This is a genomic window from Paractinoplanes rishiriensis, assembly GCF_016862375.1.
Classification (GTDB): domain Bacteria; phylum Actinomycetota; class Actinomycetes; order Mycobacteriales; family Micromonosporaceae; genus Actinoplanes; species Actinoplanes rishiriensis.
The window spans coordinates 1-57,671 of the sequence record NZ_BOMV01000105.1 but is presented as its reverse complement, the minus strand read 5'-3'; the positions used below and the strand labels follow the sequence as shown (position 1 = coordinate 57,671).

General features: G+C 69.1%; 46 protein-coding genes, 1 pseudogene and 1 riboswitch (1 of these 48 running past the window's edge). Of the genes and pseudogenes, 20 read left to right on the top strand and 27 right to left on the bottom strand.

All coding sequences use genetic code 11. The features are described from left to right. Positions 1-1,944, bottom strand: partial view of a glycosyl hydrolase family 28-related protein gene (locus Ari01nite_RS44765; protein ID WP_203790304.1) — the 5' portion only. Its footprint begins 21 nt before the window's first position; 1,944 of the gene's 1,965 nt are visible here — the first part of the coding sequence; it begins with the start codon at positions 1,942-1,944; its stop codon lies off the left edge, out of view. A gap of 103 nt (positions 1,945-2,047) precedes the next feature. Here Ari01nite_RS44765 and Ari01nite_RS44760 point away from each other — a divergent pair, with 103 nt between their 5' ends. Together Ari01nite_RS44760 and Ari01nite_RS44755 are read left to right on the top strand one after the other, a co-directional pair. Then, the gene (locus Ari01nite_RS44760; RefSeq protein WP_239163553.1) at positions 2,048-3,268 is read left to right on the top strand and encodes an EAL and HDOD domain-containing protein; all 1,221 of its coding nucleotides are present in this window, start codon (positions 2,048-2,050) and stop codon (positions 3,266-3,268) included. A gap of 97 nt (positions 3,269-3,365) precedes the next feature. Next, the gene (locus tag Ari01nite_RS44755; RefSeq protein WP_203790302.1) at positions 3,366-6,731 is read left to right on the top strand and encodes a fibronectin type III domain-containing protein; all 3,366 of its coding nucleotides are present in this window, start codon (positions 3,366-3,368) and stop codon (positions 6,729-6,731) included. On the opposite strand, the gene Ari01nite_RS51160 is transcribed toward Ari01nite_RS44755, so the two are convergent. From Ari01nite_RS51160 to Ari01nite_RS44740, 3 genes are all read right to left on the bottom strand, one after another. Continuing rightward, complete coding sequence (locus tag Ari01nite_RS51160; RefSeq protein ID WP_203790300.1) at positions 6,697-7,917, bottom strand: RNA polymerase sigma factor; 1,221 nt, start codon at positions 7,915-7,917, stop codon at positions 6,697-6,699. The genes Ari01nite_RS44755 and Ari01nite_RS51160 overlap by 35 nt on opposite strands. A 1-nt stretch (position 7,918) precedes the next feature. Beyond that, positions 7,919-8,248 (bottom strand): YciI family protein, encoded by a 330-nt coding sequence (locus Ari01nite_RS44745; RefSeq protein WP_203790321.1) that lies wholly within the window; start codon positions 8,246-8,248, stop codon positions 7,919-7,921. Positions 8,249-8,328: 80 nt separating this feature from the next. Next, complete coding sequence (locus tag Ari01nite_RS44740) at positions 8,329-9,339, bottom strand: LacI family DNA-binding transcriptional regulator (RefSeq protein ID WP_203790298.1); 1,011 nt, start codon at positions 9,337-9,339, stop codon at positions 8,329-8,331. Positions 9,340-9,411: 72 nt separating this feature from the next. Between Ari01nite_RS44740 and Ari01nite_RS44735 the strand changes: the two genes are divergently transcribed. Then, positions 9,412-10,557: a phytanoyl-CoA dioxygenase family protein gene (locus tag Ari01nite_RS44735; RefSeq protein ID WP_203790296.1), complete on the top strand. Its 1,146-nt coding sequence runs from the start codon at positions 9,412-9,414 to the stop codon at positions 10,555-10,557. 49 nt (positions 10,558-10,606) lie between these two features. Next, complete coding sequence (locus Ari01nite_RS44730; protein WP_203790294.1) at positions 10,607-13,498, top strand: glycoside hydrolase family 3 protein; 2,892 nt, start codon at positions 10,607-10,609, stop codon at positions 13,496-13,498. 66 nt (positions 13,499-13,564) lie between these two features. Here Ari01nite_RS44730 and Ari01nite_RS44725 read toward each other — a convergent pair whose 3' ends face one another. Next, positions 13,565-14,479: a hypothetical protein gene (locus Ari01nite_RS44725; RefSeq protein WP_203790293.1), complete on the bottom strand. Its 915-nt coding sequence runs from the start codon at positions 14,477-14,479 to the stop codon at positions 13,565-13,567. Positions 14,480-14,657: 178 nt separating this feature from the next. Between Ari01nite_RS44725 and ahcY the strand changes: the two genes are divergently transcribed. Then, positions 14,658-16,118: an adenosylhomocysteinase gene (ahcY, locus tag Ari01nite_RS44720; RefSeq protein WP_203790291.1), complete on the top strand. Its 1,461-nt coding sequence runs from the start codon at positions 14,658-14,660 to the stop codon at positions 16,116-16,118. On the opposite strand, the gene Ari01nite_RS44715 is transcribed toward ahcY, so the two are convergent. Then, on the bottom strand, positions 16,106-16,504 hold the full coding sequence (locus Ari01nite_RS44715; protein ID WP_203790289.1) for a SpoIIE family protein phosphatase: 399 nt from the start codon (positions 16,502-16,504) through the stop codon (positions 16,106-16,108). The two genes, ahcY and Ari01nite_RS44715, sit on opposite strands and share 13 nt — an antisense overlap. A gap of 232 nt (positions 16,505-16,736) precedes the next feature. Here Ari01nite_RS44715 and Ari01nite_RS44710 point away from each other — a divergent pair, with 232 nt between their 5' ends. Next, positions 16,737-18,347: a Na+/H+ antiporter gene (locus tag Ari01nite_RS44710; RefSeq protein ID WP_203790287.1), complete on the top strand. Its 1,611-nt coding sequence runs from the start codon at positions 16,737-16,739 to the stop codon at positions 18,345-18,347. Between the two features lie 113 nt (positions 18,348-18,460). Here the strand turns inward: Ari01nite_RS44710 and Ari01nite_RS44705 are convergent, their stop codons facing one another. From Ari01nite_RS44705 to Ari01nite_RS44695, 3 genes are read right to left on the bottom strand one after another with little or no spacing between them, the layout of a single operon-like run. Beyond that, positions 18,461-20,035: an ABC transporter permease gene (locus Ari01nite_RS44705; RefSeq protein ID WP_203790285.1), complete on the bottom strand. Its 1,575-nt coding sequence runs from the start codon at positions 20,033-20,035 to the stop codon at positions 18,461-18,463. Further along, the gene (locus tag Ari01nite_RS44700; RefSeq protein WP_203790283.1) at positions 20,032-20,925 is read right to left on the bottom strand and encodes an ABC transporter ATP-binding protein; all 894 of its coding nucleotides are present in this window, start codon (positions 20,923-20,925) and stop codon (positions 20,032-20,034) included. Before Ari01nite_RS44700 ends, Ari01nite_RS44705 begins: the two co-directional genes overlap by 4 nt. After that, positions 20,922-21,533 carry a TetR/AcrR family transcriptional regulator gene (locus Ari01nite_RS44695; protein WP_203790281.1) on the bottom strand — a complete coding sequence of 204 codons (612 nt, stop codon included), beginning with the start codon at positions 21,531-21,533 and terminating at the stop codon, positions 20,922-20,924. Before Ari01nite_RS44695 ends, Ari01nite_RS44700 begins: the two co-directional genes overlap by 4 nt. A 78-nt stretch (positions 21,534-21,611) precedes the next feature. Here Ari01nite_RS44695 and Ari01nite_RS44690 point away from each other — a divergent pair, with 78 nt between their 5' ends. Together Ari01nite_RS44690 and Ari01nite_RS44685 are read left to right on the top strand one after the other, a co-directional pair. Then, positions 21,612-22,757: an NHL repeat-containing protein gene (locus Ari01nite_RS44690; RefSeq protein ID WP_203790279.1), complete on the top strand. Its 1,146-nt coding sequence runs from the start codon at positions 21,612-21,614 to the stop codon at positions 22,755-22,757. Further along, positions 22,757-23,455 carry a LamG-like jellyroll fold domain-containing protein gene (locus Ari01nite_RS44685; RefSeq protein WP_203790277.1) on the top strand — a complete coding sequence of 233 codons (699 nt, stop codon included), beginning with the start codon at positions 22,757-22,759 and terminating at the stop codon, positions 23,453-23,455. Before Ari01nite_RS44690 ends, Ari01nite_RS44685 begins: the two co-directional genes overlap by 1 nt. Here Ari01nite_RS44685 and Ari01nite_RS44680 read toward each other — a convergent pair. Next, positions 23,452-24,018 carry a DUF1707 SHOCT-like domain-containing protein gene (locus Ari01nite_RS44680; RefSeq protein WP_239163552.1) on the bottom strand — a complete coding sequence of 189 codons (567 nt, stop codon included), beginning with the start codon at positions 24,016-24,018 and terminating at the stop codon, positions 23,452-23,454. The genes Ari01nite_RS44685 and Ari01nite_RS44680 overlap by 4 nt on opposite strands. Before the next feature lie 302 nt (positions 24,019-24,320). On the opposite strand from Ari01nite_RS44680, the gene Ari01nite_RS44675 reads away from it, so the two are divergent. Then, positions 24,321-25,067 (top strand): DUF6082 family protein, encoded by a 747-nt coding sequence (locus Ari01nite_RS44675; protein WP_203790275.1) that lies wholly within the window; start codon positions 24,321-24,323, stop codon positions 25,065-25,067. A 100-nt stretch (positions 25,068-25,167) separates the two neighbouring features. Further along, positions 25,168-25,410: a hypothetical protein gene (locus Ari01nite_RS44670; protein WP_203790273.1), complete on the top strand. Its 243-nt coding sequence runs from the start codon at positions 25,168-25,170 to the stop codon at positions 25,408-25,410. Between the two features lie 4 nt (positions 25,411-25,414). On the opposite strand, the gene Ari01nite_RS44665 is transcribed toward Ari01nite_RS44670, so the two are convergent. The 6 genes from Ari01nite_RS44665 to Ari01nite_RS44640 all read right to left on the bottom strand — a co-directional run bounded on the left by Ari01nite_RS44665 (position 25,415) and on the right by Ari01nite_RS44640 (position 33,468). Then, positions 25,415-26,020, bottom strand: a complete 606-nt coding sequence (locus Ari01nite_RS44665) for a LutC/YkgG family protein (protein ID WP_203790272.1) — start codon at positions 26,018-26,020, stop codon at positions 25,415-25,417. Then, positions 26,017-27,444 (bottom strand): lactate utilization protein B, encoded by a 1,428-nt coding sequence (locus tag Ari01nite_RS44660; RefSeq protein ID WP_239163551.1) that lies wholly within the window; start codon positions 27,442-27,444, stop codon positions 26,017-26,019. Before Ari01nite_RS44660 ends, Ari01nite_RS44665 begins: the two co-directional genes overlap by 4 nt. Before the next feature lie 115 nt (positions 27,445-27,559). Further along, complete coding sequence (locus Ari01nite_RS44655; RefSeq protein WP_203790271.1) at positions 27,560-28,285, bottom strand: (Fe-S)-binding protein; 726 nt, start codon at positions 28,283-28,285, stop codon at positions 27,560-27,562. 11 nt (positions 28,286-28,296) lie between these two features. Beyond that, positions 28,297-29,697 (bottom strand): rhamnulokinase, encoded by a 1,401-nt coding sequence (locus Ari01nite_RS44650; RefSeq protein ID WP_203790270.1) that lies wholly within the window; start codon positions 29,695-29,697, stop codon positions 28,297-28,299. Further along, positions 29,694-31,724: a bifunctional aldolase/short-chain dehydrogenase gene (locus Ari01nite_RS44645; protein ID WP_203790269.1), complete on the bottom strand. Its 2,031-nt coding sequence runs from the start codon at positions 31,722-31,724 to the stop codon at positions 29,694-29,696. The genes Ari01nite_RS44650 and Ari01nite_RS44645 overlap by 4 nt, the downstream gene beginning before the upstream one ends. Positions 31,725-32,433: 709 nt before the next feature. Next, positions 32,434-33,468, bottom strand: a complete 1,035-nt coding sequence (locus Ari01nite_RS44640; protein WP_203790268.1) for a LacI family DNA-binding transcriptional regulator — start codon at positions 33,466-33,468, stop codon at positions 32,434-32,436. A gap of 169 nt (positions 33,469-33,637) precedes the next feature. Here Ari01nite_RS44640 and Ari01nite_RS44635 point away from each other — a divergent pair, with 169 nt between their 5' ends. Genes Ari01nite_RS44635 through rhaI form a run of 6 tightly spaced genes read left to right on the top strand, consistent with a single transcriptional unit; the run spans position 33,638 to position 39,794 of the window. Continuing rightward, entirely contained in the window at positions 33,638-35,143 is a 1,506-nt protein-coding gene (locus Ari01nite_RS44635; protein ID WP_203790267.1) for a sugar ABC transporter ATP-binding protein, read from the top strand. Beyond that, positions 35,140-36,183: an ABC transporter permease gene (locus tag Ari01nite_RS44630; RefSeq protein ID WP_203790266.1), complete on the top strand. Its 1,044-nt coding sequence runs from the start codon at positions 35,140-35,142 to the stop codon at positions 36,181-36,183. The genes Ari01nite_RS44635 and Ari01nite_RS44630 overlap by 4 nt, the downstream gene beginning before the upstream one ends. Then, entirely contained in the window at positions 36,176-37,201 is a 1,026-nt protein-coding gene (locus tag Ari01nite_RS44625; protein ID WP_203790264.1) for an ABC transporter permease, read from the top strand. Before Ari01nite_RS44630 ends, Ari01nite_RS44625 begins: the two co-directional genes overlap by 8 nt. Before the next feature lie 10 nt (positions 37,202-37,211). Then, the gene (gene rhaS / locus Ari01nite_RS44620) at positions 37,212-38,279 is read left to right on the top strand and encodes a rhamnose ABC transporter substrate-binding protein (RefSeq protein WP_203790262.1); all 1,068 of its coding nucleotides are present in this window, start codon (positions 37,212-37,214) and stop codon (positions 38,277-38,279) included. A gap of 18 nt (positions 38,280-38,297) precedes the next feature. Continuing rightward, positions 38,298-38,621, top strand: a complete 324-nt coding sequence (locus Ari01nite_RS44615; RefSeq protein WP_203790260.1) for an L-rhamnose mutarotase — start codon at positions 38,298-38,300, stop codon at positions 38,619-38,621. Positions 38,622-38,627: 6 nt separating this feature from the next. Continuing rightward, the gene (rhaI, locus tag Ari01nite_RS44610) at positions 38,628-39,794 is read left to right on the top strand and encodes an L-rhamnose isomerase (protein WP_203790258.1); all 1,167 of its coding nucleotides are present in this window, start codon (positions 38,628-38,630) and stop codon (positions 39,792-39,794) included. 73 nt (positions 39,795-39,867) lie between these two features. Here rhaI and Ari01nite_RS44605 read toward each other — a convergent pair whose 3' ends face one another. Then, positions 39,868-43,842 (bottom strand): discoidin domain-containing protein, encoded by a 3,975-nt coding sequence (locus Ari01nite_RS44605; protein WP_203790256.1) that lies wholly within the window; start codon positions 43,840-43,842, stop codon positions 39,868-39,870. Positions 43,843-44,406: 564 nt separating this feature from the next. Here Ari01nite_RS44605 and Ari01nite_RS44600 point away from each other — a divergent pair. Beyond that, positions 44,407-44,637 (top strand): hypothetical protein, encoded by a 231-nt coding sequence (locus tag Ari01nite_RS44600; protein WP_203790254.1) that lies wholly within the window; start codon positions 44,407-44,409, stop codon positions 44,635-44,637. A 43-nt stretch (positions 44,638-44,680) separates the two neighbouring features. Here the strand turns inward: Ari01nite_RS44600 and Ari01nite_RS44595 are convergent, their stop codons facing one another. From Ari01nite_RS44595 to Ari01nite_RS44585, 3 genes are read right to left on the bottom strand one after another with little or no spacing between them, the layout of a single operon-like run. Beyond that, positions 44,681-45,442, bottom strand: a complete 762-nt coding sequence (locus Ari01nite_RS44595) for an ATP-binding cassette domain-containing protein (RefSeq protein WP_203790253.1) — start codon at positions 45,440-45,442, stop codon at positions 44,681-44,683. Further along, complete coding sequence (locus tag Ari01nite_RS44590) at positions 45,442-46,461, bottom strand: ABC transporter permease (protein WP_203790251.1); 1,020 nt, start codon at positions 46,459-46,461, stop codon at positions 45,442-45,444. Before Ari01nite_RS44590 ends, Ari01nite_RS44595 begins: the two co-directional genes overlap by 1 nt. Before the next feature lie 4 nt (positions 46,462-46,465). Beyond that, positions 46,466-47,497, bottom strand: coding sequence for a sugar ABC transporter substrate-binding protein (locus Ari01nite_RS44585; protein WP_203790249.1), 1,032 nt, complete (start codon positions 47,495-47,497; stop codon positions 46,466-46,468). 142 nt (positions 47,498-47,639) lie between these two features. Here Ari01nite_RS44585 and Ari01nite_RS44580 point away from each other — a divergent pair, with 142 nt between their 5' ends. Beyond that, a complete protein-coding gene (locus Ari01nite_RS44580) occupies positions 47,640-48,629 on the top strand; it encodes a LacI family DNA-binding transcriptional regulator (RefSeq protein WP_203790247.1) in 990 nt (329 codons plus the stop codon). On the opposite strand, the gene Ari01nite_RS44575 is transcribed toward Ari01nite_RS44580, so the two are convergent. The 4 genes from Ari01nite_RS44575 to Ari01nite_RS44560 all read right to left on the bottom strand — a co-directional run bounded on the left by Ari01nite_RS44575 (position 48,626) and on the right by Ari01nite_RS44560 (position 55,236). After that, positions 48,626-50,824, bottom strand: coding sequence for a discoidin domain-containing protein (locus Ari01nite_RS44575; protein ID WP_203790245.1), 2,199 nt, complete (start codon positions 50,822-50,824; stop codon positions 48,626-48,628). The genes Ari01nite_RS44580 and Ari01nite_RS44575 overlap by 4 nt on opposite strands. A 393-nt stretch (positions 50,825-51,217) precedes the next feature. Beyond that, entirely contained in the window at positions 51,218-51,727 is a 510-nt protein-coding gene (locus Ari01nite_RS44570; protein WP_203790243.1) for a metallophosphoesterase family protein, read from the bottom strand. Between the two features lie 72 nt (positions 51,728-51,799). Continuing rightward, the gene (locus tag Ari01nite_RS44565; protein WP_438872298.1) at positions 51,800-53,224 is read right to left on the bottom strand and encodes a glycine hydroxymethyltransferase; all 1,425 of its coding nucleotides are present in this window, start codon (positions 53,222-53,224) and stop codon (positions 51,800-51,802) included. 18 nt (positions 53,225-53,242) lie between these two features. Continuing rightward, positions 53,243-53,332: riboswitch (ZMP/ZTP riboswitch) on the bottom strand. 35 nt (positions 53,333-53,367) lie between these two features. Further along, on the bottom strand, positions 53,368-55,236 hold the full coding sequence (locus tag Ari01nite_RS44560) for a hypothetical protein (protein WP_203790241.1): 1,869 nt from the start codon (positions 55,234-55,236) through the stop codon (positions 53,368-53,370). A 118-nt stretch (positions 55,237-55,354) separates the two neighbouring features. Between Ari01nite_RS44560 and Ari01nite_RS44555 the strand changes: the two genes are divergently transcribed. After that, positions 55,355-55,546, top strand: coding sequence for a hypothetical protein (locus Ari01nite_RS44555; protein ID WP_239163550.1), 192 nt, complete (start codon positions 55,355-55,357; stop codon positions 55,544-55,546). Positions 55,547-55,562: 16 nt separating this feature from the next. Next, a complete protein-coding gene (locus tag Ari01nite_RS51155; RefSeq protein WP_275410935.1) occupies positions 55,563-55,694 on the top strand; it encodes a hypothetical protein in 132 nt (43 codons plus the stop codon). Between the two features lie 133 nt (positions 55,695-55,827). Here the strand turns inward: Ari01nite_RS51155 and Ari01nite_RS44550 are convergent. The 3 genes and pseudogenes from Ari01nite_RS44550 to Ari01nite_RS44540 form a co-directional block, all read right to left on the bottom strand. Next, positions 55,828-56,259: pseudogene (locus tag Ari01nite_RS44550) on the bottom strand (ArsB/NhaD family transporter); the annotation flags it as partial. Positions 56,260-56,478: 219 nt separating this feature from the next. Continuing rightward, the gene (locus tag Ari01nite_RS44545) at positions 56,479-56,790 is read right to left on the bottom strand and encodes an STAS domain-containing protein (protein ID WP_203790239.1); all 312 of its coding nucleotides are present in this window, start codon (positions 56,788-56,790) and stop codon (positions 56,479-56,481) included. 29 nt (positions 56,791-56,819) lie between these two features. Then, positions 56,820-57,224: an ATP-binding protein gene (locus Ari01nite_RS44540; protein ID WP_203790238.1), complete on the bottom strand. Its 405-nt coding sequence runs from the start codon at positions 57,222-57,224 to the stop codon at positions 56,820-56,822. Positions 57,225-57,671 lie beyond the last annotated feature (447 nt).

Sequence of the window (57,671 nt, the reverse complement as noted above, 5' to 3'; positions counted from 1 at the left end):
CGGCGGCACGACCGGGGGCCGGTCGTCGCAGGTGATGGTGTTGGGCAGCATCCACGGGGCCAGCCAACCGCCGTCGTTGCCGCCCCGGTCGGTGACCGCGAACTCCGAGCCGGCCGGCGTGAAGTGGAACGTCCCGCAGTTGTTCACCCCGACCGCGCCGACGTTGCGGGCGTCGACGTTCTCGAACGTGGCGCCGCCGGCCACCCGGGCGCTCAGCACGCTCGTTCCGGCGCCGTCCACCCGTACATCCTTGAAATTGACGTTGGTTATCGCATAGAGATCCTTCACCGGCCAGTCGGCCACCAGCATGATCGCGTTGTACGTGTTGTCCAGGAAGTGATCGCCGACCACCTGAATGTCCGCGTCGATGTTCCGGTCCAGCGCGTAGAACCAGATCGCGCCGAGGCCGATGTTCCAGTTCAGCTCGTACGTGCCGGCGCGCACGGTGGTGTTGTCGGTGATCCGCAGCTGGCCGGCGAACGGTTCGGCGCCGAACCGGGAGCCGGCGTGGATGCCGCTGCCCTCACGGATCGGGTCGGCCACCAGGTTGCGGGACACCGTGATGTCCGTGCCGCCGTAGATCGCGATGCCGTTGGCCAGCGTCGGCGTCTGAATCGTGTTGCGGTCGAACGTGTTGCGCGCGTTGGCCGTCTTCTCCGACCACATGGCCAACGCGTCGTCCCCGGTGTTGCGGATGAGGTTGTTGCGGACCAGCGAGTCGGTGACCCCGGTGTGGAAGTTCAGGCCGTCGGCGATCTGGTCGACGATGATGTTGCCGGTCACCCGCACGTTCGACATCGGACCGTCGAACCACAGCCCGACCTTGGTGTGGTGCAGGTAGAGACCGTCGATCGTGGAGTCGCTCAGCGCGCCGCCGATCGCGTTCACCTGGTCGGTGTCGATCCGCTCGCGGACGTCGCCCTCGATCGCGAACCCGGCCAGATGCACGTTGCGGCTGCCGCCCTCGGCCGCGGACCTGCCGTAGAAGCCCACGCCGGTGTGCACCGAGCCGTCCGGCGCCGGGGCCGGCAGGGCAACCTCGCGGCCCTTGATGACCGTGTACCAGTTGCCGGCGCCCACGATCGTCACCTCATCCACGATCAAATGCCGATTGACCTGGTACGTGCCGGGCGGCGCGTACACCTTGAGCCGGGCCTTGCGGGCGAACGCGATGGCCTTCTCGAAGGCGGCGACCGAGTCCCGCCGGCCGGTCGGGTCGGCGCCGAACAGCAGCACGTTGGCCGCCAGCAGTTCGACGTGCGGCGGGCCGACCAGTTCGGAGTCGAGCAGGTCGATCACGGTCCAGGCCGCGCCCGCCGACGCGGTGAGCCGCACCCTGTCCCCGGCCCGCAGCGTGCGCCCGAGCCGGAGGCGCTGCTCGTCATAGAAGTGGCCGGGCCGGAACGGCTTGGTCAGCACCGGAGCCGGCGTGGTCGCGGCCGGCACGCAGGCACACTCGGTGATCCACCAGTCCGGGTGCAGCAGGTCGGCATGTGGGTCGTTGGTGAACGGGTACTGGTTGTAGAGCCAGGAGTACTGCGAGGTCAACATCATGGTCCGGGTCACCGGTCCGGCCTCGACGGCCAGCGGCGCAGTGATCCCGCCGCCGGTCGGCGCGTCCGGGATGCTGTAGCGCACCGTGATGGCGTTGGCGGCGCGCGGGAGCGTGAACTCGACCCACTGCCCCGGCGTGAGCCGGACCGCCGCGCGACCCGACGCCTCGGCCGGCAGCGTGTAGGCGGTGCGGTCCGGTCCGATCACCGTCCCGTTCGTGGCCGCGGTCTCGGCCTCCTGCTCGACGAAGGGCACGGTCGCCCCGCGCCCGGCCACCAGGGCGGGGTCCAGCGCGGCGCGAGTGCCTTGGGCTTTTTGGGCGTACGCGGGAGCAGCCGGGACACCGAGCAGGCCGGCCACCAGCACGAGGGGGATCAATTTCCGCACCATCGCGTGACCATAGCCGCAGTCGCCCTTTTTCGTAAACCTGTTCTCTTCTTGCAATCCTTTGCTTTTTCATCAGGTCACCGCCGGGGTGGCCGATAGCAGCAACGTGACATCCTCGGCGCCTGCGGACGGCACCCAGCTTGTGCACGTCGGTCGGCAGCCGATCTTCGACGTGCAGGGCAGCGTGGTGGCCTACGAGCTGCTCTTCCGCGGCAGCATTGACGCGGTGGCGGCAGGCCGCCAGGACACGTACGCGACCAGCAGCGTCATGATCAACGCGTTCACCGAGTTCGGCATCCGCGAGGTGGCCGGCGACCGGCTCTGTTTCATCAACCTCACCCGGGAGTTCCTCACCGGCGCGCTGGCCCTGCCGTTCGGCCCGGAACAGGTCGTGCTCGAGGTACTGGAGACCGTCGAGATCGACGACGAGGTGATCGAAGGCATCACCAAGCTGGTCGACGCCGGTTACCGGATCGCCCTCGACGACTTCGTCTGGGGTTCCGGCCACGAGCGGCTGTTCGGCCTGGCCGCGTACGTGAAACTGGATCTGCTCGACGGCGACGTGTCCCACCTCGACGAGGTGGTCGCGGCCTGCCGGGAGTACCCGAACATCAAGATCGTGGCGGAGCGGTTGGAGACCGGCGACCAACTCGCCCTCGCCGAGAAGTACGCCATGGAGCTGCGCCAGGGGTACGTGCTCAGCCACCCCCAGGTGCTGACGGTGGCCAGCCTGTCCCCGTCCCGGCTGCGCCGGCTCGAACTGGTGTCCGCCCTCAGCGCCGAGGAACCCGACCTGCAGCGCATCGTCACCATCATCGGCAGCGACCCGCCGCTCTCCCTGCGGGTGCTGCGGGCCAGCAACTCGGTCGCGGCCGGTCACGCCAACCGGGTCTCGTCGGTGCGTCAGGCGGTGGTCATGGTCGGTCTGCCGCACATCCGGCAGTGGGCGCTGCTGATGGCCCTCGAAGACGTCAGCGGCACCACCGAGGAGCACATGCTCGGCGTACTCACCCGGGCCCGGCTCTGCGAGAACATCGCCACCTGGTTCGGCGCGGCACCGGACACCGCTTTCATGGCCGGCGTGATCAGCGGCGTCGGCGAACTGCTGTCGGTGCCGCCGGCCGCGATGGTCGAGCAGTTCCCGCTGGCGCCCGCGATCGTCGCCGCCCTCACCGAGGGAACCGGCAAGCTCGGCCGGGTGTTGCGCGCGGTGGACGCGTACGAGAACGGCGAATTCGGCTCTTTCGATCTGGCCGGCCAATACATGGACGCGGTCCGCTGGTCGACCCGCGCCCTGGACTTCTCCACCCGCTTCGCCGCCGCCTAGGCTCGGCCGGCTTCCGTTGTTTCCCCGCTGATGCCCCTTTCGTCGCCATAACGTGAATGGCGGCTTCGACCGGACATCACGGTGGGGATTGCGGAAAATGGTCAGAACGATTCCGCGGCGCGGTTGTGCCGTGCTGCTGGTCCTGCTGGTGAACGTCCTGGTGGGGCTGGTGGGAGCGACGCCGGCCGCGGCGCAGACCCGGACCGTGGACACCGACTTCGCGGTCTACACGGTCCACGGGGGCAGTCTCAGCCGCTTCACCCCCGGCGCCGGCCGGGTCGAGGACATTCCCGTCACCGCGGCGACGGCGGTTGCCGTGTCCCGGGACGGCTCGGCCTACGTCGCGGCGAAGCTCGGCGACGACCAGGGCGTCCTGAAGATCAATTCCGACCGTACGCTCGGCGACTCGCTCGTCGTCGGCCCGCTGGCCGTGGACGACATCGCGGTGGACGACTTCCACACCGTCTACGCGGTCTCCGCCACCGAGCGGCGGCTGGTGATGCGTCCCGAAGCGATGCCGGCGGAAGATCTTCCGATCACGCCGGGCCTCACGCCGTCCTCGGTCGCGGCCAGCGTGACGGGCGACGCCGTCTACTTCGCGGACCGGGCGACTCGAACCGTCTACCAGTACCTGCCCGAAGCGTCGGTGCCGGTGATGCAGGACGTGGTCGCGAACGACCTCGCGGTGGACCGGTCCGGCGTCCTGTACGTCGCGGACAACGAGTCCGGACGGGCCTACGCCGTCATTCCGGGCGAGGATCCGCAGCCCGTCACCCGGGCCTACGACGAGGGCCCGGTCGCGCTGGCGGCGGCCGACAGCGGCGAACTGCTCGTCGCCTTCCCCAGCGGCAACGTCCATGTCCGGGTGGACGACGAAGACCTGGGACCGAACGAGCTCAACTTCGACGGTCCGATCACCTCGCTCGCCGCCCGGACCGTGCCTAAGCCGCCCGCCTGGGTCACGGCCGTGGCCGGCGACGGAAAAGCCACCGTCAGCTGGGAGGCGGTCGAGAGCAACGACGGCGCGCCGGTGGTCCGCTACGTCGCGGAGGCGTTCCGGAACACCGATGACGAACCCGTCCCGACCGGGCTCCTTTGCCGGACGACGACCGAGACCAGCTGCGAGATCGACGGGCTGGAGAACGGCGTCGCGTACCGCATCGGGGTGCGGGCGGCCAACACCGAGGTAGCCGACGACACCGGGCTCTCGGGCGCCGGATGGGCCGAGGACGTCCGGCCGTACACGCCACCGGATGCGCCGACCGGGCTCCAGGCGGCGCCCGGGAACGAGGCCGCGACGCTGACGTTCACGCCGGGCGACAACAACGGTGCCACCGTCGCCGGCTGGGAGATCTCGACCGACGGCGAAAACTGGCGGTTGGTCGACGCGGTCCGGCTCGACTCCGGCCAGTACGAGGTCGCGGTCACCGGGCTGATCAACGAAACGCCGAACACGGTGTCGCTCCGCGCGGTCACCGACCAGGTGGTCGACGGCACCAGCGTGGTCGGCGACGCGGCCGGCACGAGCGTCACGCCGGACCCCGATCTGCCCGGCGCACCCGGTCCGCTGGACCTGCGGCCCGAGGACCGCTCGGCGTTTCTGATCTTCACGGCACCCGGCCGGACCGGCGGATCGGACATTGCCGGCTATCAGGTGAGCATCGCGGGCGGCCCGTGGCGCGATCTCGACGTCGCCGACCGGGAGGGCAGCCTGACGGCGACGCTCGAAGGGCTGAGCAACGACGGGGAGGTGTCGGTTCGGGTCCGGGCGCAGAACGGCACCGGGTACGGGGTCTACGCGCACGATTCGGTCACCCCGACGCAGTTCCCGCCGGGTCAGCTGCGCATCGCCCGGCTGTGGTCCGGCAACGGCGCGATCCGGATCGACTTCACCGAGGCGGCCGATGCCACCGCCTACGAGCTGCAGCTGGACGAGGGGCCGTGGGAACCGAAGGTGCCCGAGCCGGTGGACGGCTTCCTGAGCATCCGGCTGACGGACGTGGCCAACGGCAGGTACCTGCTCCGGCTCCGCGCGGTCAACGAATCCGGCCCCGTGGGCATGGTGGAGGTGCCGACCGTGGTCGCGGACCCGCCCTCGGCGCCGAGCGAGTTCACGGCCACCGCCGGGGACGGGTCGGCGCGGCTGGACTTCGCACCGTCGGACGACGGCGGCGACCCGGACAACCTGCAGTACCAGGCCAGCATCGACGAGGGCGCGACGTGGCTCGCCGTGGACACCACGCCGGGCGAGGACGGCAAGCTCACGGCCACCCTCGCCGACCTGGAGAACGATCAGGAGGTCGAGATCTGGTTGTGGGCGGCCAACAGCGCCGGAGCGGGCGATTTCGTCACCGCGACGGTGACGCCGACCGCGACGGTCCCGACGTCACCGCCCACCACGACACCCGCCACCACGCCCCCCACCACCACGCCCCCGACGACGGCGCCGACCACGACGCCTGCGACCACGACGCCCGCGACCACGACCCCGACCACGACCCCGCCACCGACCACCGCGCCGCCAGCCACCACCCCGCCGCCAGCCACCACCCCGCCGGTCACCACGGCACCGACGACGACACCGCCGACCTCGACCGCTCCGACCTCGACCGCTCCGACCACAGCGCCGACGACGACGCCACCCACCACTGCGCCGACGACCTCACCCACCACTCCCGTGACCAGATCGCCCACCACCGCGCCGACGACACCGCCCACGACGGCGGCGCCGATGCCGAGCCCGACCGTGTCCCCCACGCCGGGACCGGTGGTGCCGGGCGCACCCACCGGCGTCTCCGCCAGCGCCGGCCTGGCCTCGATCACCGTCTCGTGGAACCCGCCCGCGGCCAACGGCGCGGTCATCACCGGCTACCGCGCGACGGCCTCCCCCGGCGGCGCGAGCTGCTTCACCACCGGCGCCACGAGTTGCGTGGTGGGCGGGGCGGCCGGCACGTCGTACACGATCAGCGTGGTGGCCCTCTCCGCCGCCGGCACCTCGCCGGCCTCGGCCTCCTCGAACGCCGCGGTGCCCACCGAACTGACCGTGCCCACCACACCGCCGGACACCAGCGAGCCGCTCGTCACCCCGGACGGCCCGATCACCTCGGCGGCACCGGGCGGGACGCTGACCATGTCCGGCAGTGGCTACGCGCCGTTCTCCGAGGTCACCCTCGCCGTCTATTCGGAGCCGCGGGTCCTGGGCACCGTCACGGCCGACGAGAACGGCGCGTTCGAGACGGAGATCCAGGTGCCGGACGGGCTGAGCCTCGGCAAGCACTCGTTCGTGGCGGCCGGCGTCGACAAGAACGGCAACTTCCGGGCGCTGCGGCTCGACCTGACCGTCGCCGAAACCGTCGACGACAACGCGTCTCTCCCGGTGACCGGCCCGGCGACGCTCTGGATGATCGTCGCCGGCTTCGCCGCAGTGATCACCGGCGCGGCCCTGCGCCGGGTCCGCCCGTGACCGCCTCGGCGGCCCGGGTGAGCAACGCCCGACGTTCCACCTCGGACGGTGCCTCGGCCGCCGCCGCCCGGAACAACTCGGCCGCCCGGAACGCGTCCCCGGACCGCAGCGTCAGGTCCGCCTCGACCGCGATCGCCGCCGGGTACCCGTCCAGCGCCCCGCCCGACCGCGCCGCCGCCAGCAGCGCCAATCCCTCCGCCGGACCGAAGGCGTAGCCGTGCGCCACCGCCCGGTTCAACGCGACCACCGGCGACGGCTGGATCCGGACCAGCTCGTCATACCAGCCGGCGATCGACAACCAGTCCGTGTCGTCGCCCGCCGCATGGCAGGCCGCGATCCGGGCCTGTAACGCGTACGGGCCCTGCACCGGCGTGCGCAACAGGATCTCCAAGCCCTCGGCGATGGCCGCCCGGTCCCACTTCGAGCGGTCCTGCCGGTCGAGCGTGACCAGGTCGCCGTTGGCGTCGCGGCGGGCCCGGCGGCGGGAGTGTTGCAGCAGGCAGAGCGCCAGCAGCGACGCCACCTCCGACTCGCCGGGCATCAGCGCCGCCAGCAACCGGGTCAGCCGGATGGCCTCGTCGGCGAACGCGGGCTCGCCGTCCGCGTCGTACCCCCTGGTGAAGAGTAGGTAGAGGACGGCCAGGACCCCCGGCAGGCGCTCGGCGAGCGCCTCACCGGTGGGTACCCGGTACGGGATGCGGGCGTCGGCGATCTTGGATTTGGCCCGGGTGATGCGGCGCGTCATGGCCGACTCGGTGACCAGGAACGCGCGGGCGATGTCCGCGGTCGGCACTCCCCCGATGGTGCGCAGGGTCAGGGCGACCCGTGCTTCGAGTGCCAGCGCGGGATGGCAGCAGGTGAAGATGAGCCGGAGCCGGTCGTCCTCGATCTCGGGGCCGGGCGGCGGTGGGTCGGCGTTCCAGAGCATGGCGACCTCCTGGAGTTTCCGGTTCTCCACGGCGGCGCGGCGCAGGACGTCGACGGCCCGGTTCCGGGCGACCGTGAGCAGCCAGCCGCCCGGATTGTCGGGTACGCCGTCGCGCGGCCAGCGTTCCAGCGCGGCCGCCATCGCCTCCTGGGCACAGTCCTCGGCCAGCGTCCAGTCGCCGGTCACCCGGATCAGGGTGGCGACGATCCGCCCGTACGAGTCCCAGCCGGCGGCGATGGCGGAAGCGACGGAGGACAACTCAGAGGTCCGCGTACGGGCGCAGTTCGAGCCGGCCCAGATGTGCCATCGGGTGCGCGGCGGCCACCGCGATCGCCTCGTCCAGGTCGGCGCACTCCAGGATGTCGAAGCCCACGATCACCTCCTTGGTCTCGGCGAACGGGCCGTCAGTGAGCAGCACCTCGCCGCCGCGGACCCGGATCGTGGTGGCGGCCGACGGTGCGGCCAGCACGTTGCCGGTGATGCGGCGGCCGGCTGCGTCGTTCTCGGCGACCCAGGCGTGGATGTCGGGCACCCGGGACTCGTCGGTCTCCGGCTCGGTGTCGTCGCAGACGAACATCAGGTACTTCATCGTTCTCATCTCCCTGAAGGTTGACTTCACCAGGGTGACGAACGGCCCGAGCGGATCCGGACAACACCGCGAAGAAAATCTCAGAACTCGACCGGCGGGGTGTTGAACGGCGTGATCACCTGGATCGCGGCCGGGTTGGAGCGGATCGGGCCGGCCAGCACGCCCTGCGCCTGCATGATGGCCAGGCCCGCGCGGCGCAGGTCGGCGCGCAGATCGTGGTGCAACACCGCAGACAAGGCATGGGTACGCAGCAGCGCCGTGTTTTCCGCATCGAGGTCGTGCGCCACGAAAACGTCGTATTTGCGGTGCTCGGCGGCGAACGCGTCGACCACCGCGGCGTTCCCACCGGCGCCGGCGTACAGCGAGTAGACGGCCCGGACCGAGGGGTTGTCGGCGAGCACGGCACGCACCCGGGCGTGCACCGCGTCGGCCCGGTCCTCCTCGTCGACGACCACGTGCAGCCGGCGGTACGGGTTGCGGGCCGACATCTCGGCGCGGAAGCCGGCCTCCCGCTCGTCCTCACCCCGGTACGCCCCGTCTCCGCGCACCACCAGGACGTCGCCGGCCCGGTCGGCCAGCCACTGCTCGACCAGGTAGGCCGCGGTGGCGCCGGCGTCCGCGTTGTCGATGCCCACGTACGCCACCCGCTTGCTCGACGGCAGGTCGGTGACCAGGGTGACCACCGGAATGTTCAGTTTGCCCACGGCGTCGGCAACCTCCGGCCGGTCCGGCGCCTTGAGGATCAGGCCGTGCGAGCGGGACCGCCCGATCCGGGGAAGCGTCGACACCGGATCGGCGGCATGGAACCGGAACCTGATCACCGCGGGCCGCAGGTCGGGCAAAGCCGCCTCGGCCGCCGCCTTGACCGCGACCGCGAACCGGGGCGGTGCCTGCACCACGACGTCGATCATGAAGGTGTGCCCGCCGAGGCGGACCTGGGACTGCTGCCGGTCCAGGTCGGCGATGGCCTCGTGCACTTCGCGGGCCGTGCTGTCCCGGACCCCGCCCCGCTGGTGCAGCACGCGATCCACGGTGGCTTCGCTGAGGCCGGCCTGAGCGGCGATCTCTCGAATCCGGTAGGGGTGCTTCACGCGTACAGGATGAGGGGTTTTTGAGGTTTTATGGAAGGTCTTTGATGTTTCTTAGCACCTTAGCGTGACGCCATGACTACCTGGTTCACCCCCGACGACTGCCGGCTGACGGATTTCCGGGCGCTCGTCGAACAGACCACCGACCCCGCCGACTACCCGCTCGCCGCCCGGATCGAGCGTAACGTCCCGATCTACGAAACCGTGGCCGACACCGTCGAGATGCGCACCGAACTGGCCCGCGCGCTGCTCGACGGCCCCGGCATCGTGGTGTTCCCGCACGCGTTCGAATCCTCGATCGTGGACCGGGCGACCGCCGTGTTCCGCGACCTGATCGAGGAGCAGAAGGCCGCCGGCCTCGCCGCCGGCGACCATTTCGCCAAGCCGGGTGCGAACGACCGGGTCTGGGGCGCGTTGGACAAATTTGCCGTACGGGATCCCGACGCGTTCGCGGCCTACTACGCCAACGAGACCCTGGCCGTGATCGCCGACGCCTGGCTGGGCGCCGGATATCAGGTCACCTCGCAGGTCAACGTGGTGAACCCGGGCGGGACCGCACAGGTCGCCCATCGCGACTACCACCTCGGGTTCATGTCGCAGGAGCAGGCGCGGCGCTATCCGGCGCACGTGCACGCGCTGTCGCCGGTGCTCACCCTGCAGGGCGCGGTGGCGCACGTGGACATGCCGGTGGAGACCGGCCCGACCCTCTACCTGCCGCACTCGCAGAAGTACCCGGCCGGCTACGTCGCGTTCCACCAGCCCGAGTTCAGCGCGTACTTCGAGAAGAACTACGTGCAGTTGCCGCTGCGCAAGGGCGATGCCGCGTTCTTCAACCCGGCGCTCTTCCACGGCGCCGGCACCAACCGGTCGGCCGGCGTGCGACGGATGGCCAACCTGCTGCAGGTCTCGTCGGCGTTCGGCCGGGCCATGGAGTCGGTCGACCGGACCGCGATGTGCCGGGCCCTCTATCCGGTGCTGCGATCGTTCGAGGGTCCGGTGGCTAACGTGGTGGCGGCCAGCGCCGAGGGCTACGCGTTCCCCACCAATCTCGACCGGGACCAGCCGATCGGCGGACTCGCCCCGGAGACCCAGGCCGGGCTGATGCTGCGCGCACTGGCCGAGAAGTGGGAGGAAGCGGAATTCGCCGCCGAGCTACGGGCCCAGCAGGTCCGGCGCTCAGGTACCGTGAGCGCACCACCATCAATCGAACCGCTTCGATGATTCTGCCCATCTGAGCAGGCGGTTCGGCAACATCCGATGCGGAGTCGTCATGCGAAGGCGTTCCCTGGCCGCGCTCGCGGTCGCCCTGCTGGCCGTGCCGGCCGTCCCCGCCGTCGCGCACGCCGAGGCGTACCCGTATCAGGATCCGCAGTTGCCCTTGCCGACCCGGATCGATGACCTGGTCGCACGGCTCACGCTGGACGAGAAGATCTCGCTGCTGCACCAGTACCAGCCGGCCATCCCGCGGCTCGGCCTCAACCTGTTCAAGACCGGCACCGAGGCGCTGCACGGCGTGGCGTGGTCCAACAACTACGACGCCGGCGGCGCCGTGGTGATGGCCGACGGCACGTCATTTCCGCAGGCCGTGGGCATGGCCAGCACCTGGGACCCGGACCTGATCCGGCGGGTCGGCTCGGCGGTCGGCGACGAGGCCCGCGGATTCCACGCCCGGAACCCGCGGGTGTTCGGCCTCAACCTGTGGGCGCCGGTGGTCAACCCGCTGCGCGATCCGCGGTGGGGACGCAACGAGGAGGGCTACTCCGAGGACCCGCACCTGACCGGCGCGATGGCGACCGCGTACGGGCTGGGGCTGCAGGGTGACGACCCGGACCACCTCAAGACGGCGCCGACGCTGAAGCACTATGCGGCGTACAACAATGAGGCCTCGCGCGACACCACCTCGTCGAACGTGCCGCCGCGGGTGCTGGCCGAGTACGAGCAGAAGGTGTTCCGCACCCCGCTGGAGGCGAACGCGGCCACCGGCATCATGGCGTCCTACAACCTGATCAACGGACGACCGGCCACCGTGGACCCGGCCATCGGCGCGGCCCGGGCCTGGACCGACTACCCGCTGCTCAACGTCACCGACGCGTGGGCGCCGAACAACCTGATCGGCTCGCAGCGCTACTTCAGCACGCTGGCCGAGGCGAACGCCGCGACGATCAAGGCGGGCCTGTCCAGCTTCACCGTCGACGACGCCAACCCCAGCAAGACGGTGACCGCGATCCGGACGGCGCTCACCCAGGGACAACTGACCGAACAAGAGATCAACACCGCAGTCGGGAACGCGTTGAGCATCCGTTTCCGGCTCGGCGAGTTCGACCCGGACGGCGGCCCGCACGCCGGCATCGGCGCCGACGTGATCGACAGCCCCGCCCACCGGCAACTCGCGCGCGAGACGGCCGGGCAGGCGATGGTGCTGCTCAAGAACGCCGGCAACGCGTTGCCGCTGGCGCCGGGCGGGCGGGTCGCCGTGGTCGGGCCGCTGGCCGACACCCTGTACAGCGACTGGTACGGCGGGAAACTGCCGTACCAGGTGACCGCGGTCGACGGGATCACGGAGCGGGCCGCGTCGGTGTCGGCGTCGGAGGCCGCGGACCGGCTCGCGCTGCACGCCAACGGCCGGTATCTGACCGCGACCACGGACACGGTCACCGCCACGGGCACCACGGCCACGGCCGCGGCGCAGTTCGACGTGGTCGACTGGGGCGACGGCGTGGTCACGTTGCGCAACGTCGGGAACGGCAAATATCTGGGCTACGCTGGCGGCCGGTTCACCGCTCGCGACGATCAACCCCAGGGCTGGAACGTGCAGCAGCAGTTCAAGCTGGAGGTGGTCACCGGCGGTCACGTGCTGCGCTACGTCGGTTACGACACCACCGCCAACTCGAACCAGTACGTGACGGTGAGCAGCAACGGCCAGCTCACCCTGAGCTCCCGGACCAACGCCACGGTGCTCACCCGCGAGCTCCTGCGCAGCGGCGTCGACGAGGCGGTGGCCGCGGCGCGATCCGCAGACACCGCGGTCGTGGTGGTCGGCACCAACCCGGTGATCAACGGCCGGGAGCTCCGCGACCGTGCCTCGACGGCCCTGGGCGCCGGCCAGGAAGCCCTGGTCCGGGCGGTGCTGGCGGCCAACCCGCGCACGGTCGTGGTGTTGCAGACCAGTTACCCCCAGACGATCAACTGGCTGCAGCAGAACGTGCCGGCCATCGTCTGGACCACACATGCCGGCGCCGAGACCGGCCACGCGATCGCCGACGTCCTCTACGGCACCCGCAACCCCGGCGGCCGACTCACCCAGACCTGGCCCAACGCGGACAGCCAACTGCCGCCGAACCTGAACAACTACGACATCATCACGTCCGGCCAGACCTACCTCTACTCGCAGCAGACCCCGCTCTACCCGTTCGGGCACGGCCTGTCCTACACGTCGTTCCAGTACGGGACGCCGCAGGTCAGCCCGGACGCGGTCACGCTGACGGTCACCAACACCGGCACCCGCGACGGCGACGAGGTGGTCCAGCTCTACACCCACCAGCGCACGTCCCGCGACGTCACGGCGGTCAAGCAGTTGCGCGCCTTCCAGCGCGTACACCTGAAAGCCGGAGCCTCCACCTCCGTGAGCCTGCCGCTGCGCGACGCCGACCTGGCCCGCTGGGACCAGACCCGCGCCAGGTGGGTGGTCGAGACATCCGAGTACGACATCCTGCTCGGCGCCTCCGCAGCCGACATCCGCCAGCGCACGTCCAGGTCGGTAACCGGCGAAACCATCCCGCCCCGAGACCTCAAGCTCGAAACAAGAGCAGAAACCTTCGACGCGTACGCCCCAGCGGTGCGCCTGGCCGACGAAGCGAAGTCTGCCGGCACAGTCGTCAGCGCAGTCACGGCGGGTGATTGGGTCGCCTACCGGGACGCCCAGCTGAGTGACGTCAGCGCCGTCACCGTCCGTGCCTCCAAGGCAACATCGGGCGCGGGCACCATCGAGGTTCGTCTGGGCTCCCCGACGGGCCAGCTGCTCGGCACCGCCCAGGTGGCGTCGACCGGAAACGCCTACACCTACGCCACCACCTCAGCGACGCTGACCCGAACCACCGGCCGCCACGACGTCTACCTGGTCCTGAGTCCCGGCCTGCGGCTGGCCACCTTCGCCCTGCGGTGACCCGCACCCGGCCTCCGCACCACCTACTCCTCGACAAATACGACTTACCGGATTGTCGGGCGAGCGTCAGGCAGAGGTGCCGCGCGCCCGCGTCTCGATGTCGTCGAGCATGGCGCCGATCCGGCGATGTTCGGTCTGGATCGCGGCGAGGATCAGGTGGCGCTGAGTGGCCGGCATCTCGGGCTGGTCGAGCAACTGATCGAGTTCGTCGCCGAGGCGGGCCAGCGGCTCCCGCAGCTGTTCGCCCACCTCCGCGGCGAAACGTTCGGTGGCCGCGGGCTCGGAAGCCGTGGCCGGCCGGCCCGACACCCCGTTGCCGGTATCGGTCGCGGGCAGCTCTATCCGGGGCAGCAGAACCGTGGCATCCTCCGCGCCGACCGGACCCTTCCAGGTCTCCGGGCTTGCCGGGTTTATGGGACGGTCCCCCGAGCTGGCCGCGGAACCTCCGACCAGCCGCGCGAGCGGGCGCAGGATCAGGTCACCGGCGAGCCAGGTGCCGGCGGCGGCAACCAGGGCGGCGAGCAGGACGAGGAGGTTAATTGTCATGACATTTCCGGAATGCTCGTCCTCGACGTCGGTCAAGCTCATCAAAATCTGCATCTGCGCGCCGGTCTTCAGCGTCTCGGCCCACGAGCGCCAGTGCGAACCGTCCGCGGCGGTGACCGTGGAGTAGCCGTCCTTGACCGGTGTGGAGAACTGGGTCTTGGCACCCGCCTCCGCCCGCACGCCGGTCGCGTCCAGGAGGCGTACCGCATAGGTGCCGTCGGTGGGCAGCGAGCCGGACTTAGCCGCCGCCGAGCGGACCTGCGCCGCTCGCGTCGCGAGCGCGCGGTCGACGTCGGCGCGGTTGCTGTCGCTCGCGCGCATCACCAGGATCAGGCCGGACAGCGCGACCACGAGGGCGACGACCGCGGTGACCGCGAAGGTGAGCTGAATGCGGATGGTGCGTGGGCTAAATGCCCTGGTTGGCGCCTCGGGCACGTCCCTACCCTGCCAGTCGAATCACATCGGGCGGCTAAGAATCCCAGGCTCACGGTAAGGTGTAAAGGCCCGGCCGAGAGGCGCTGCAACGGACCTTCCTCCTATGGGGTGTCCGCCACGCTCGGCCGCCGGCTTGCTGACTGCAAGGGCGCCTCCTGAGAGGGAGGGAGCCCTCCGTATGTCCGAAAAACTCCAGGTCATCAACGGTCTGGAATTCGCGGTCGCAGACCTCACGCTGGCCGAGGCGGGCCGTCACCAGCTGCGCCTCGCCGAGCACGAGATGCCCGGCCTGATGTCACTGCGCACCGAGCTCGGTGACTCGCAGCCGCTGCGCGGAGCCCGCATCGCCGGCTCGCTGCACATGACCGTGCAGACCGGGGTGTTGATCGAGACGCTGGTTGCGCTCGGCGCTCAGGTTCGCTGGGTGTCCTGCAACATCTTCTCCACCCAGGACGAGGCGGCCGCCGCGGTCGTGGTCGGGCCCAACGGCACGCTCGAGCAGCCGCAGGGTGTCCCGGTTTTCGCCTGGAAGGGCGAGACGCTGGAGGAGTACTGGTGGGCCACCATGCGCCTGTTCGACTTCGGTGACGGCCAAGGCCCCAACATGATCCTCGACGACGGCGGTGACGCCACCCTGCTGGTGCACAAGGGCGTCGAGTTCGAGGGCGCCGGCGCGGTGCCGCAGGCCACCGACGAGGACAACCACGAGTACCGGGTGATCCTCGAGGCCCTGCGCGCGAGCCTGGCCGACGACCCGCAGCGGTTCACCCGGATCGCCGCCGACATCCGCGGCGTCACCGAGGAGACCACCACCGGCGTGGCCCGCCTCTACAAGCTCGCCAAGGAGGGCACCCTGCTCTTCCCGGCGATCAACGTGAACGACGCGGTCACCAAGAGCAAGTTCGACAACAAGTACGGCATCCGGCACTCGCTGGTCGACGGCCTCAACCGGGCCACCGACGTGATGCTGGGCGGCAAGCTGGCCGTGGTCTGCGGCTACGGCGACGTCGGCAAGGGCTCCGCCGAGACGCTGCGCGGCCAGGGTGCCCGCGTCGTGGTCACCGAGATCGACCCGATCTGCGCGCTCCAGGCGGCCATGGACGGCATGCAGGTGGTCCGCATCGAGGACGTCATCGGTGAGGCGGACATCTTCATCACCACCACCGGTGGCACCGACATCATCACGGTCGAGCACCTGTCCGCGATGAAGCACAACGCCATCGTCGGCAACGTCGGCCACTTCGACGACGAGATCGACATGGCCGGCCTCGGCAAGGTCGCCGGCATCGAAAAGATCGAGATCAAGCCGCAGGTGCACGAGTGGCGCTTCCCGGACGGGCACTCGGTGATCGTGCTGTCCGAGGGCCGGCTGATGAACCTGGGCAACGCCACCGGCCACCCCAGCTTCGTCATGTCGAACTCGTTCACCAACCAGGTGATGGCCCAGATCGAGCTGTGGACCAAGCCGGGCGAGTACGCCAAGCAGGTCTACGTGCTGCCCAAGCACCTCGACGAGAAGGTCGCGCGGTTGCACCTCGACGCGCTCGGCGTACGACTGACCACCCTCACCAAGAAGCAGGCGGAGTACCTCGGCGTCGACGTCGACGGTCCGTACAAGCCTGAGCACTACCGGTACTGACGCGCCACCCGGCCGGCCGTGCCCCGTGGCACGGCCGGCCACTCAAGGTCACAACGGGCGCCATGCATCTCACGATCAGCGCCTCCCGCGACGACGGCGTCGTGGTGGTCCGCCCCGGTGGGCGAGCCCGAACGGCCGCCGCACCGCCCGCCCGGCCCGCAGCTGCTCGGGTGCCGGATGCCCGGCGTGACGTACCGCAACTCGCCGGTCTCCAGGTTCGGGTCGGCCAGCACACCGGTGACGAAGCGGACATCGGGGAACGTCTCGCCGATTGCCGCGTCGGCCGCCCGGGTCATCTCGGTCAGGCCGCCGCCGTCGCGCCGGGCGCCCCGGGTCGCCGCCGGGGTGGCACTGCTGGTCGGCGCCGCTCCCAGCCCGCGGCCCATGCGTCCAGCACGGCCAGGTAGGCGCGTGGTGACCGTGCTGAAGGCGCGCCCGGCCAGCGGTTTGATCCGCTTGGCCCGGCCCGCATGAAAAGCGACCGGCTAGCGGGGTGGGACGGCATCCATCGGCCCCGGGGCTCGAGCAGGTCAGCGACCGCTCCCGGCCAGCCCTCGATGTCCACGATCATTCGCATCCCCCGCCACGAGGGCATCAAACGTTCGAAAGAATGGACCGGTGAGCGTCGAGGAAAACCTGCTGTTCGTCCTGTGCGCGGTCGCGGTGATCGTCGCCATCCGGACGTTGTCGCATAAAACCGGGCTGCCCTCGGCCGCCCTGCTCACCATCATCGGGATCGTGTACGCCGAGCTTCCCGGCGAAAATGTCGGGCTCGAGCCGGAACTGGTGCTGACCCTGGTCATCCCGCCGCTGCTCTACAACGCGGCGCTCGACTCCTCACTGCTCGACATCCGCCGCAACCTGCGCACCGTGATCAGCCTGTCGGTGCTGCTGGTGCTGGCCACCGCGATGCTGGTGGGTCTCGGCTTCAGCCTGTGGGTCACCGGCGCCACGCTGGCCGCCGGTGTCGCGCTGGGTGCGGCGATCGCCCCGCCCGACCCGGTGGCGGCCCTGGCCGTCGGGCGGCGGGCCGGGCTGCCCGGCAACCTGATCACGCTGATCCAGGGCGAGGGGTTGCTGAACGACGCGACCGCGCTGACGATCCTGACCGTCGCGGTGGCCGCCATCGACGGCGACGGCTTCTCGTTCCCCGGCGCCACCCTGCAGTTCCTCATTTCGGCGGCGGGCGGCGTGGTGGCCGGCGTCCTGGTCGCGTACGTGGTCCGGGCCCTGCGCCACCTGCGCAACGATCCCATCAGCTCGAACACCATCTCGCTGATCACCCCGTTCGCCGCCTACCTGCTCGGCGAGTCGGTGCACGTCTCCGGCGTGCTGGCCGTGGTGATCGCCGGCCTGATCGTCGGCCACGACGCACCCCGCTACGCCTCGGCGGCCGGCCGGCTGCAGACCAGCGCGGTGTGGCGGCTGGTCGACTTCATCCTCGAGGGCATGGTCTTCCTGCTGATCGGCCAGCAGTTGCCCGAGGTGGTCGACAGCCTGCACGATTACTCCCCCGGAACGATCGGCATCGCGGTGGCCATCTCGGTCGGCGTGGTGCTGCTGTTGCGCCCGCTCTGGCTGGTGCTCACGCAGCTGCTGCCCCGGCGGCTGCACATGCGCCTGGGCGGCGAGGGCGCCGGCCGCGAGGAGGCGCTCAACAGCAGGGAGGTGGTGGCGCTCAGCTGGGCCGGGACCCGCGGCGTGATCACGCTGGCCGCCATCTTCACCCTGAAGGACAACGTCCCCGACCGCGACCTGCTGCAGTTCTGCGCGTTCATCGTGGTGCTGGTGACCCTGCTGGGCCAGGGCCTGACCTTCGCGCCGCTGGTGCGCCGCCTGGGCCTGCGGGCCAACAAGGCCGACCTGGCCCGGGAACGCAACGAGGCCCGCTCGGCCTCCGTGCAGGCCGCCCTGGACCGCCTCGACGAGATCCGGCAGGAACAGCACGACAACGTCGAGGACCAGGCCATCGAAACCATGCGCCGCCAGCTGGAGATCCGCCTGGAGCGCTACCGCCGCCGCCTGGACCTGCTAGAACAGGCCGAGTCCGACGAGATTCCCCAGTCACCGCAGTACGAGGCCGCCCTGCACGTACGCCACCAGGTGATCGAGGCCCAGCGCGAGGAACTACTCCGCTGGCGCGACGCCGGCAGCCTGACCGACGAGGGCCTACGCATCCTGGAACGCGAACTCGACCACGAGGAACGCCTCCTCCCCGACCGGAATTGACCCGCGCTGCGCCGCAGCGTCCGGCCCCGGCGGTGCGAGGCGGCGCCGCGCGGGGAGCTATCGACGTTGGGCGGCGCCGGCGGCGGATGGCCCGCCGGCCGGCGCCGGCTCCGTCAGTCGGGGACGTTGCGGTGGCGTAGGCCGGTCAAGCCCACCGCGCCCAGCAGCACCGCCACGCCGGTCAGGGTGATCAGCGGGGCCGGGGTCAGGTCGCCGCCCGGCATGTGCGGGATGTGGGTGAACGGGGAGATGTCCAGCAGCCACTGGTCGAGTTGGAGGGTCTGGCCTACCAGCAGGACCAGCACGCACAGGGCCGGCGCCGCCCAGGCGACCGCGGACCAGCGCGGCAGCAGGCCGAACAGCAGGACCGCCACGCCGGCCAGGACCCAGACCGCGGGGAGCTGGATCATGGTGCCGGCCAGGATCGCGCCCGGGTCGCCGCCCCGGTAGGCCAGGTCGGCCACCAGGCCCTCGGCGAACAGGGCCAGTGCCGGGCCCAGCAGTGAGAACAACAGGTGGCTGGCGGCCCAGGTGCCGCGGGAGGCGGCCGTGCTCAGCACCGCCTCGGCGTGGCCGGTGGTTTCCTCGTCGCGCAGGCGCAGGGTGGCCTGGATGGCGTAGCAGGCGGCGATCAGGCCGACCATGCCGGCGGTGCCGGCGAAGAAGCTGTCCACCAGATCGGTGGAGCCGCCCAGGTTGGCGAAGATGTCGCTCAGGCCCTTGTTGTCTTTGGCGATGTCGAGGACGCTGCCGCCCACGCCACCGAAGATCAGGCCGAGAAGGCCGAGGCCCACGGTCCAGCCGAGCAGCAGGCCGCGGTGCAGGCGCCAGGCCAGGGCCAGCGGGGTGCGCAGGGTTGCGGCCGCGGTGGATCGGCCGAGGCGGGACGCGACCAGGCCGTCGCCAAGGTCGCGGTGCCGGCGCAGGATCACCGCCACCGCCACCGCGGCGGCGCTGAACAGGACCGAGAGGATCACCGGCCACCAGTTGACGGCGGCGAACGGGAAGATGCGGGTCACCCAGCCGAGCGGGGAGATCCAGGACAGCCAGGAGAGGCTGCCGTCGCTCAGGGCCGAGATGTCGCCGCCGACGCGCAGCGCGTACGAGGCGCCCAGGATCACGATGGCGATCGCCCGGGCACTGCGGGCGCTGCTGGTGAGCTGGGCCGTGATGGCCGCGACCGCCGCGAAGATCCAGCCGCTGACCGCGAACTCGGCGCCGAACGCCAGCGAACCGGCCACCGAACCCTGGTCGAGGGTCACCGCGAACGTCACCAGGCCGAGCAGCAGGCTCGCGGCGGCCGTCGTGATCAGCGCAGCGGCCAGCTGTGCCTGCCGGCCCACCACGGTCGCGCCGAGCAGTTCGGAGCGGCCGGCCTCCTCGTCGACCCGGGTGTGCCGGACGACGGTGAGCAGGGCACACAGGCCGATCATCACGGGCACGAAGCCGGCCCGCCAGTTGGCCAGCACCGCGAACGAGTCGCCGCGCAGCAGGCCGTACAGCGCCACGAAGCCGGCGTTGTCGGCGCTGACCTGTGCGTACGTGATGCGTTCGGCATCGGTCGGAAAGAGGCCCTCGAACGAGGCGAGGTACGCCGCCGGGAGCAGGCCGAACAGCAGCACCCAGATCGGCAGGATGAAGCGGTCGCGGCGCAGGATGAGCCGGATCAGTTTGCCGGTGCCGGTCATCGTTCGGTCCTCTGGTATTGCCGCAGGAACAGCTCCTCGAGCGACGGCGGCTGGCTGACCAGGCTGCGCACGCCGACCTTCACCAGCGCCTGCAGGGCCGGTTCGAGCGCATCGGTGTCGACGTCGAAGCGGACCAGGCCGTTGTCGGTGCGCAGGTCGTGCACGCCCGCCATGGTGGCGAGCCCGTCCGGCGGACCGGCCAGTTCGGCCTGGATGGACGTACGCGTGAGGTGGCGCATCTCGGCCAGGGTGCCCGTCTCGACCGTACGGCCATCTCTGATGATTGTCAGACGGTCGCAGAGCTTCTCCACCTCGGCGAGGATGTGACTGGAGAGCAGGACGGTCCGGTCGCCGCGCCGCTTCTCCTGGAGGATCACGTCGCGGAAGACCTCCTCCATCAGCGGGTCGAGGCCGCTGGTCGGCTCGTCGAGGATCAGCAGCTCCACATCGGACGCGAGTGCCGCGACCAGCGCGACCTTCTGCCGGTTGCCCTTCGAGTAGGTGCGGCCCTTCTTGCGCGGGTCGAGTTCGAAGCGCTCCAGCAACTCGGCGCGCCGTTTCGGGTCGAGGCCACCGCGCAGCCGGCCGAGCAGGTCGATCACCTCGCCGCCGGTCAGGTTGGGCCAGAGGGTGACGTCGCCCGGCACGTACGCGAGACGCCGGTGCAGCTCGGTGGCCTGCGCCCACGGATCGCCGCCGAGCAGGCCGACCCGGCCGCCGTCGTGACGCATCAGGCCGAGCAGGATGCGGATGGCGGTGGTCTTGCCGGCGCCGTTGGGCCCCAGGAAACCGTGTACCTCGCCGGTCCGGACCCGCAGGTCTAGCCCGTCCAGGGCGGTGACCTTACCGAACCGTTTGATCAGTCCCTCGGCATCGATGGCCTCGGTCATGGCTGCTCCTCGGGGGTGTGCACGCGGTCCAATGCCTGCAGCATCAGCTCGGCGTGCTCGGGGGTGACCAGCAGTTGCGAAAAGATCTCGACGGACGCCTTGAGCATCCGCACCCAACCCTCCGGCTCGCCGGTGTCGACGCCGAGGACTCGGGACAGCTGGTCGCGCATGGTGAAAAGCGACAACTTCATGACGCTGAGGACCGCGACGAACGCGCGCGGGTCCTGGACCTTGAGGTCGGTGCCGGCGAGCCACTGCTCCCCGAAATCGATCAGGCGGTCGAACAGCGCCGCACCGGTGGGTGAGCCGTCCATCAGGGACCGGATCATGTAGCGCTGCCAGAGCAGGATCTCGGGCGAGATGTGGTCGAACACCTGGAGCGTGGCGAACCGGGCACTGATCCCGGTCAGCTGACCCAGAACCCACTCGTCGCAGGCGTCGCGCAGCCCCTCCTTGGACCCGAAGTGGTGGCGCAGCAAACCGGACGAAACGCTTGCCGCCTGCGCGATGTCGCGGATCGTCGCACCCTCGATGCCCCGATCGGCGAAGAGGGTGATCGCGGCCTCCCGGATCCGGGCTCGTGCGGTCAGGTCGCTCTGACTACTCACGTGTGTAGCGTACTGCACGCTTGTATAGTCTCCGCAACCCCGCGCATCCTCAATGCCGGGACGTGCGTTTAGCTCGGCGTGCGAATTTCAGAGCAGGTACGCCGCGTAGCCGTCGCCGGCGTCGCGGCCCTAGCGGTCGGCGCCGCCGCACAGCCCGCCGCCGCCGCGGTCGGATCGACCGCTCGGCAGGCACCGTCGTTCAACGGATCGGTGTACGCGATCGCGTACCGCGCCAACACCGTTTACGTGGGCGGCTCCTTCACCAGCACCAGCGTGGGCGGGCGCACCGTGGCCCGGGAACGGCTGGCCGCCTTCGACGCCCGCACCGGCGCGCTGCTGGACTGGGCACCGCGCGCCGACGGCACGGTCCGGGCGCTCGCCGTCGCCGAACACGCGGTCTATGCGGCCGGCGACTTCGGCCGGGTCTCCGGGCACGCCCGGGACTCGATCGTCCGGCTGGACGCCGCGTCCGGCGCGGTCGGCACGTTCCGGCACGGCATCGACGGCAGCCCGCGGTCCCTCGCGGTCGGCAACGGGCGGCTCTACCTGAGTGGCGCGTTCACCCGGGTGGACCGGCAGGTGCGGTCGCGGCTGGCGGCGTTCTCGTTGAACACCGGGGAGCTGGACGCGACCTGGAAGCCGAGCGCGGACAACACCGTCTACTCGCTGGCGTACGCGGACGGCAAGGTCTATCTGGGCGGCAGCTTCCACCGCACCAACAACACCCGCTCCACGTTGCGGTTGTCCGCTGTGGACGGCAGCACGGGCGCGCTGGACCAGAGCTTCCGCCCGTCGGCACCCGCGGTCGTCTACTCGGTGGCGGCCGACGCGACCGGGGTCTACGCCGCGATGGGCGGGCAGGGCGGCCGGGCCGCGGCCTACCAGCGGTCCACCGGTCAGTCCCGCTGGACCCGGGTCTTCGACGGCGACGTCCAGGCCATCGCCGCGCTGGACGGCACCGCGTACGTGGGCGGCCACTTCGACCGGGCCTGTACGACGAGTGCCACCGGCGCGTACGGCACCTGCACGGACGGTTCGGTGTCCCGGGTGAAGCTGGCCGCGGTGGCCGGCGACGGCTCGCTGGCCGGCTGGGCGCCGCAGGCGAACGGCGTCGTCGGGGTGCGCACCGTCGCGGTGCACCGCGATCACGGGTCGGTTGCCGTCGGCGGTGACTTCACCACGATCGGCGGGCAACCCCAGCGGCGCTACGCGTCGTTCGGCTGATGCGCTCGGTTCTGTTGGCGATGGCGATGGCGACGGCCGCCACCGCCGGTGCCGAGGCGCAGGCGGCTCCCGTGGACGCCGTCCGGTACAGCTTCGACGGTGCCACGCCGTTCGCCGACGTCACCGGCAACGGCCACGACCTGAGCCCGGTGAGCCGGCACGGGGGCGCCATCACCACGGTCGCGCGGGCCGGGGGCAGCGCACTCGCGTTCCCGCCACCGTGCCGCGTCGAACCCTGCCCACGGATCGCCCTGCGTACGGTCACCACCGACGAACTGAACCCGGGACGCCGCCCGATCCGCTTCGGCGCGTCGGTCCGCCTGTCCGCCGACCAGACCACGACCGGCGAGAACGTGCTGCAGAAGGGTTACTCCGCGGTGGGCAGCCAGTACAAGCTGCAGATCGACGGCGTGGCCGGCCGGCCGAGTTGCGTGCTGGTCGACGACCGCCGCCCGCAGATCCACCGCGCGGTGAGCATGGTGGGCGTGGCCGACGGCCGCTGGCACACCCTGGAGTGCCGCCGCGCGGGCGCGTCGCTCACCCTCCTGGTCGATGGCGTACGCCGCAGCGTGGCCACGGTGCCGGCCGACCTCAGCGTGCGGAACCGCATCCCGCTGAGCGTCGGCGGCAAGGGCTCGTTCGCCGACAACGACCAGTTTCAGGGAATGCTCGACGAGGTGTGGGTCGCGATCGGTTAACTCGGCCTGGGAAGGCTGTACGGCTTGGAGACCACCTCGACCGAGCTGAACCAGGCGGACACCGCGATCCGCACCTCGGGCGTGCCCGGCACCCGAGGCACCGGCGCCAGGTGCAGCTTGCTGGACGAGAACACCGCCGCGCCGGTCAGGTCGACCTCGACCCCTTCCGGCACAATGATCTTCACTTCGCCGAACGCGCAGAACCCGCCGATCTCGATGACGCTCTGATCGGTGAGCACCTCACGCAGATCAAGCTCGGTAGCCCCGAACATGGTCCGCAGCCCGAGCCGCCGATCCCGCAGCCGCCACCGCCCGCGCCGCTTGTTCTCACTGAAAATCGTGAAGACGCTCTCCACCGTCCGAGCCGACCCGACAATCGGCGTAGGTGCCAGCCCCGCCGTGGCCCGCACGAGTTCGTCGCCGGTCTCGGCGGCCCACACCGCCCCCACCCGCACCCCGAACTCCTCGAGCGTCAGACGCCCTTCACCGCAGGCCCGCTGAAGCAACTCGGCTGCCTGCTCCCGCTCGCCATCAGACGGCGGCATCCGCACCGGATCTCCCACGTCGCCGACCCTAGCCGAGATCCAGAGCCGGCGCTGTACCGCAATATGAAGGAACGGTCGACTTAGGGATCGTTAATGGTCTTGAACGGTGGCTGACAGCTACCCATCAATCTGCCATGTGGCGGTTATCAAGCTGGGATATCACTCATGCGACCGCCGTAGCTTTTCTTGACTTCTGGCCCCACCATAAGCGTGAGGGCCTCCCCTCGTTCGACACCGCATGCAATCTCGCTGGAGGCGGCTACCACACAAACGGATCAGGTCGGGGCCCTGCCCGACCGGCCGGGCAGGAGGTCGGGACGATGGGCGACAAAAGACATCCACAACGGACTGCCGCCTTCACCCGCCTGCCCTTCTTGATCCTCGGGACCGCACTCCTGACTGCCGTCGTACTTCTGTCGGGCGTCGGCCTTGCCGCCATCGTGGGCCAACGCGGGACAGCGGAGAACTGGGGCAGATTAAGCGATGTAGGTCAGACGTTCGGTGCACTCAGCTCGATAATCAGCGGCTTTGCGCTATGTGTTGTGGTGGTTACCGCCCATACCCATCTCCGCGAGTTGCGACGCAGCGCTTCAGCCGATCTGAGTTCTCTGCACCTGGAGATCCTGAGGATGAGCATCGACGACGAGGAACTAGCCGAGGTCTGGCCCGCCTTCGAGCCCGGCCTCTCCCCTAAAGAAAACCGCCAGCTTCTCTATGCCAATATCATCTATCAATTTCAGTGGACATCTCTGAAGCTCGACAACGCCGACAACGAGGCCGTTCTCCGCACCTTGGAGTATCTATTCACCAGCCAAAAGATACGGCGGTACTGGGCAGCCGCCGCACGAGCGCGTGAGTCTTTGGTACCCGGCAGTCCTGAGTACCTATTCGCCAAAGAAGCCGACAGAATATGCCGAGACTACAACGCAGTGGCGAGCAACAGCAGCAACGTCGAACAGAACGTGACGAATTACAAAGAATCGTCGGGCCGGTCGCCGCGCAAGCAGCCCAATGCAGCGACTCGATCGGAGCACCCGGGTTTGGGCAAAATCGTGTCGCCCAAATGAGCGTTTAAGTTGCCTGTTGCACGTCCGCATGAGATGCTGCCTCAAGGCAGCGCCGCCCGGTTCAGCCCTTTTGTCGGACTTTATTCAGGGGGCTGGCCGCATGGAGCCGAAGATCATCCGCAGACTCGGGTTAACACCTCGCGAGCGCGGCAGTCTCAGCAACGGCACCTGCCCCGATATTTTTGAGCTCGACAACGGCGACTTCGCCGTCATCGGCACTGACGCGACGGAATCCCTCGAGCAACATCTGCCACCGGACGCAGGCCGAGCGGACTACGAACGGATCGTGGTCGTCTCCCGGGCCACGCTTCTCGCGGCCAAAACTGACATTCCGGAACGATAGGTAGTCAGCCGAGCAGGATCACGTGCAGGTTGCGGGGGCCGTGCACGCCCTCCACGCGATTCAGCTCGATGTCGCTCGTCGCTGACGGCCCGCTGATCCACGTCAGCGGGCGGGTCGCGTCTAGCCTCGCCACTGCCTCCGGCACGGACTGCACCACCTGCTCCGGCCTCAGCACGCAAATGTGCAGATCTGGCAGCAGCGTGATGATCCGGCGCCCCTGGTCGGGCGAGGCGTCCAGCACGATCGTCCCGGTCTCGGCGACCGCCACCGCCGCGGCCGTCACCACGCCGTCGGCGGCCGCGATGCGGTCGGCCGGCAACGTGCCGTCGTCGACCAGCGGCTCGACTGCCGCGGGCAGCCAGGTGGTCGGCAACCCCGACGGCACGACCAGGACACCTGAGCCCTGAATCTCGGCGATCACGCTCGGCAGCGTCGCGGAATCCAAGGCCCGATGCACCGCGGCCTTGTAGTCGACCAGGCGCTCCACCAGCAGGTCCAGGTCGGCCTTGCCCTCGCCCCTCCGATAGTCGCGGGGGATCGGCGGGGACGGCGGCGCGTCCTCGCCCAGCGCCGCTCGGATCCGGCCCAGGATCAGTTTTTTGGAGTTCATCGCTTTGCCCACCAGTCCCGGAACGTCTGCGGTGGTGGCGCCGGCAGATCCCGGGACGCGGACCAGCCGTTGAGCGGCGGCGGCAGGCCCCGGCCGCGGCGGCCTACCAGGCGGGCCAGCTTGGCGGCGCGCTGGGCTCGGGCGTACAACCTTGGGTGTTTCATGATGTAGGCCGCAGCCGCCATCATGGCCGCCTCGGACCGCGGGTGTGGGGTCTCGTTGCGGAGGTGCACCAGGATCGCCGGGATGTCGATCTTCACGGGACAGGCGTCGAAGCAGGCACCGCAGAGCGACGACGCATACGGCAGCGAGGCGTTGTCGGCCACGCCGGTCAGCTGCGGGGACAGCACCGCGCCGATCGGGCCGGGATACACCGAGCCGTACGCGTGCCCGCCGGTCCGCTGGTAGACCGGGCACACGTTCAGACAGGCCGAGCACCGGATGCAGTGCAGCGCCTGGCGGCCCACCTCGTCGGCCAGCACCGCGCTGCGGCCGTTGTCGAGCAGCACCAGGTGGAAATTCTGCGGGCCGTCGCCGGGGGTCACGCCGGTCCACATCGAGGTGTACGGGTTCATCCGCTCGCCGGTCGACGCGCGCGGCAGCAGTTGCAGGAACACCTCCAGGTCCTGCCAGGCCGGCACCACCTTTTCGATGCCCATCACGGTGATCAGCGTGTCCGGCAGGGTCAGGCACATCCGGCCGTTGCCCTCCGACTCGACCACCGCCAGCGTGCCGGTCTCGGCGATCCCGAAGTTGGCGCCGGACACCGCCACCCGGGTGCTCAGGAACGTCTGGCGCAGGTATTGCCGGGCGGCGCCGGCCAGCCGGGGCGGGTCGTCGGTGAGTGACGGATCCACGCCGGGCATGGCGCGCAGGAAGATCTCGCGGATCTCGGCCCGGTTGCGGTGGATGGCCGGCACCAGGATGTGGCTGGGCTTGTCGTCGCCCAACTGCACGATCAGCTCGGCCAGGTCGGTCTCCACCGGGGTGATGCCGGCCTCTTCGAGGGCCTCGTTGAGACCGATCTCCTGGGTGGCCATCGACTTGACCTTGATGACTCGCTGCTCGCCGGTGGCCTGCACCAGCTCGGTGACGATCCGGTTGGCCTCGTTGGCGTCGGCCGCCCAGTGCACCACGCCGCCCGCGGCGGTCACCGCCGCCTCGAGTTGCTCCAGCAGGGCGGGCAGATTGGCCATCGTGTGCGCCTTGAGCGCCGAACCCGCCGAACGCAACTCCTGCCAGTCCGGAAGCTCCGCGATCACCCGGCCGGACTTGCCGCGGATCGTGGTGGTGGCGTGGTTGAGGTTGCGGCGCAGCTGCGGGTCGGCCAGCGCGGTGCGGGCGGCGACCGGGAACGGTTCATCGCCACGCAGGTGCCCAACACCGCGCGGAGCCCGAGCCGGCATCCCCAGAAAAGTCGTCACGTGAATGAGCCTCCCTTGTCACGCCGTCCCGCTCCAGTGCCATCGGTCATGACTGAACTTTCTTTGTCATGCCCTCCTGGCCCTCCGACCGCTTCGCTCACTCCGGTGCAGTCGGTCACGACTCTGTCGAGGCCAGGATCTCGGCCAGGTGCACCGTCCGGACCCCCGTGCGCAACCGGGACAATCCGCCGCCGATGTGCATGAGACAGGACGCGTCGCCGGCCGTGCACACGTCCGCACCGGTGCTCAGCACGTGCCGCATCTTGTCGGCGAGCATCGCGGTCGACGTATCCGCATTTTTCACAGAAAACGTCCCCCCGAACCCGCAACACTGCTCGGCCTCCGGCAACTCCACAAGATCCAGACCGCGCACCTTCCGCAGCAGCCGCAACGGCTTGTCGCCCACCCGCAGCACCCGCAACGAGTGGCAGGTGGGGTGATAAGTCACCCGGTGTGGAAAATATGCGCCGACGTCCTCGACACCCAGCACGTCCACGAGAAGCTCGCTCAACTCGTACGTCCTCGAAGCAACCCCGGAAGCGCGAGTCGCGAGACCGGCATCCCCCGCAGCCACCATCGCGTGCTGGTGGCGCACCGATCCGACACAGCTCCCCGACGGCGCCACGACCAGATCAAATTCTTCAAAAACCTTTACATGCCTTTGTACGAGTGGCAGGGCGTCCTTCTGATAGCCGGTGTTGATGTGCATCTGGCCGCAGCACGTCTGCTCGGTGGGAAAGACGACCTCATGCCCGAGCCGCTCCAGCAGGTGCACGGTCGCCTTCGCCGCCGCCGGAAACATGGTGTCGGCCAGGCAGGTGACGAACAGAGCGATCCGCACCGGCCGCCTCCCTAACCCGCGATCCGTTTGGCCGCGTGCCGCCAGGCGGACGCGTCACCGCGCGGCTCGTACCGCACGATCTGCTGAGTCTGCCGCAGAACCGCGCGCAATGCCGCCAGGTCGCCGCCGATCACCCCGGCCGCGCGGGCCTGCACCAGGATGTTGCCGAGCGCGGTGGCCTCCACCGGACCGGCCAGCACGGGCAGTCCGCAGGCGTCCGCGGTGAGCTGGCAGAGCAGTTCGTTGCGGGCGCCGCCGCCGACGATGTGCACCGCGTCGACGTCGCGGCCGGCGAGTTGCTGAGCCTGCTCGATCGCCCGCTGCTGGGCGAGCGCGAGACTGTCGAGGATGCAGCGGGTAATCACCGGCGGGCTGGGATCCTGGAGGCCGGCCGCTCGCACCAGCCGCCCGATCATGTCGCCGGGCGGCAGGAACACCGGATCGTCAAGATCCACGACGGACTGGAGCGCCTTCTCCCGCGCGGCCCCGCGGAGCAGATCCGTAATGTCGGTTGTGCCCCATTCACGCATGCACTCCTGCAACGGCCAGAGGCCCATCACGTTGCGCAGGTAGCGAATGGTCCCGTCGACGCCGCCCTCGTTGGTGAAGTTGGCCCGCCGGGACTCCTCGGTCAGCACCGGCTCCGGCAGCTCCAACCCGACCAGCGACCAGGTCCCGCACGAGATGTAGGCGAACCGCTCCCCCTCGGCCGGAACCCCCACCACCGCGGAAGCCGTGTCGTGCGATCCCACCGCCACGACCGGGGTCCCCGAGTGCTCGCCGATGACACTCCCCGGCCGACGGATCGGCGGGAACAACGACGGCCGCAAACCCACCCCGGTGATCAGCGGCAACGACCAGTCCCGGGTGTGCACGTCGACGAGTTCGGTGGTGGACGCGTTGGTGTACTCCGCGCCCAACTCCCCGGTCAGCCAGTACGCCAGCAGGTCCGGGATGAGCAGCACCTGCTGGGCCGCCTCGTACTGCGGCGTGCCGATCGCCGACACCAGCTGATAGATCGTGTTGAACGGCAGTTTCTGCAGGCCGGTGACCTCGTAGAGCCGCTCGTCGCCGAGAGTCCGCGCCACCTGGTCCGGCACGCCGTCGGTCCGCGAATCCCGGTAGTGCACGGGGTTGCCGAGCAGCGCACCCGACGAGTCCAGCAGCCCGTAGTCCACCGCCCACGAGTCGATGCCGATGCTCGCGACCGGGCCCGCCTTGGCCAGGCCGTCCAGCACGCCCCGATAGAGCGAAAGGATGTCCCAGAGCAGGGTGCCGGCGGCGCGGACCGGCTCGTTCGGGAACCGGTGCGCCTCGGTCAGCGCCAGCTCGCCCGGCCCGGCGCGGCCGACCATGACGCGCCCGCTGGACGCGCCGAGGTCGACCGCCGCGAACTCGGTCAACTTTGTCATCTCAGGAAGGCCGCAGCGACGCCGGCGTCGACCGGGATGTGCAGGCCGGTCGTGTGCGTCAGGTCGCCGCCGGTCAGGGCGAACACCGCGTTCGCCACGTGCTCGGGCAGCACCTCGCGCTTGAGCAGGGTGCGCTGCGCGTAGTACTCGCCGAGCTTCTCCTCCGGCACGCCGTAGACGGCCGCACGTTTCGCGCCCCAGCCGCCGGCGAAGATCCCGGACCCGCGCACCACGCCGTCCGGGTTGATGCCGTTCACCCGTACGCCATAGGCCCCGAGCTCCGCCGCCAGCAGACGGACCTGATGCGCCTGGTCGGCCTTGGTCGCCCCGTACGCGACATTGTTCGGTCCCGCGAAAATCGAGTTCTTGCTGGAGATGTAGATGACGTCGCCGCCCATCCCCTGCGGGATCATGATGCGGGCCGCCTCGCGGGAGACCAGGAACGAGCCCTTCGCCATCACGTCGTGCTGCAGGTCCCAGTCCTGCTCGGTGGTCTCCAGCAGCGGCTTCGAGACGGACAGCCCAGCGTTGTTGACCACCAGATCAATGCCGCCGAACGCGAGCACGGCGTCCCGCAGCGAGGCGGCGATCGCGTCCGCGCTCGTCACGTCGGCCGCGACCGCGAGAGCGACGTCGCTGCCGCCGATCTCTTTCGCTGTTTGTTGCGCCGCCGCGAAGTCGCGGTCGGCCACGACCACACAGGCGCCCTCGGCGGCAAGCCGGACGGCGATGGCCCGGCCGATGCCCGAGCCGCCGCCGGTCACGTACGCGATCCGGGTGGCCAGCGGCTTGGGCTTGGGCATGCGCTGAAGCTTGGCCTCCTCGAGCGCCCAGTACTCGATGCGGAACTTCTCGGCCTCGTCGATCGGCGCGTAGCTGGAGACGGATTCGGCCCCGCGCATCACGTTGATCGCGTTGACGTAGAACTCACCGGCCACCCGGGCGGTCTGCTTGTTGGCGCCGAACGAGAACATGCCCACGCCCGGCACGAGCACGATGGCCGGGTCGGCGCCGCGCATGGCCGGGCTGTCCGGTGCGGCGTTGCGCTCGTAGTAGCCGCGGTAGTCGTCCCGGTAGGCCGCGTGCAGTTCCTTGACCCGCGCCACGACGTCCTCGAGCGGCGCGTCCGGCGCGGTGTCGACCACCAGCGGCTTGACCTTGGTGCGCAGGAAGTGGTCCGGGCAGGAGGTGCCGAGCGCGGCCAGTTCCGGCATCCGCGCACTGTTGACGAAGTCGAGCACCACGTCGGCGTCGGTGTAGTGGCCGACCTGAGCCCGGTCGGTGGACGCGAGCCCGCGCAGCACCGGGAAGAGCGCTGCGGCCCGCTCCCGCCGCTCGGCCTCGCCCAGGCTCCGGTGCACGGCCGCACCGAACGGCTCCCGGTTGCCGTGCGAAGCCAGATAGTCGGCGGCCGTCTTGATGATCTCGAGCGAGTTGGCCTCGCACTCCGCGCTGGTCGCCCCCCACGCGGTGATCCCGTGCCCGCCGAGGATCACGCCGATGGCCTGCGGGTTGGCCCGCTGCACCGCCGCGATGTCGAGCCCGAGCTGGAACCCCGGCCGCCGCCACGGCACCCAGAGCACCCGGTCGGAAAAGATCTCCTTGGTGAGCGCCGGCCCGTCCGCCGCGGTGGCAATCGCGATGCCCGAGTCCGGATGCAGGTGATCGACATGCGCAACGTCAACCAGCCCGTGCATGGCCGTGTCGATACTGGGCGCCGCCCCACCCCGCCCGTGCAGGCAGTAGTCGAACGCCGCGACCATCTCGTCCTCGCGCTCCACCCCCGGATAAACGGCGGTAAGCGCCCGCAGCCGATCGAGCCGCAGCACGGCGAGCCCGCTCTCCTTGAGCGTGCCGAGGTCCCCACCGGACCCCTTGACCCAGACGAGCTCGGCCGAGTCCCCGGTAACCGGATCCGGAGCCGTCCCCTTGGCCGAGGTGTTCCCCCCGGCGTAGTTGGTATTCCGCGGATCGGCCCCGAGCCGATTACTCCGCTCCAGCAGCTCACGCACTGCGGGGTTAGTCATCGCGTCCTTACCCGTCATGAAACGTTTCACACATTGCGGCCAGATTACGGCCCCGCATCCCCCCGGTCAAGGCCCACCCGCCCACCAGACATAGACCCTCACCATCCCACCGCCTCGCCCCAACACACCGCACCGCCCGGCCCACCGCACCGCCCGCCCACTGCACCGCACCGCCCCCCGCACCGCACCGCACCGCCCACCGCACCGCCCACCGCACCGCACCGCCCACCGCACCGCACCGCACGGCCCACCGCACCGCCCAGGATCACCGCACCGCCCAGGATCACCGCGACCGATCCCATGCGCGATCACCGGCCGAAGTCCCTTGCCAGCTCAATGTCGAACTCGACCTTTTGGGCAGGCCCGACCGCTCGACTTCACCGTTCTTGCGACCGGCCTACCGACTTGCCACCGCGATGGTGTGTCCAAGAGCGGTTGTGTCGAGTTGGGGTTCCGAATGGGCTATCCGAATGGGCCGGAGTTCTACGAGATCTGGCAATCGTCGGTGCGTTACGGAGCAATGCGGCTTTTGTTCCAGGCGATTCCCCGAGCATGGAATGACTGTCCATTTTGCAGGACACGGTCCCACGATGCGGTTGCGAGGGCAGGGAACGGGCGCTCCCGCCAGGAAAGCACGCCCACCCGGGATTCCGCGATGCGGCCGCCGATACCGGCCTGTGCTCCTGGCGCCCGCCTGTATGACGACGGGCTAGGGCTGGCGGGGACGGGTGGCGGTGGAGGCCCGGGCCACCAACTCGGGGGTGAAGAAGAGCTGTTGGTGGCGGTGTTTCGGGTTGGAGGCCTCGTCCAGCACCAGCTGGGCGGCCGCTCGGCCCAGTTCCTGGCGGGGCTGGCGGACCGAGGTCAGGGGCACCGCGGCGGCGGCGGCGAATTCGATGTCGTCGAAACCCACGATGGCCAGGTCGTCGGGGACTCGCAGGCCGGCGCCGATGCTCTGTTGCAGCAGGCCCAGGGCCAGCAGGTCGTTGGCGCAGAAGGCCGCGGTCGGGCGGCGGCGAGCGGGCAGGCCGGCCAGGCGTTCGCCGGCGGAGCGTCCTTCGGCGACGGTCAGGGCCTCGGTGGGCAGGTGGATCAGGTCGTCGGGGGATCGGCCCAGCTCGTCCCAGATTTCTCTGGCGCCCTGCCAGCGTTCGCGGACCTGGCCGATCGAATCGGGGCCGCCGATGAACGCCACCCTCATGTGGCCCTGCTCGACCAGGTGCTCGACCGCTATCCGGCCGCCGTGCACGTCGTCGACCGCCACCGAGCAGCAGCTCTCGTCGCCGCGGCGGCGGTCGACGATCACCAGGGGCAGGCCGCGGCGGGAGAGTTCGTCCAGGTAGGTCGCCTCGGGGTTGACCGGGGTGATCAGGATGCCCTGTACGCGTTGCTGGAGCAGGCGGTCCAGGTGGACCTCCTCGCGTTCGGCCCGGCTGTTGCTGTTGCAGATGAACAGGGACAGGTCGGCGTCCTCGGCGGCCAGTTCGATGCCCTGGGCCACGTCATGGAAGAAGGGGTTGTTGCCGTCGAGCATCACGTACGCCAGGGTGCGGCTCGTGCCGGCGCGGAGCTGGCGGGCCGACTCGTTGCGGACGAAGCCCAGTTCGGCCATGGCGCGTTCGACCCGCTCGCGGGTGCGCGTGCTGACCACCTCGGGGCGATTCATCACGTTTGAGACCGTGCCGAGCGAGACACCGGCGGCGGCGGCCACGTCCTTCACGGACGGCGTCCTGCCGTTCAGCACTCGAACCTCCTGTTGAAACGTTGAAGCAGCATCTTACGGTACCTATCCGCAGCGCGGCCGCCGTGTTTCCCGAACGTTTCTATCCAACGCTTGACATGTGTGATTGGGGCCACCTACGTTCTCCGTACGGCCGCTGAAACATTTCAACTCCCCGGTCTGGAGGTGGCTCGTGGCGGAGGCAACTGCCCTGCTCGAGGTCCACGACGTCACGAAATCGTTCGGCGCGGTCGCGGCGGTGCAGGGCGTCAGCTTTCCGTTGTACGGCGGCGAGGCACACGCGCTGGTCGGGGAGAACGGTGCCGGAAAATCCACGATCGTCAAAATGCTGGCCGGTGTGCACCGGCCGGACACCGGCACCTTGCGAGTGAACGGCGCCGACGCCGAGTTCCATGGACCGGCCGACGCCAAGGCCGCCGGCATCGCGGTCATCTACCAGGAGCCCACCCTCTTTCCCGACCTGTCGGTGGCCGAGAACATCGCGATGGGCAACCAGCCGCTGACCCGGCTTCGCCAGATAGACCGCAAAACCATGCACGCGAACGCGGTACGCCTGTTCCGGCGACTCGGCGTGCACCTCGACCCGACCCGTCCGGCCCGCGGCCTGTCGATCGCCGACCAGCAACTCGTCGAGATCGCCAAGGCGCTGTCGAGTGAGGCGCGCATCCTGATCATGGATGAGCCGACGGCCGCACTGTCCAGTGTCGAGGTGGAACGCCTCTTCGCCGTGGTCCGGTCGCTGCGCGACGAGGGCGCCGCGATCCTGTTCATCTCACACCGGTTCGAGGAGATCACCGCGCTCTGCGAACGGATCACGATCATGCGGGACGGTAAGCACGTCACCACCGAGCCGCTGGCCGGCCTCTCGGTCGACGACATGATCCGCCGGATGGTCGGCCGTGACCTGAGCGCCCTCTTCCCCAAGCAGGAGGTCGAGCCCGGCGAGGTGATGCTCGAGGTCGACGGCCTGTCCCGGGAGGGCGTCTTCCGCGACATCTCGTTCTCGGTCCGGACCGGCGAGATCGTCGCGCTGGCCGGGCTGGTCGGCGCCGGCCGGTCCGAGGTGATGCAGGCCGTCTTCGGCGTAGATCCCTACGACCAGGGCACCGTCAAGGTCGGCGGCAAGCGCCTGAAGCCGGGCTCGCCCCGCGCCGCGATGGCCGCCGGGATGGCCCTGGTTCCCGAGGACCGCCGCCAGCAGGGCCTGGTCATGGAACTCTCGATCGAGCGCAACGTCACCCTCCCCCGGGCCCGCAAGCTGGCCCGCCTCGGCCTGTTGTCAGGCGGCGCCGAACGCGAGGCCGCCGCCACCTGGACCGAGAAGCTGCAGACCAAGCTGGGCCGCCTGTCCGATGCGGTCGGCACGCTGTCCGGCGGCAACCAGCAGAAGGTCGTGCTGGCCAAGTGGCTGTCCACCGGCCCGCGGCTGCTGATCGTCGATGAGCCCACCCGCGGCATCGACGTCGGCACCAAGGCCGAGGTGCACCGGCTCATGTCCTCGCTGGCCGCGGACGGCATCGCGATCGTCATGGTGTCGTCCGAACTGCCCGAGGTGCTCGGCATGGCCGACCGGGTCGTGGTGCTGCGCGAGGGCCGGGTCGCGGCGACGCTGACCCGCGCCGAGGCCACCGAGGAGTCCGTCATGTACGCCGCGATGGGTCAGGAGGCTGCGGCATGAGCACCGACGTCGCGGCGGACGCGCCGGCCACCGCGCCGGAGCCGCCGCGAGGCGGCAGGCGCGGCGCCGGCCTGCTGAAGACCCGTGAACTGGGCATCGTGCTGGCGCTCGTGGTCCTCGTCGCCTACACCGCGATCGACAATCCGCGCTTCCTCTCCGGCCAGAGCATCCGCGACAACCTGCTCAACACCGCCATCCTCGCCGTCATGGCGGCCGGCCAGGCGGTCGTGGTGATCACCCGGAACATCGACCTGAGCGTCGGCTCGGTGCTCGGCCTCAGCGCGTTCACCGTCGCCACCCTGATGAGCCAGAACCAGGGCCTGCCGATGATCGTGGCGATCCTGGTGGGTCTCGGCGTCGGTGCGGTCTGCGGCCTGGTGAACGGCGTGCTGGTCCGCTACGGCAACGTCCCGGCCCTCGTGGTCACGCTCGGCACCCTCTACATCTATCGCGGCGTCACCTACTCCTGGGCCGGCGGTTCGCAGGTGAACGCCGACGAGTTGCCCCGGCACTTCCTCGGCTTCGCGAATGACGACCTGCTCGGCGTACCGTGGCTGGTTTTGATTGCTCTTGTCGTGGTCGGCGGTGTCTCGCTGGTGATGCGCAACTACCGGGTGGGGCGAGAGCTGTACGCGATGGGCTCCAGCCCGCCGGCCGCCGAGCTGGCCGGCATCAAGGTCGCCCGCAACCTGCTCGGCGCCTTCCTGCTCAGCGGCGCGCTGGCCGGTCTGGCCGGGGTGCTGTTCGCGGCCCGGTTCGGCACGGTCGACGCGGCCGCCGGCACCGGCATCGAGCTGAACGTGGTGGCCGCCGTCGTGGTCGGCGGGGTCGCGGTGTTCGGCGGCAGCGGCACGGTCTGGGGCGCGGGCCTCGGCGCCCTGCTGCTCACGGTGATCGGCAGCGCCCTTGCGGTGCTCGACATCAACCAGTTCTGGCAGCAGGCCATCGTCGGCGCCCTGATCATCCTGGCCATCTGCGCCGACCGGCTGGTGGCGGTCCGGATCGCCCGCTCGCTGCGAAAGCGGGATGCACATGTCTGACATCGATCTCGATCGGGCGACCACGCGGAACCGCGGGGTGCCCGGCTGGCTCGCCACCTGGGACGCCGCCGTCATCGTGCTGACCGTCGTCGTGCTGATCGCCGCCTCGTTCGCGGTGGAGAATTTCGGCACCAGCCGCAACTTCACGTTCCTGGTCCTCGACCTGCTCCCGATCATCCTGGTCGCACTGCCGATGACGATGATCATCGTGACCGGCGAGATCGACCTGTCGGTGGCCAGCACGCTCGGCCTGACCAGCTCGCTGATGGGCTGGATGTGGAACAACGGAATGTCGATGGAGACGATCATCCCGCTCTGCGTGGCGATCGGCGCGGTGCTCGGCGCGTTCAACGGCTTCCTGGTCACCGGCCTGGGCCTGCCCTCGCTCGCGGTCACCATCGGCACCCTGGCGCTCTACCGCGGGCTCGCGTTCGTGGTGCTCGGCGACGGCGCGGTGGCGGATTTCCCGTTCGCCTTCACCGGCTGGGTCACCGGAACGATCGGCGACGGCCCCGTACCCAATGTCTTGATTTTGATTGTGGTCCTTGCCCTGATCTTCGGGGTGGTCCAGCACGCCACGCCGGTCGGCCGGTCGCTGTACGCCATCGGGGCCAACGCGCAGGCCGCGCACTTCTCCGGGATCCGGGTGGCCCGCACCAAGTTCTGGCTGTACGTGGCCAGCGGCGCGGTGGCCGGCCTGGTCGGTGTGCTGTGGACCCTGCGTTACTCCAGCGCCCGCGCCGACAACGGTGTGGGCCTCGAACTCGCCGTGGTCGCGGCCGTCCTGCTCGGCGGCGTCTCGATCTTCGGTGGGAAGGGCAGCCTGCCCGGCGTCCTCGCCGGTGTGGTGCTGCTGGCGGCACTACAGAACGCGCTGCGCCTGGAAGACGTCTCCGGGCAGGCGCTGAACATTGTCACGGGCACCCTGCTCGTGCTCTCCGTCCTCCTCCCCAACATCGTCAAGGCGGTCCGCGGCAACTGGCAACGGCGACGACTGCGCCAGTCCGCGGCCCACTAAGGAGACGTGCATGCTTCGTCGTCAACTTCTGGCCGTCAGCGCGGCCTCCCTCATGGTGTTCGGTGCCGGCGCGTGCGGTGGCACAACCAAAGACAGCAATTCCGGTACGGGTTCCGGCCCGCAGACCGGTGCGAGCGCGGACGCGAACGCCAAGCTCAAGGAGGGCCTGAAGATCGCGTACCTGCCCAAGCAGCTCAACAACCCGTACTCGGACGTCGAGACCAGCGGCGGCGAGGTGGCGGTCAAGGAGCTCAAGGGCGAGTACAAGAAGGTGGGCCCGAACGACGCGTCGGCCTCCTCGCAGGTCAGCTACATCAACACGCTGATCCAGCAGCAGCAGGACGTCATCGTGATCGCCGCGAACGACCCGAACGCGGTGTGCCCGTCGCTCAACCAGGCGCGGGCTGCGAAGATCAAGGTCGTCACGTTCGACTCGGACGCGTCGAAGGACTGCCGGGACGCGTTCATCAACCAGGCCACCACCGAGGGCATCGGCCAGTCGCTGGCCAAGATGGCCCTCGAGCAGGCCGGCGGCGAGGGCGAGATCGCGGTGCTGTCCGCCACGCCGAACGCCACTAACCAGAACGCCTGGATCAAGGTCATGACCGAGGAGCTCAAGAAGCCGGAGTACGCCAAACTCAAGCTGGTCAAGGTCGCCTACGGCAACGACGACGACCAGAAGTCGTTCCAGGAGGCACAGGGTCTGCTGCAGTCGTACCCGAACCTCAAGGTGATCGTGGCGCCGACCACGGTCGGCATCGCGGCGGCGGCCCGCTACATCTCGTCGTCCTCGTACAAGGGCAAGGTGCAGGTCACCGGCCTGGGCCTGCCGAACCAGATGCGCGAGTACGTCAAGAACGACACCGTCAAGAAGTTCGCGCTGTGGAACCCGGCCGACATCGGCTATCTGGCCGGGTACGCGGGCGCCGCGCTCGCCTCGGGCCAGATCACCGGCGCCGAGGGCGACAAGTTCAGCGCCGGCAAGCTGGGCGAATACACCATCGGCAAGGACGGCGAAATCGTGCTCGGCCCGCCCACCGAGTTCACCGCCGCGAACATCGACCAATTCAACTTCTAGTTTCTACGAGGACCGCACATGCGCTACTGCTTCAACCTTCAGGTCGATCCCGACCGGTTGGACGAGTACGTGGAGCGGCACAAGGCCGTGTGGCCCGAGATGCAGGACGCACTTCGGGCCACCGGCTGGCGCAACTACTCCCTGTTCCTCCGCCCCGACGGCCTGCTCATCGGGTATGTCGAAGCGGACGATCTAGTGGCGTCGCAGGCGGCAATGGAGGCGCTCGACGTCAACACCCGGTGGCAGGCCGAGATGGCGGAGTTCTTCGTCGGCACCGCGCCGACGGAGGGATTCCCGCTGTTGACCGAGGTTTTCCACCTCGAAGACCCCGAAGAGAAGTGATCCCTCATGGCTGACCTCGCCGCAGTCAAACGCGCCCTGACCGCGCAGCGCATCGAGACGCCGTCCTGGGCGTACGGCAACTCCGGCACCCGGTTCAAGGTGTTCGCCCAGCCCGGCGTCCCCCGCAATCCCGAGGAAAAACTCGCCGACGCCGCCGAGGTACACCGCTACACCGGAGTCGCGCCGGCGGTCGCGCTGCACATTCCATGGGACAAGGTCGACGATTACGCCAAGCTCAACGCCTACGCCGAGTCGCTGGGCATCGAGATCGGCGCCATCAACACCAACGTCTTCCAGGACGACGACTACAAACTCGGCTCGGTCACCAATCCCGATCCCCGGATCCGCCGCAAGGCGACCGATCACCTGCTCGAAGCCGTCGACATCATGGACCAGACGGGTTCCCGCGACCTGAAGCTGTGGTTCTCCGACGGCCTGAACTACCCCGGCCAGGACGACCTGCGCAACCGGCAGGACCGCCTGGCCGCCGCGCTGCGCGAGACCTACGACCGCCTCGGCGATCACCAGCGCATCCTGCTCGAGTACAAGCTTTTCGAGCCGGCGTTCTACGCCACCGACGTGCCGGACTGGGGAACGTCGTACGCCCATTGCATCGAACTGGGCGAACGGGCCACCGTCTGCATCGACACCGGCCACCACGCACCCGGCACGAACATCGAGTTCATCGTCGCGTTCCTGCTCCGCCAGAAGAAGCTCGGCGCGTTCGACTTCAACAGCCGCTTCTACGCCGACGACGACCTGATGGTGGGTTCCGCCGACCCGTTCCAGCTGTTCCGCATCATGTACGAGATCGTCCGCGGCGACGCCCTGAACCCGGCGTACGGCATCAGCTTCATGCTCGACCAGTGCCACAACATCGAGCGCAAGATCCCCGCGATCATCCGCTCGGTGATGAACGTCCAGGAGGCAACGGCCAAGGCCCTGCTGGTCGACCGCGACGCGCTGACCCGGGCCCAGGACGCCGGCGACGTGCTCGAGGCGAACGCGGTGCTGATGGACGCCTACAACACCGATGTCCGACCGCTGCTGGCCGAGGTCCGCACCGACGCCGGCCTCGACCCCGACCCGATCGGCGCGTACCGCCGCAGTGGCCACGACGAAAAAATCATCGCCACCCGAGTGGGCGGCAACCAGGCCGGCTGGGGCGCGTAACCGACATTGGCCGGTGAATGACGATGGCTGCCACCTCCGGTGGCAGCCATCGTGGGGCGGATCGACTACGGCATCATCGGCGGGACCGCACCCTGACCGGATCCGAGGACACGCTCAGTGTCTGGGAGCCGAATCTGGCGGTTACGGTGACGCCGATCTTCTTGCCGGTGAGGGCTGCGGTCAGGTGCAGCGCTTTACCGGTCGCGCCCGCAATCTCCTTGCCGTTTGCGGTCCATTGATAGGCAAAGGTGATTCCGGTCCTGGGCGACCAGGTTCCGCGCGATGCCCGAAGGACGCTGCCGACGACCGGACTACCAGACAGGGTGGGCCGGGACTTGTTGACCAGCCTCGCCGGTTGGGTCACCGTGACGATGAACGTGTCGGTCACCGCCGGATCGGAAGTGAGGCTGACGGTGACCGTCTTCCGGCCGGCTGTCGTGGCGTCGAAACCCGAAAGGGAGTATTCGTCGCTCGCGAGCAACGACGTGGAGCTGTCCGTTTTTGTGGCGGTCACTTCCAGCCCGGCAGGGTCCAGCTGCTCGCCGACCTGGTAGGTGGTTCTGGTGGGTAGCGAGGTCACGGTGATCGCGGTGACACGCTGCTCGACCAGCTTCGACTTTGCCGTGGTGAGTGCGGCGAGTGCGGCGTCGAGGTCCTCCTGCCCGGCGTTCGGGTCGGTGAGCGTCGACTGCGCGGCGGCACGGGCCGTGGCGAACGGCGCCCAGGATGCGGGCGTGTAGTTCTCCTGAGCCAGCGTCGCGGCGGCGTCGACGGCGGCTTGCAACGGCGCGGTGTCCGGGTCGTTGTAGGCGTAAAGTTCGTCGATACTCCAGTAGTTGGCCGGCGCATTTCCGGTCTGGCGAATTTTGATGTACCGGCCGGTCTGTACCGGGAAGGTGATCGTGGTGACGTCCACCGTCCCGACGCCGGTGGCGACCGGTTCCGAAAACGTGGTGCCGTCGGTCGAAACCGTGACCTCGTAGCCGCGCGGATAGTCGTTCTTGCTCCTGGTGGAGTTGTCGAACACGATCCGGTTCACCTGCTGGACCGACCCGGTGTCGAGGAGGTACCACTCGGTGCCGGCCTGATAGCTGGAGTTCCACCGGCTGGACTTGTCGTTGTCGAACGCGGCTGCCGCCCTCGCGGAGTTGGCCGAGGCGGTGGCGGTCCAGGTGGTGCGATCGAGGGTGTACTTGTAGCCGACCGGCCGGAATCGGAAGCTGTCGAAGTCGACGAGGCCGGTGGTGTCACTGCCGTTGGCCCGGAACCGGAAGACGACGTTCTGAGTGTCTTTGAGGGTGAGCGGCAGGGGGATGGTGACCGTCTGCCAGGCGCCTGCGGTGTCGGGCAGATCGAGGGTGGCGACGGTGGCGGCGGAGACGCTGCCGAGGGCCAACTCGAGGTGCGATGCCTTCTGGCTGCGCACGGTAAGAGCGATGGCCGCGACGCCGTTGCCGAAGCCGACCGAGTCGTAGCGTACGTAGTCCTGGTCGTCGGTCTGGGTCACCCAGGATGTCGGGTCTTCGGAGGCGGTGGATACGCCACCGGAGGCGTCGAACGTTTCGGCCTGGATGGTGGCGACGCCGTTCTTCTGGGCAGGTCCGGGCGGCACCTGGCTGCCGTCGGGTTCGGCCGGGGTGGCGGGCAGCGCGGCGCCGGGCTCACCGGTGGCGGTGACCTTGACGCCCTCCGGGCCGATGATGCCGTCGAACTTGACGAGGAGTTCCTTGGTGTAGCCGCTACCGGTGCGGGTGACCGTGGCCGGTTGACCGTCGACGGTGACCGCGACGTCGCCGGCGCCGAAGTAGTCCTGCAGGTGCAGCGTGGACACCGCGATCGGGCTGTCGCTGGTCACGGTGATCTGCTGATTCTGGAACGTCGCACCGCTCTCGGCGTACGAGATGCTGCCCCACCCCTCGGGCGAGACGAACGTCCCGTTCGTCAGGACGTGCTTCATTTCCGGTAGCAGTTTGGGCTGCACCCACAGGTCTCCGGTGCTCTTGTCGCGCCGATAGCCGATGACGTCGTTGTAGCTGCGCCAGACCGACGGCGTGGAGATGTACTGCTTGTCCCCGGAGATCGTGGTGGCGTTGTAGTTGGCGGTCTTGACACGCGGCAAGATGTCGAGCGGCATGTTGAAGACATTGTTGCGGTCGTTGAACTGACGCTCGTAGGCGTCCTTCTGCAGGGTTTGGAACTGGTCTTCCCGGCGGGTGTTGAGCAGTAGTCCGCCGTAGTGGGTGAGCAGGTAGGGCGTCCACTCGTCGTAGGTACCCCCGGGGTAGCCGAGACCCCAGTAGAGCGGGTGGTAATAGCTGTCGAGCCGGCCGAGGACGTAGTCGGTCTGAGACGCGGACCATATCTCGCCGAGCTTGAGGTCCATTGCCAGCCACTGACCGCCGAAGAAGGACTCCGAGATCCGCCCGACCGGGAAGTTGTCGCTCAGATACTTTCTTGCGTACGAGTCGACGACCTGCTCAAACGACTCCTGATATTGCTCGCGGAGCGTTTCTTCACCGAGTTTGCCGCCGAGGATCGTCATGATTTTGTACGCGACAGCGGAGATGCTGGCGTTGAACGGGTTCGGCTCGCCACCGGCATCGTACGAGTTCTCGCTGTTGCGGAAGGTGCCGGGGAAGGCCGGATCGCCGTAGGCCTGCACCTGGTCGAGGATGCGCTGCGCGGCCTTCTTCATATACGGCCAGAAGTAGGCGAGTTTCGCGTCGTCTCCGGTCTGCTGGTAGGTCTCGTAGACCGACACGATGAAGCCGGCGTTGAGATCGACCCACTTGTCGATGTTGCGGTAGTCGGCGTGTTCGGTGTCGTCCCAGGCAACCAGCTTGTACTTCAACGTCGTGTCGGCCATGTAGTTGAAGTCGTGGTGGATCTGCCCGTCCCGGCGCTGGGTCCGGGCCCAATATTCCAGTTCCTGCCACGCCAGCTGGGGGTAGAGGGCACCGACGATTTCGCGGGCGTGCCACATCTGGTCGCTGGTGCCGAAGGTCGTCCACTGGCCCTCGGCGAAAGCGGTGCGCCCGTCGGTCTTGTAGATCGAGTTGTTGCTGATGTTCGCCAGCGAATTGACGGTCTGGTTGAGAAACCACGAGGGTACGTTCGACGCGCGCATCCGGTCGACGAAGGTGTCCGCATTCGTCTTGAGCTTGCCGAAATTGCTCAGGCCGGCCGCGGCGATCGGCTCCACACCGTCGAATCTGCTGAGGTAGAAGGCGCCGTCCGGGTCGCTCCGGTCATACCAGGCGAGCACGAAACGGATGTCCGTGGACTGGCCGGCGCCGAGGGCGACCCGGACCGACGTGCGGTTGGCTGTTCCGGTCGGCGCGTCGTTCGACGTGCCGCCGGTGAAGAACCCCGCGTCGTTTCCGGCGCTGACAGTGCCGCCCGGCGCGTCGGCGTAGACGGCCCACCTATCGGAGGCAAAGCCCTTGCCGGCGATCGGGCGGACGTTCGTCTCCCCCGCGTCGTCCCACAGCAGGGCAAGCGCCGCCGTCGCGTCCGTGTCGTTGGCGTTGGCGACGTGCAGGTTGTAGAAGGCGTACGGCAGGCTCATCGCCTGCGTGTCGGCGCTGTCCGTCGGCGAGAACGCCGTCATGGTCACGCTGACGCCGTTGGTGGTGCCGAAATTGACCTCGTGCCTGGGCCAGATAGCGTCGTCGTCGTAGCGGCCGTCGGCGTTTTTCACCGCGGTGAGCTGGTCTGCCGTGGCGACCTGCCCGTTCGACGAGGTGAACAGTTGGAACCGGGATTTGCCGCGCTTGGTGAAGTCGGTCTGGTCGGCCGGAGGCCGGGTGTTCGCGGCGAATGTGCCGGTTTTGGCGTCGTACTTGACCGCGCCAGCACCGAAGCCACCCAGCGGTGCGCCGGTGGTGCCGTCGACCGGATCGGCGTAGCCGGTCGGTACCGCAGCGGTTTGCACTGTCGAGGCTGCCGGCGTCGCTGCCGCAGCAGCGGTCGGTACGGCAACGCTCGTCAGGCCGAGCAGCGCGGCAACGCCTGCTCTCCTTGCCCGCACCAGGCGGTCGAGCTTCATGTGAACCATCCCTTATGTCAGGTTTCGGTAGTGCTCCATGGCGCGGCATCTCGTCACTTGGCCCAGCGACCGACCCAAGCGATCGAAACTTAATTGAGAAACTCGAACGAAAACCCACCAGGAGCGAGAGCAGGGGATCGACATTGATCTGTTTTTCCTGCGCGGGATGGCTTCCGATCGGCCGACGCTGACAGCCTTGGCCACGAAAGTTAACTTCGAGGAATCTTTTCGGCGTAGCCTGGACGGCAGGAAGAGGCTACCGAGTCGCGAGTCATCGATGAAGCCCTTGGACAAAGATTCTCAAGCCCAGACAGGTCTTTATTATCGCATAACGGACAGGCGTCCTCGAATCTTCACGTCGATCGTCGCGAAACGTTATGCCGCGGTCGACCGGATGAGGGTGGCCAGCCGCCAGCCGCCAGCCGCCAGCCCCCGGCCGCGCGAGCAGAGTGGTGCCGGCGGGTGGCGGGTTGGTTAGCGGCGTGGTGGGGGGTGGCAATGGCTAAGCCGGGTGGGCGGGCGGCCGATTCTTGGGCTCGTCCCTGACGCCCACTAGGAGCGGCCGTGAACGAGATTGCCGACACCGCCTATAACGTGACCAGCCAGATCTTCGGGCCGGAGTCCGGGGTCCCGTGGTGGGCCTGGATGTTTGTTCTGGTCGCGATGTTCTGGAAAGTTGCCGTGTCCGAGCCCAAGACCGCGCAGGAGGCGGCCGAGGATCGGGACCGGGCCCTGATCGCCGAGATAGCCGACGGAAACGGCGGCGGCAAGAAGGGTAAGAAAGGCAAGAAGTGACCGATGGGACGGCCCGCACCTCGGGCCGTCCCCCGGTGCCTGCTCAGGGCGGTGGTGCTGCGCCTGTCATGATCGCTACTGCTTCGGACATGGAGTGGGACTTCGGGGTGATCACCGTGGCTCGCTTGCCGAGGCGCTGGATGTGGATGCGGTCGGCCACCTCGAAGACGTGTGGCATGTTGTGGCTGATCAGGATGACCGGCAGACCGCGGTCGCGGACGTCGCGGATCAGCTGGAGCACCCGGTTGCCCTCCTTGACGCCCAGTGCCGCGGTCGGCTCGTCGAGGATCACCACCTTGCTGCCGAACGCGGCGGACCGGGCGACCGCGACGGCCTGGCGCTGACCGCCGGACAGCGACTCCACTGCCTGGCCGATGTTCTGCAGGGTGGCCACGCCCAGTTCGCTCATGTGCCGCTTGGCCTCGGAACGCATCTTGCCCCGGTCGAGCATCCGGAACACCGAGCCCAGTACGCCGGGCTTGCGCTCCTCCCGGCCCAGGAACAGGTTGTCCGCGATGTCCAGGCCGGGCGCCACCGCCAGGGTCTGGTAGACGGTTTCGATGCCGGCCGAGCGCGCATCCATCGGCGTCTTGAAGTGCGCCCGTTCGCCATCCAGGTAGATCTCGCCGCTGTCCGGGATCAGCGCGCCGGACAGCGCCTTGATCAGGCTGGACTTGCCGGCGCCGTTGTCGCCGATCACCGCGAGGATCTCGCCGGGCAGCAGCTCCAGGTCGCTGCCGTCGATGGCGACCACCCGGCCGTACCGCTTGGTCAGGTTTTTGGCTTGCAACACGGGAGTCGTCATCAGGTCTTCACCTTCCTGATCCACTGGTCGAGCGAGACCGCGATGAGCACGAGCAGGCCGATCGCGAAGCCCTGCCAGACCACCTCTACGCCGGCCAGCTGCAGGCCGTTGCGGAAGACGCCGACGATGAGCGCGCCGATCAGCGTGCCGAGGACGCTGCCCCGGCCGCCGAACAGGCTGGTGCCGCCGAGCACGACCGCGGTGATCGAGTCCAGGTTGTACTCGGTGCCGACGTTCGGGCTGGCCGAGGCAAGCCGGCCGATCAGGATCCAGCCGCCGACCGCGTACAGCAGGCCGGCCACCGTGTAGACCGAGAACAGCACCCGGTTGGTCTGGATGCCGGCGAGCCGGGCCGCCTCGGCGTCGTCGCCGGTGGCATACACGTGCTTGCCCCACGCGGTGGAGCGCAGCGCGTAGAAGAAGAACGCGAACAGCAGCAGCATGATGATCGAGCCGTAGGTGAGCCGGAAGCTGCCGATCGGGATGGTGTTGCCGGTCCAGCTCATGATTCTCGGCATGTCCGAGCCGCGGACCGTCTCACTCTGGCTGACCACGGCGTTCAGCGAGAAGAAGATGGTGAGCGTGCCGAGCGTGACGATGAACGGCGGCAGCTTGAGCCGGGTCACCAGCACGCCGTTCAGCGCACCCATCGCGGTGCCACAGGCCAAACCAAGAAGCAGCGCGAGTACGCCGGGCAGGCCGACTTTGGTGCAGAAGCTGGCCATCAGCACCGAGGAGAAGACCGCGATGGCGCCGGCCGACAGGTCGATGCCGGCGGTCAGGATGATCAGGGTCTGGCCGAGCGCCAGCACCGCGATGACGGTGACCTGGGCGAGGACCAGGGACAGGTTGGCCGCCGAGAAGAACCGGACGTTGACGATCGAGAACGCCACGATCGCCAGCAGCAGGACGGCGAGCGGGCCGAGGACCGGGTTGGCGTGCAGCAGGTGCTGAACGCGGAGCCCGAGCGAGTCGTGCTGCCGTACCTCGAAATCGGGAGCGGGAGCGGTGGTCGTCATCTGGTCAGCCCCAACAGTTCTGCTTGCCCCACGCGGAGTCCTTCGCCTCCACGCCGGCCTGCGGGTCGTCGGTGATCAACTGGGTGCCGGTGTCCACGAAGTCCTTGCCGGGGGTCGGCTGCGGCCGGGTGCCGTCCTTCGCAAACGCGGCGATCGCGTCGATGCCCATCTGGGCCATCTTGATCGGGAACTGCATCGAGGTGGCGCCGATGACGCCGCGCTCGACGTCGTCGATGCCGGGACAGCCGCCGTCGATCGACACGATGGTGACGTCGGAGTCCTTGCCGGCGGCTTTGAGGGCCTGGTACGCGCCGGCCGCGGCGGGTTCGTTGATGGTGTAGACGAGGTTGATCGACGGGTCCTTCTGGAGCAGGTTCTCCATGGCGGTGCGGCCGCCGTCCTCGTTGCCGTCGGTGACGTCGTGCCCGGCGATCCGCGGGTCTTTCTCGTCACCGATCCGGTTCGGATCACCGAGCGGGATGCCGAAGCCCTCAAGGAAGCCCTGGTTGCGCTTGACGTCGACGGAGACCTGGTTGGCGTTGAGGTCCAGCATGGCGATCTTCGCCTGCTTGCCGTCCTTGGCGAACTTCGCCTGGGCCCACTGGCCGATCAGCTTGCCGGCCTGGAAGTTGTCGGTCGCGAAGGTGGCGTCCGCCGCGTTCGGCGGGTCCACCGGGGTGTCCAGCGCGATCACCAGCATGCCCTGCTCGTGGGCCTGGTCGATCGAGGGGACGATCGCCTTGGAGTCGTTCGGGGTGAGCAGAAAACCGATGGCTCCGTACGCGATCAGGGTCTCGATCGCCTGCACCTGGGACTCGTTGTCGCCGTCCTGACGGCCGGCGAAGGTCTGGAGGTCGAGGCCATGCAGATCGGCCTGCTCCTGGGCGCCCTCCTTCATCTTGACGAAGAACGGGTTCGTGTCGGTCTTGGTGATCAGGCCCACGACCGTCTCGCCGGCGGCCGGTCCGCCACACGCGGCGGACGTGCCGAGAGCCAGCATCACCACGCAGCCGAAGGCCACCACCTTTCGTTGCATGTCTCCTCCAAATCGATTTAGCCCTGGGGACCACAAATCGAGAGACAACGTTGTCTCGCAGTAGACGCCCGCACCCACCCCGTGTCAACAATGAGTTTCCAATCTGTTGCGCACAGTGATCGACATCGACAGGGATCGACGGATGGCGCACCGACCGACGATGAACGACGTGGCCCGCACCGCCGGGGTCAGCCTCAAGACGGTCTCCCGGGTGGTGAACGGCGAGCCGACCGTGACGCCCGACCTGGCCGCCCGGGTCCGGGCCGCGGTGGAGTCGCTGGACTACCGGCCGCACCTCGGCGCCAGCATGTTGCGCCGCAACGACCGGCGCACCCGGACCATCGGGGTGCTGCTGGCCGACGTGTCGAATCCGTTCTCGGCCGCCGTGCACCGGGCGGTCGAGGACGAGTGCCGGGCCCGGGGCAGTCACGTGCTCACCGGCAGCCTCGACGAGGATCCGCGGCGCGAGCGGGAACTGGCCTCCGCATTCGCCCAGCGGCAGACCGACGGGCTGATCCTGGCACCCACCGGCGGCGACCAGTCCTATCTGCGCCGGCTGCGCGGGATGCCGGTGGTGTTCGTGGAACGGTCGGCCGCCGGGGCCGCGGCCGACACCGTCGTGTCGACCAACGTCGCGGGCGCCGCTGGAGCGGTGCGCCACCTGGTCGCGTACGGTCATCGGATGGTGGGTTTTCTGGGTGATCGGCGCGAGTTGCCCACCCAGCGCGACCGGCACCGGGGTTATCTGCGCGCGCTCGGTGGCCGGGGCGGACCGGCGGTGCACGATCTGCGCGACGAGGCCGCCGCCGAACGCGCCACGGTGGCGATGCTGCGCGGGCCGGATCCACCGACGGCGATCTTCGCGGCGCAGGGCCTGGTCACGATCGGGGCAGTGCGGGCGCTCCGCCGGCTCGACCAGCACCGGAGAGTTGCGCTGGTCGGATTCGACGACTTCCCGCTGGCCGACCTGCTGGAACCGGCCGTCACGGTGGTGCAGCAGGACCCGGCCCGGATCGGCCGGACCGCCGCCGCGGCGCTGTTCGAACGCATCGACGGCTATGACGGGCCACCGCGCGAGATCAGGATTCCCACCACCCTGATCCCGCGCGGCAGCGGCGAAATTGTCGCCTAGGGGAAGTTCGTCACGGTCGACGGAACGACGTTGCTGCCGACTGCCGGTGCTCCGATGTTGTTCACGACGTGGTCGATGGTTCCGGAGGCCAGCGAGATCGTGAAGATGTTGTGGAAGCGCACGCCGCCGTGGGTAGGCGCCTGGAAGCCGTTGGCCGAGTGCACGTTCGGGTTGACGTTGAAGAACGCGTAGCTGCCCATCGCCCATGCCTCGTGGTTCTGCACCGTGTTCGCCACCCGGTACGCCGGGTAGCCGAGCGCATCACTGCGCCAGGCGGCGTTGGACGGCGGGTCGTACGGCTGCTCGTTCTGCAGGAAGTAGGTGCGGCCGCGCTCGCCGTTCCAGATCACCTCGTCCTTCTGGTAGTGCTCGACGAACAACCCGTACGCGGTCACGTCGTTGCCGTTGACGATCAGGCCGTGGTCCGCCGTGTTGATCGTCCAGCCGATGGTTCCGGCGTTGCCGTGGTCGCCGCGCCACGCCCAGATGTGGTCGACGATCACGTGGTTGCTGTTGATCAACAGGCTGTTGGTGGCCTTGCCGGCGATGTAGCCGCCGATCCGGAAGAACACGTCCTGGATCATGGTGGGGTTGGCGGCGTGGTTCGCGGACGAGCCGCTCGGCCCGACCACCAGCAGGTTCGGCGAGTTGGTGGTGCCCGCGTCGAACAGCACGCCGGCGATCTTCACGCCGTCCACATCGGCCACCTGCATCGCGGTGACGCCGTTGTCCGGGATGACCGTGGCGTAGCCGAGGCCGAGCACCACGGTGTTCGCCCGGGTCACGTTGATCGTCTGGTTGACGTGGTAGATGCCCGGCTGGAAGATCAGGTTCAGCCCCTGGGCCAGCGCCTGGTTGATCCGGGCGGCGGTGTCACCGGGCTTGGCGACGTAGAACTGGTTGAGCGGCAGGCTGGTGCCCGGGGTGTTGCCGCTGACCCAGGACGGCCCGCTCGAGTTGGTGCGCAGGTTGGGCACGAAGACCGCGTAGTCGCCGCCGGTCCGGTAGAGATAGGGCTTCTCCCGGATGACCGGGGTGGTGGGGATGACGGTGTACGGCGGGTTCGGATAGCTGGCCGCCGGTGCACCCTGCACACCCACGAAGGTCTGGTTCCACACCGCGTTGGTGTTGGACGCGATCTGGCTGTTCCGGGTGAACCACTGCTGCTGCGAGTACTGCCCCAGCGACCCGGTGATCCGCGAGTCCGAGATGTAGCCGCCGGAGGCCCAGCCGTACCCGTTCGGCGCCAGGTTGAGGTTGCCCTGGATGTCCATCCGCCGGAACGGCGCGGCCTGCGAGACGGCCCAGCGGTTGGTGCCGTTAACCGGGTTGACCTGGAGGTTCTCGACGGAGCGCCAGAAGTTCTGAGTGGCGTTGCCCTGGAACCAGCCGGCGTCCACGGTGATGTCGCCGTTGATCCGGGTGTCCTGCGGGTTCTGCCCGAGCCCGACCACCGAGGTGTAGAAGCCGACCTGGATGTTCAGCCCGTTGTAGACGCCCGGCTGGAACGCGAGAACATAGCGTTGCGTGCCGAACTGCGCCGACTCCGACTCGCGGAAGATCGCGTCGGCCCGGCTCTGGATCGCGGCGGTCGACATGCCCGGGTCGAACACGACGACGTTGGCGCCGAGGGAGCCGCCCGGGGGGACGGTCGGTCCGGTGGTCGGTGTCGTCGTCGTGCCGCCGTAGACCTTGAACTCCCACAGCGAGTATCCGTAGCCGGTGGTGCGCTGGGTGCCGTACATCCGGACGTAACGCCCGGTGCCGCTCACGGTCAACGACTGATTGCCGCCGGTCGAACTCGTGGTGGAGTAGACGTTGGTCCAGCTGCTGGCGTTGTCGGAGACCTGGATCTGGAAGGACTTGGCCGCGGCCGTCTCCCAGCTCAGCTCGACCCGGCTGACGGCCTGCGAACTGCCGAGGTCCACCTGGAGCCACTGCGGGTCGGCGAACGCGGACGACCAGCGCGTGCCCGCATTGCCGTCCACCGCCTCGGCCGCGGTGAAGGCACCGGCCGCCTCGGTGGACGAAGCCGTGGCCGGCCGCCCTTGGGACAACAGCGTCTCGGCCGCGCTCGCACCGACGGTGGTGACAGCGGCGAATCCGGCAATCACGGCGACCACAAGGCCACCGACGGCGCCGAGGCGCCAGGGGGAGCGTCTCCGCGGTACGGCGGAGCTGACGGGGATGGTCATTGCCTCTCCTAGGGCGGGGAATAGCAAGGGGGACTGCTTGCACCCTGGGGGAAGCCGATCTCTCCACGTGTATCGGGGAGAGCGCTCCCCCGGCATCGACGCTAGGTAAGGGTCGGTACGGTGTCCAGGCTTCCCCCAGGTTCCGGAACCAGCCGCTAACACCAAGGCGCTTGCGGATGTCACAACAGTGCGGGAAGGCGCGTCGCCTGATCGGGCATCTGCGCAGGTGGAGCCGCTGCACGGGATGCCCTTTCATACCCTGCGACGGTCTTTCGAGGGGCCGATAACGGAGACCCCGGAACCGGTTCCGGCGCAGATCAGCAAAAACGCCATCACCGGCATTTACGGCCATAGATCTGAGAGAGCGCTTCCCCAGATGCCCGGAGAGGTGGGTCAGGATGGCCGGTGGGGCGGTAGTTGATGCAGCTCCACGTTTGTGAGGGTGCCGGCGCCGACTGTTGCGGTCATGAAGGTGGCGAAAGGCTGGCGGCGCCGGTCGGTCGGGGAGCCGGGGTTGAGCAGGCGCAAGCCGGTCGCGGCGGTGGTGTCCCACGGGATGTGGGAGTGGCCGAAGACCAGCAGATCCACGTCGGGGAAACGGGCGGCGCAGCGTTCGGTGCGGCCCGTGGACTGGCCGGTCTCGTGGATCACCGCCAGGCGCAGGCCGTCGAGGTTCGCGTGGGCGACCTCGGGAAGGCGGGCCCGCAGCTCCGGGCCGTCGTTGTTGCCGTAGCAGGCGATCAGGCGGGCCGAGCGGGCGGTCAGGGCGTCCAAGGCTGCCGCGTCCACCCAGTCGCCGGCGTGGATCACCACGTCGGCCTCGTCGATCGCGGACCACAGGGGCGCGGGCAGGTCGCGGGCCCGCTTCGGCAGGTGGGTGTCGCTGGTCAGCACCAAACGCATGCGATCACGATAGGCAGGAGCCGGCCCCCGGCCGCCGGCTGGTGCGAGCCGGCGGCCGGGCGATGGAACATGTCAGTCCAGGGTGACCGCGGGGTAGAGCGGGAACGGCGCCAGCAGTTCCGTCGCCTGCTTGCTGATGCGGTCGGACAGGGCGGGATCGAGCTGGAACTTCGCCTTCGAGCCCTCGGCCGGCGTGGTGTTCGCGAGCACGGTGTGGATCAGGTCGGCGATCTGGTCCATCTCGGCGACGCCCAGGCCGCGTGAGGTGAGGGCGGGCGTGCCGATGCGGATGCCGGACGTGTACCAGGCGCCGTTCGGGTCCTGCGGGATCGCGTTGCGGTTGGTGACCACGCCCGAGTCGAGCAGGGCCTGCTCGGCCTGGCGGCCGGTGAGGCCGAACGGGTGCACGTCGATCAGCACCAGGTGGTTGTCGGTGCCGCCGCTGACCAGTTGCACGCCGCGCTTGAGCAAACCCTCGGCGAGCGCCTGGCTGTTGGTGACGATCTGCTGCGCGTACGTGGCAAACGAGGGCTGCCGGGCCTCGGCGAAGGCGATCGCCTTGGCCGCCATCACGTGGGCCAGCGGGCCACCGAGCACCATCGGGCAGCCCCGGTCGACCTGGTCGGCCAGTTCAGGCTGGGCCAGGATCGCGCCGCCGCGCGGGCCGCGCAGGGACTTGTGGGTGGTGGTCGTCACAATGTGCGCGTGCTCGACCGGGTTGAAGTCGCCGGTGAAGACCTTGCCCGCGACCAGGCCGGCGAAGTGCGCCATATCGACCATGAAGGTGGCGCCGACCTCATCGGCGATCTCGCGCAGCGTCGCGAAGTTCACCTTGCGGGGGTACGCCGAGTAGCCACCCACGATGATCAGCGGCTTGAACTCGCGGGCCGTCGCGCGCAGGGCCGCGTAGTCGATCTGCCCGGTCGCCGGGTCGACGCCGTAGCTGCGCTGGTCGAACATCTTGCCGGAGATGTTGGGCCGGAAGCCGTGGGTCAGGTGGCCGCCCGCGTCCAGCGACATGCCCAGCATCCGCTGGTTGCCGAAGGCCTGCCGCAGCTCGGCCCACTCGGCGTCATTCAGAGCGTTGACCTGCCGCTTCTCGAATTTCTTCAAGAACGGCACCTCGACCCGGTCGGCCAGGATCGCCCAGTACGCCACCAGGTTCGCGTCGATGCCCGAATGCGGCTGCACGTACGCGTACGGCGCATGGAAAAGGGCTTTGGCATGCTCGACGGCGACCGACTCGACGGTGTCCACGTTCTGGCAGCCGGCGTAGAAGCGGCGACCGATCGTGCCCTCGGCATATTTGTCGGACAGCCAGTTGCCCATCGCCAGCAGCACGGCCGGCGACGCGTAGTTTTCGCTGGCGATCAGCTTGAGCGACTCGCGCTGGTCGGTCAGCTCCTGCGCGATCGCGTCGGCGATCCGGGGTTCGACGGCGCGAACCACCTCGAGGGCGGACTGGAAAGCGGCGGACTCACGGCTCAACTCGGACATAGGACCTCCCTATCACGGTGCAGAGGCCCAGGCGCACGGCAGGTCGTCGGTCGACGGGGCCGCTCCACGATGGTTCCCCATCCGAACGCGCCAGTCACGGCCCGTCGGTGAGCATACCCGGGGAGCGGCCCTGCCAAGCGACCTCAGGCCACCTCGAACCAGTACCAGTTCGGGTACTCGCTCATGGTGCCGTCCGCCCGCACCGCATGGACCGTGAGCTCGACCGAACCGCTCTCGGTGGGGGTCCAGGTGATCGAGGCGGTGCCGTCCGGGCCGGCCTCGACCTCGGTCTGCGCACCGCGGCCGAACCTGTACCGGTACGTGGCCACCTCGGCCCAGCCGGGCGGCGGGCTGAAGGTGAACGTGCCCTCCACCCCGACGCCGCCGGTCGGCACCGTACTGGTGCTGTCGTAGATGTCCGAGGTCACACCGGGAGCCGGGTCGAAGTGGTGCTGCCAGGTCGACGGCGCCGAGCGGAACCCGTCGGGGCTGATGCTGCGCACGGTGATGTGCGGCCCCATCTCGGTGGCCGTGAACGCGTAGTAGGCCGTCCCGCTCTCGTCGGCCGTCCTGGTCTCGGTGCCGTCCACGCCCCGCCGCTGGATTTCGTACTCGGTGACCGCGATGCCGGACCTCGGGGTCAGCTTGAGCCGCACCTCGCGGTTCCACACCGGGGTGCCGCTGTCCACCTCGACGTTCGGTTCGGACGAGCTGATGTAGACGGTGGTGGTCACCGTCGGCGACACCTTGCCGGCCGCGTCCACCGACCGGACCACCAATCGGATCGGCCCGGAGGCGTCCGGGTTGAGGGTGACCGCGGCGGTGCCACCGGGGGTGTTGGCACGCACGGTGCCCGGCCCCGAGAACGGCGGCGTGCAGACCGTCTGCCCGACGTCACCCTCGGCGCTGCACACGTCTACGCCGAGGCCCCACCAGCCGTACTGGAAGCCGGCCACATCCTTGTTGCCCTGCCCGTCAAAGGTGAACGTCGGTAGCTTGCCGGCCGGACCCCAGGTGCCCTCGGGGAAGTCCGAGGTCACCGCCGGCGCCGTCGGTGCGATGCCGTCGTAGCTGAAGAAGCACTTCCGGGACCACGGCGAGGTGTCCACGCCGTCGGTGACCCGGGCCTGCCACGCATACGACGTGCCGTCCACCAGGTCGGCCTCCGGGACCCGGACGCTCGCCACCCGCCCGGCCGGGAACGCGGTGTCGGTCAGGGTGGTGCGCTCCTCGGGCCGGCCAACCGGCCAGATCGCGAACTCCACGCGCATCCGCGGATCGTCGTCGGCGTCCGCGTCGGTGCCCAGCGCCTCGAGAAGACCGCCGGGGTATTTGGGGTACGGCTTCAGCTGGGTGCACCCGAAGCCGCTGGTGTAGAGGTTCGCGTTGTGGATCTGCGGGACCGAGTTGTACTCCGCGGTGAACCGCACGCCGTACGACGTGGACAGTCGCCGCCCGTACGCGGGATCGGCCTCGTTGCCGGCCGACACCCGCAGCTCGAAGGTCACCAGCCGCTGCTTGCGCTGCACCGCGTCGAGAACCGCGGCGCTCACGTCGAACTCGATGGTCGCCCGCGGGCAGTATTCCGGCGTCTGGATCTCGTCGAGTTTCGTCAGCGGCGCCGGCGGGTTGCGCCACTTGGGCGTCGCCGACACCGCCCGGGTACGCCAGATCTCGATGTCCCGCTTCGTGCAGTCGGCGGCGCTGCGCTCCTGCACCCACAGCTTGCCGCCGTACATCTTCTTGCCCTCGAACTGCGACAGGTCCCAGGTCACGTAGACCCGCGACGTGTGCGTGCCCCCGGCCTCGTCCTGCCAGGTGCCCAGCGGCAGGTCGGTCTCGCCGTCGGACGGGTGCCCGGTGGCCGGCGTGGCCGAGTCGGTCCAGCCCAGCAGGACCTGCGGCGGGCTGTCGAAATGGGTAGCCGCGGATGCGGCGGTGGACGTACCGATGACGGCGATCGTGCTGAGTCCGAGCATGCCGACCAGCGCGACCGCGAGTCGCGATTTCACGTTGTGCCTCCCCCGTGCTGCCGGCCAGAACCCGGCAGCAAGAGATTAAGCATGTCGATGCATCGACACGCAATCGGCCATCCCCCCGTTGCGCAAACCCGCAACTAACCTGATCACCGTGAGCGGCGTCCAACTCCTGCTCATCATCGGCGTGGGCATCGCGGTCTCGGCTCTCGCCCGCCGCCGCAAGCTGGAACCCGGCATGATCATCGTGGTGCTGGCGGCGGCCGCGTCGTTCATACCGGGCGTGCCGCGACTCGAGCTGGAGAGCGAACTGATCCTGGCGATCGTGGTGCCGCCGCTGCTGTGACGGCGACGAGATCGGGTTGCCGAAACGGGTCACCAGCATCCTGACCGGCGCCCGGGCCGTGCACGGGCGGCGGCTCACCGACGAGGCCGGCCGCGGACTCGTCGAGGAGATCGACCTGCGGCAGGCGGCAGACCGGGGAATTCCGTAACCCTGATTGCTTGCCTGTTACACAATGCATCGACGAGACTGACCACGTCGGACGCACCCCACCGCCGATCCCCCACCGGGTCACCTCGATCTTTCCCCGGATCGGTACCGGCAGCGGCGGTGGCGGTGCGTCCCTACGTTCCGGTCAGGTGCAGCGCCACCCACAGCGCCAGCACCCCGGCCACCAGCGCGGCCGGCACGGTCAGCAGGCCCAGCCGCAGGAACTCGCGGGCGTCCGGTGCGGCGTCCCGGGCGTGCAGCACCTGCCGCCACAGCAGGGTGGCGAGCGAGCCGACATAGGTCAGGTTCGGCCCGACGTTGACCCCGATCAGCACGGCCAGCAGCAGGCCGGGCGAGTGCTCGACGGCGGGCAGCAGCACCAGCGTGGCCGGCAGGTTGTTGACCAGGTTGGCCAGCACCGCGGCGAGGGCGGCCGCGGCCAGCAGGTGGAGCAGCCCGGTGCCGGTCGGCACCAGCGGGTCCACCAGGCGGTCCAGGCCGTTCTGCCGGACCGCGAGCACCACCACGCCGAGGGCCAGGACGAAGACGCAGAACGCCGGGTTCGAGCACCAGGATCGCGGCCAGGAAACCGACGGTCGGACCCAGTTCGCGCACTTCGCCAGCCGCGTCCCGCCACGGCAGCAGGCCGGCCGCAACCACCAGCAGCGCGGCCGGCACCCCCACCACCGCCTCGGGCAGCCCGCGCGGGCGGCCCACCGCGAACGCGAGGACGCCGGCGAGCAGCGCGGACGTGATAGCCAGGGGCACCGCCGCCTCTTACCCGCTTACCCGCCGAACAGGTCGAGCGCGCCCGAGACTTCGAGCACCCGGGCTACCAGGCCCTGCGCGTTGATCACCCGGAACCGGGCCGAGCCGGCCTGGGCCGCGTTGTAGCCGTCGATCAGCGCACCCAGCGCCTCGGAGTCGATGAAGGTCGCGCCGCCCAGGTCGACGGTCACGTCGCCGTGACCCAGCGCCGCGACGATCGCGTCGTGCAGATCGTCACGTGCCGTGATGTCAAGTTCACCGTCGATGCGCAGGAGGGACGCGGTCCCGTCGGCCGCTCGCTCCTGGCCGATCTTGTAGGAGTCCGCCACGGGAGAATTTTTACCAGCACCGAGGGGATTCAGCTCGGGAAGCTCGCCCAGACATGTTTCGTGGTCTCGGTCGCATACCAGCCGACATCGGTAGCGAAGGCGCGTGCGAGCTGCAAACCGAGCCCGCCGGCGCCGAGCGGGCGACCCTCGTCCAGCTCCGGCGCGGCGAACAGGTCGTGGTCGGCGACCTCGATGATCAGCCGGTCGCCCGACCGCAGCAGCCGGACCACTGTAGGCGGCCGCCCGTGCCGCAGCGCATTGGTGGCCAGTTCGGTGGCGACCACGGCCATCCGGTCGGAGACCTCACCCGCGGTACCGGCCACGATCTCGCGCAGTGCCGCGCGCAGGCCGCGCAACTCGCGGAAGCTGTCCAACGACCAGCTGCGGATCTCGACGGCGGCCGGATGCGGCGTCGACGTGGGCAGCGAGGTCATACCGTCCATCTTGCTCGGATCGGAGGATATGACGCAGTGGCCCAACTAGTCCCGCCGCGCGACCGGACGGCCTAATTCCTGCTGCGTAGGGCCCTAGTCACTCAAAGTCACTCATACTTTCGGCTAGTCTTTCCTCGTCCTCTCAGTTAGGGTCTTGGTAACCGAACGGCCTAATGTGCATGGTCGGCGACGGCCGTAACGGCCGTCGCTGATCGTTGATAGGGACACCCGACCGACCGGGTTCAGCAACAAGGGAACCGGGCTCTCCGGAACTGGTGCCAGGGAGGACCAAGCATGACCGTCACCGAGACGTCGCAGACGACCAGCCGCCGGGCTGTGCCGGCCGCCGCTGAGGCGCCCGCCGACAGCGCAGCCGAACTCCTCAACGCGATGGCCGCGATGCCGATCGGCCATCCGTCCCGTGCCGCGCTGCGGGACAGCGCGATC

Bases quoted from the DNA above. Each gene is read 5' to 3' on its own strand.
- Ari01nite_RS44755 (WP_203790302.1), top strand. From the start codon at position 3,366: ATGGTCAGAACGATTCCGCGGCGCGGTTGTGCCGTGCTGCTGGTCCTG.
- Ari01nite_RS44745 (WP_203790321.1), bottom strand. From the start codon at position 8,248: ATGAAGTACCTGATGTTCGTCTGCGACGACACCGAGCCGGAGACCGAC.
- Ari01nite_RS44735 (WP_203790296.1), top strand. From the start codon at position 9,412: ATGACTACCTGGTTCACCCCCGACGACTGCCGGCTGACGGATTTCCGG.
- Ari01nite_RS44730 (WP_203790294.1), top strand. From the start codon at position 10,607: ATGCGAAGGCGTTCCCTGGCCGCGCTCGCGGTCGCCCTGCTGGCCGTG.
- ahcY (WP_203790291.1), top strand. From the start codon at position 14,658: ATGTCCGAAAAACTCCAGGTCATCAACGGTCTGGAATTCGCGGTCGCA.
- Ari01nite_RS44715 (WP_203790289.1), bottom strand. From the start codon at position 16,504: ATGGGCCGCGGGCTGGGAGCGGCGCCGACCAGCAGTGCCACCCCGGCG.
- Ari01nite_RS44705 (WP_203790285.1), bottom strand. From the start codon at position 20,035: ATGACCGGCACCGGCAAACTGATCCGGCTCATCCTGCGCCGCGACCGC.
- Ari01nite_RS44700 (WP_203790283.1), bottom strand. From the start codon at position 20,925: ATGACCGAGGCCATCGATGCCGAGGGACTGATCAAACGGTTCGGTAAG.
- Ari01nite_RS44685 (WP_203790277.1), top strand. From the start codon at position 22,757: ATGCGCTCGGTTCTGTTGGCGATGGCGATGGCGACGGCCGCCACCGCC.
- Ari01nite_RS44675 (WP_203790275.1), top strand. From the start codon at position 24,321: ATGGGCGACAAAAGACATCCACAACGGACTGCCGCCTTCACCCGCCTG.
- Ari01nite_RS44670 (WP_203790273.1), top strand. From the start codon at position 25,168: ATGGAGCCGAAGATCATCCGCAGACTCGGGTTAACACCTCGCGAGCGC.
- Ari01nite_RS44665 (WP_203790272.1), bottom strand. From the start codon at position 26,020: ATGAACTCCAAAAAACTGATCCTGGGCCGGATCCGAGCGGCGCTGGGC.
- Ari01nite_RS44650 (WP_203790270.1), bottom strand. From the start codon at position 29,697: ATGACAAAGTTGACCGAGTTCGCGGCGGTCGACCTCGGCGCGTCCAGC.
- Ari01nite_RS44645 (WP_203790269.1), bottom strand. From the start codon at position 31,724: ATGACTAACCCCGCAGTGCGTGAGCTGCTGGAGCGGAGTAATCGGCTC.
- Ari01nite_RS44630 (WP_203790266.1), top strand. From the start codon at position 35,140: ATGAGCACCGACGTCGCGGCGGACGCGCCGGCCACCGCGCCGGAGCCG.
- Ari01nite_RS44625 (WP_203790264.1), top strand. From the start codon at position 36,176: ATGTCTGACATCGATCTCGATCGGGCGACCACGCGGAACCGCGGGGTG.
- rhaS (WP_203790262.1), top strand. From the start codon at position 37,212: ATGCTTCGTCGTCAACTTCTGGCCGTCAGCGCGGCCTCCCTCATGGTG.
- Ari01nite_RS44615 (WP_203790260.1), top strand. From the start codon at position 38,298: ATGCGCTACTGCTTCAACCTTCAGGTCGATCCCGACCGGTTGGACGAG.
- rhaI (WP_203790258.1), top strand. From the start codon at position 38,628: ATGGCTGACCTCGCCGCAGTCAAACGCGCCCTGACCGCGCAGCGCATC.
- Ari01nite_RS44605 (WP_203790256.1), bottom strand. From the start codon at position 43,842: ATGAAGCTCGACCGCCTGGTGCGGGCAAGGAGAGCAGGCGTTGCCGCG.
- Ari01nite_RS44595 (WP_203790253.1), bottom strand. From the start codon at position 45,442: ATGACGACTCCCGTGTTGCAAGCCAAAAACCTGACCAAGCGGTACGGC.
- Ari01nite_RS44590 (WP_203790251.1), bottom strand. From the start codon at position 46,461: ATGACGACCACCGCTCCCGCTCCCGATTTCGAGGTACGGCAGCACGAC.
- Ari01nite_RS44585 (WP_203790249.1), bottom strand. From the start codon at position 47,497: ATGCAACGAAAGGTGGTGGCCTTCGGCTGCGTGGTGATGCTGGCTCTC.
- Ari01nite_RS44580 (WP_203790247.1), top strand. From the start codon at position 47,640: ATGGCGCACCGACCGACGATGAACGACGTGGCCCGCACCGCCGGGGTC.
- Ari01nite_RS44575 (WP_203790245.1), bottom strand. From the start codon at position 50,824: ATGACCATCCCCGTCAGCTCCGCCGTACCGCGGAGACGCTCCCCCTGG.
- Ari01nite_RS44570 (WP_203790243.1), bottom strand. From the start codon at position 51,727: ATGCGTTTGGTGCTGACCAGCGACACCCACCTGCCGAAGCGGGCCCGC.
- Ari01nite_RS44565 (WP_438872298.1), bottom strand. From the start codon at position 53,224: ATGTCCGAGTTGAGCCGTGAGTCCGCCGCTTTCCAGTCCGCCCTCGAG.
- Ari01nite_RS44540 (WP_203790238.1), bottom strand. From the start codon at position 57,224: ATGACCTCGCTGCCCACGTCGACGCCGCATCCGGCCGCCGTCGAGATC.